The sequence below is a fragment of the Achromobacter colocynthidis genome, from assembly GCF_057334535.1.
In genome coordinates, this window is sequence record NZ_JBHFIZ010000032.1 from 196562 (window position 1) to 250629 (window position 54068).

Annotated in this window: 53 protein-coding genes, 1 tRNA gene and 1 pseudogene (1 of these 55 cut by a window edge); 44 read left to right on the forward strand and 11 right to left on the reverse strand. The window is 64.5% G+C overall.

The genetic code is table 11. The annotated features are described in order from the left end of the window. The 13 genes from ACE04A_RS15070 to ACE04A_RS15130 all read left to right on the forward strand — a co-directional run. A protein-coding gene (locus ACE04A_RS15070; protein ID WP_448717444.1) for an SDR family oxidoreductase crosses the window boundary here: on the forward strand, window positions 1-100 show its 3' portion. The gene continues 683 nt to the left of window position 1, outside the view; 100 of the gene's 783 nt are visible here — the last part of the coding sequence; the start codon falls outside the window, past its left edge; it ends in the stop codon at window positions 98-100. A gap of 27 nt (window positions 101-127) precedes the next feature. Then, window positions 128-919: an SDR family oxidoreductase gene (locus ACE04A_RS15075; RefSeq protein WP_485820262.1), complete on the forward strand. Its 792-nt coding sequence runs from the start codon at window positions 128-130 to the stop codon at window positions 917-919. Then, window positions 912-2582, forward strand: coding sequence for a thiamine pyrophosphate-binding protein (locus tag ACE04A_RS15080; protein ID WP_448717441.1), 1671 nt, complete (start codon window positions 912-914; stop codon window positions 2580-2582). The genes ACE04A_RS15075 and ACE04A_RS15080 overlap by 8 nt, the downstream gene beginning before the upstream one ends. 28 nt (window positions 2583-2610) lie before the next feature. Then, on the forward strand, window positions 2611-4116 hold the full coding sequence (locus ACE04A_RS15085; RefSeq protein WP_448717439.1) for an aldehyde dehydrogenase: 1506 nt from the start codon (window positions 2611-2613) through the stop codon (window positions 4114-4116). Window positions 4117-4118: 2 nt separating this feature from the next. Beyond that, window positions 4119-5087: a VOC family protein gene (locus ACE04A_RS15090; RefSeq protein ID WP_448717437.1), complete on the forward strand. Its 969-nt coding sequence runs from the start codon at window positions 4119-4121 to the stop codon at window positions 5085-5087. Between the two features lie 55 nt (window positions 5088-5142). Next, window positions 5143-6093 (forward strand): PDR/VanB family oxidoreductase, encoded by a 951-nt coding sequence (locus ACE04A_RS15095; protein WP_448717436.1) that lies wholly within the window; start codon window positions 5143-5145, stop codon window positions 6091-6093. Window positions 6094-6147: 54 nt separating this feature from the next. Next, the gene (locus ACE04A_RS15100; RefSeq protein WP_485820263.1) at window positions 6148-7317 is read left to right on the forward strand and encodes a porin; all 1170 of its coding nucleotides are present in this window, start codon (window positions 6148-6150) and stop codon (window positions 7315-7317) included. 77 nt (window positions 7318-7394) lie between these two features. Further along, a complete protein-coding gene (locus ACE04A_RS15105; protein ID WP_448717434.1) occupies window positions 7395-8696 on the forward strand; it encodes an MFS transporter in 1302 nt (433 codons plus the stop codon). A gap of 333 nt (window positions 8697-9029) precedes the next feature. Further along, window positions 9030-9614, forward strand: a complete 585-nt coding sequence (locus ACE04A_RS15110) for a fimbrial protein (RefSeq protein ID WP_259245836.1) — start codon at window positions 9030-9032, stop codon at window positions 9612-9614. Between the two features lie 13 nt (window positions 9615-9627). Beyond that, window positions 9628-10389: a fimbrial biogenesis chaperone gene (locus tag ACE04A_RS15115; RefSeq protein WP_448717433.1), complete on the forward strand. Its 762-nt coding sequence runs from the start codon at window positions 9628-9630 to the stop codon at window positions 10387-10389. 161 nt (window positions 10390-10550) lie between these two features. After that, complete coding sequence (locus ACE04A_RS15120) at window positions 10551-13103, forward strand: fimbria/pilus outer membrane usher protein (protein WP_448717432.1); 2553 nt, start codon at window positions 10551-10553, stop codon at window positions 13101-13103. Beyond that, a complete protein-coding gene (locus tag ACE04A_RS15125) occupies window positions 13100-13885 on the forward strand; it encodes a fimbria/pilus periplasmic chaperone (protein WP_448717430.1) in 786 nt (261 codons plus the stop codon). The genes ACE04A_RS15120 and ACE04A_RS15125 overlap by 4 nt, the downstream gene beginning before the upstream one ends. A gap of 126 nt (window positions 13886-14011) precedes the next feature. Then, complete coding sequence (locus ACE04A_RS15130) at window positions 14012-15148, forward strand: fimbrial protein (RefSeq protein WP_485820264.1); 1137 nt, start codon at window positions 14012-14014, stop codon at window positions 15146-15148. A 109-nt stretch (window positions 15149-15257) separates the two neighbouring features. Here ACE04A_RS15130 and ACE04A_RS15135 read toward each other — a convergent pair whose 3' ends face one another. From ACE04A_RS15135 to ACE04A_RS15145, 3 genes are all read right to left on the reverse strand, one after another. Further along, window positions 15258-18122 carry a two-partner secretion domain-containing protein gene (locus tag ACE04A_RS15135; RefSeq protein ID WP_448717428.1) on the reverse strand — a complete coding sequence of 955 codons (2865 nt, stop codon included), beginning with the start codon at window positions 18120-18122 and terminating at the stop codon, window positions 15258-15260. Continuing rightward, window positions 18004-19458 carry a ShlB/FhaC/HecB family hemolysin secretion/activation protein gene (locus tag ACE04A_RS15140; protein ID WP_448717638.1) on the reverse strand — a complete coding sequence of 485 codons (1455 nt, stop codon included), beginning with the start codon at window positions 19456-19458 and terminating at the stop codon, window positions 18004-18006. Before ACE04A_RS15140 ends, ACE04A_RS15135 begins: the two co-directional genes overlap by 119 nt. Before the next feature lie 597 nt (window positions 19459-20055). Then, on the reverse strand, window positions 20056-20520 hold the full coding sequence (locus ACE04A_RS15145) for an Hpt domain-containing protein (RefSeq protein WP_259245842.1): 465 nt from the start codon (window positions 20518-20520) through the stop codon (window positions 20056-20058). Window positions 20521-20833: 313 nt separating this feature from the next. On the opposite strand from ACE04A_RS15145, the gene ACE04A_RS15150 reads away from it, so the two are divergent. Continuing rightward, window positions 20834-21535, forward strand: a complete 702-nt coding sequence (locus ACE04A_RS15150) for a response regulator (RefSeq protein WP_050449782.1) — start codon at window positions 20834-20836, stop codon at window positions 21533-21535. A 10-nt stretch (window positions 21536-21545) separates the two neighbouring features. Here ACE04A_RS15150 and ggt read toward each other — a convergent pair whose 3' ends face one another. Further along, window positions 21546-23141: a gamma-glutamyltransferase gene (gene ggt, locus ACE04A_RS15155; RefSeq protein ID WP_448717427.1), complete on the reverse strand. Its 1596-nt coding sequence runs from the start codon at window positions 23139-23141 to the stop codon at window positions 21546-21548. 24 nt (window positions 23142-23165) lie between these two features. Then, window positions 23166-24161: a Bug family tripartite tricarboxylate transporter substrate binding protein gene (locus ACE04A_RS15160; RefSeq protein ID WP_259245844.1), complete on the reverse strand. Its 996-nt coding sequence runs from the start codon at window positions 24159-24161 to the stop codon at window positions 23166-23168. A gap of 214 nt (window positions 24162-24375) precedes the next feature. On the opposite strand from ACE04A_RS15160, the gene ACE04A_RS15165 reads away from it, so the two are divergent. Both ACE04A_RS15165 and ACE04A_RS15170 read left to right on the forward strand, forming a co-directional pair. Continuing rightward, window positions 24376-25032 (forward strand): GntR family transcriptional regulator, encoded by a 657-nt coding sequence (locus ACE04A_RS15165; protein ID WP_448717426.1) that lies wholly within the window; start codon window positions 24376-24378, stop codon window positions 25030-25032. Window positions 25033-25302: 270 nt separating this feature from the next. Continuing rightward, window positions 25303-26592, forward strand: a complete 1290-nt coding sequence (locus tag ACE04A_RS15170) for an MFS transporter (protein ID WP_448717637.1) — start codon at window positions 25303-25305, stop codon at window positions 26590-26592. Window position 26593: 1 nt separating this feature from the next. On the opposite strand, the gene ACE04A_RS15175 is transcribed toward ACE04A_RS15170, so the two are convergent. Further along, window positions 26594-27466 carry an NAD(P)-dependent oxidoreductase gene (locus ACE04A_RS15175; RefSeq protein ID WP_448717424.1) on the reverse strand — a complete coding sequence of 291 codons (873 nt, stop codon included), beginning with the start codon at window positions 27464-27466 and terminating at the stop codon, window positions 26594-26596. 97 nt (window positions 27467-27563) lie between these two features. Between ACE04A_RS15175 and ACE04A_RS15180 the strand changes: the two genes are divergently transcribed. The 4 genes from ACE04A_RS15180 to ACE04A_RS15195 all read left to right on the forward strand — a co-directional run bounded on the left by ACE04A_RS15180 (window position 27564) and on the right by ACE04A_RS15195 (window position 31077). Beyond that, window positions 27564-27992, forward strand: coding sequence for a PaaI family thioesterase (locus ACE04A_RS15180; protein ID WP_447990520.1), 429 nt, complete (start codon window positions 27564-27566; stop codon window positions 27990-27992). A gap of 105 nt (window positions 27993-28097) precedes the next feature. Further along, the gene (locus ACE04A_RS15185; protein WP_448717423.1) at window positions 28098-29279 is read left to right on the forward strand and encodes a CaiB/BaiF CoA transferase family protein; all 1182 of its coding nucleotides are present in this window, start codon (window positions 28098-28100) and stop codon (window positions 29277-29279) included. A 20-nt stretch (window positions 29280-29299) separates the two neighbouring features. Beyond that, a complete protein-coding gene (locus ACE04A_RS15190) occupies window positions 29300-30274 on the forward strand; it encodes a Bug family tripartite tricarboxylate transporter substrate binding protein (RefSeq protein WP_448717422.1) in 975 nt (324 codons plus the stop codon). Window positions 30275-30285: 11 nt separating this feature from the next. Next, on the forward strand, window positions 30286-31077 hold the full coding sequence (locus ACE04A_RS15195) for an enoyl-CoA hydratase (RefSeq protein WP_448717420.1): 792 nt from the start codon (window positions 30286-30288) through the stop codon (window positions 31075-31077). Between the two features lie 76 nt (window positions 31078-31153). Here the strand turns inward: ACE04A_RS15195 and ACE04A_RS15200 are convergent, their stop codons facing one another. After that, a complete protein-coding gene (locus ACE04A_RS15200; protein ID WP_438857462.1) occupies window positions 31154-32068 on the reverse strand; it encodes a LysR family transcriptional regulator in 915 nt (304 codons plus the stop codon). Between the two features lie 32 nt (window positions 32069-32100). Then, entirely contained in the window at window positions 32101-33558 is a 1458-nt protein-coding gene (cls, locus tag ACE04A_RS15205; protein WP_485820265.1) for a cardiolipin synthase, read from the reverse strand. A 210-nt stretch (window positions 33559-33768) separates the two neighbouring features. Between cls and ACE04A_RS15210 the strand changes: the two genes are divergently transcribed. Then, window positions 33769-33844: transfer RNA gene (locus ACE04A_RS15210), tRNA-His, on the forward strand. Between the two features lie 179 nt (window positions 33845-34023). Here the strand turns inward: ACE04A_RS15210 and ACE04A_RS15215 are convergent. Continuing rightward, the gene (locus ACE04A_RS15215; RefSeq protein ID WP_485820266.1) at window positions 34024-35034 is read right to left on the reverse strand and encodes a helix-turn-helix transcriptional regulator; all 1011 of its coding nucleotides are present in this window, start codon (window positions 35032-35034) and stop codon (window positions 34024-34026) included. Window positions 35035-35146: 112 nt separating this feature from the next. Here ACE04A_RS15215 and ACE04A_RS15220 point away from each other — a divergent pair, with 112 nt between their 5' ends. Beyond that, the gene (locus ACE04A_RS15220; protein WP_448717417.1) at window positions 35147-35755 is read left to right on the forward strand and encodes a glutathione S-transferase family protein; all 609 of its coding nucleotides are present in this window, start codon (window positions 35147-35149) and stop codon (window positions 35753-35755) included. A gap of 164 nt (window positions 35756-35919) precedes the next feature. Beyond that, the gene (locus tag ACE04A_RS15225) at window positions 35920-36369 is read left to right on the forward strand and encodes a PA2169 family four-helix-bundle protein (protein WP_050449796.1); all 450 of its coding nucleotides are present in this window, start codon (window positions 35920-35922) and stop codon (window positions 36367-36369) included. A 57-nt stretch (window positions 36370-36426) separates the two neighbouring features. On the opposite strand, the gene ACE04A_RS15230 is transcribed toward ACE04A_RS15225, so the two are convergent. Then, window positions 36427-37500: a S24 family peptidase gene (locus ACE04A_RS15230; RefSeq protein ID WP_448717416.1), complete on the reverse strand. Its 1074-nt coding sequence runs from the start codon at window positions 37498-37500 to the stop codon at window positions 36427-36429. A 71-nt stretch (window positions 37501-37571) separates the two neighbouring features. Between ACE04A_RS15230 and ACE04A_RS15235 the strand changes: the two genes are divergently transcribed. The 21 genes from ACE04A_RS15235 to ACE04A_RS15335 all read left to right on the forward strand — a co-directional run bounded on the left by ACE04A_RS15235 (window position 37572) and on the right by ACE04A_RS15335 (window position 53677). After that, on the forward strand, window positions 37572-37811 hold the full coding sequence (locus ACE04A_RS15235) for a transcriptional regulator (RefSeq protein WP_259245870.1): 240 nt from the start codon (window positions 37572-37574) through the stop codon (window positions 37809-37811). Beyond that, complete coding sequence (locus ACE04A_RS15240; protein WP_448717415.1) at window positions 37808-38680, forward strand: YdaU family protein; 873 nt, start codon at window positions 37808-37810, stop codon at window positions 38678-38680. Before ACE04A_RS15235 ends, ACE04A_RS15240 begins: the two co-directional genes overlap by 4 nt. Further along, window positions 38667-39350: a hypothetical protein gene (locus ACE04A_RS15245; RefSeq protein WP_259245872.1), complete on the forward strand. Its 684-nt coding sequence runs from the start codon at window positions 38667-38669 to the stop codon at window positions 39348-39350. The genes ACE04A_RS15240 and ACE04A_RS15245 overlap by 14 nt, the downstream gene beginning before the upstream one ends. A 92-nt stretch (window positions 39351-39442) precedes the next feature. Beyond that, the gene (locus tag ACE04A_RS15250; protein WP_279997369.1) at window positions 39443-39853 is read left to right on the forward strand and encodes a hypothetical protein; all 411 of its coding nucleotides are present in this window, start codon (window positions 39443-39445) and stop codon (window positions 39851-39853) included. Next, window positions 39850-40131, forward strand: a complete 282-nt coding sequence (locus tag ACE04A_RS15255) for a hypothetical protein (protein WP_100856772.1) — start codon at window positions 39850-39852, stop codon at window positions 40129-40131. The genes ACE04A_RS15250 and ACE04A_RS15255 overlap by 4 nt, the downstream gene beginning before the upstream one ends. Before the next feature lie 90 nt (window positions 40132-40221). Continuing rightward, window positions 40222-40746, forward strand: a complete 525-nt coding sequence (locus ACE04A_RS15260) for a phage neck terminator protein (protein ID WP_279997370.1) — start codon at window positions 40222-40224, stop codon at window positions 40744-40746. Window positions 40747-40808: 62 nt separating this feature from the next. Then, complete coding sequence (locus ACE04A_RS15265) at window positions 40809-42167, forward strand: DUF3383 family protein (RefSeq protein ID WP_448717413.1); 1359 nt, start codon at window positions 40809-40811, stop codon at window positions 42165-42167. A 13-nt stretch (window positions 42168-42180) separates the two neighbouring features. Beyond that, window positions 42181-42609 (forward strand): phage structural protein, encoded by a 429-nt coding sequence (locus ACE04A_RS15270; RefSeq protein WP_105557420.1) that lies wholly within the window; start codon window positions 42181-42183, stop codon window positions 42607-42609. After that, the gene (locus ACE04A_RS15275) at window positions 42609-43094 is read left to right on the forward strand and encodes a phage tail assembly chaperone (RefSeq protein ID WP_485820267.1); all 486 of its coding nucleotides are present in this window, start codon (window positions 42609-42611) and stop codon (window positions 43092-43094) included. Before ACE04A_RS15270 ends, ACE04A_RS15275 begins: the two co-directional genes overlap by 1 nt. Beyond that, entirely contained in the window at window positions 43091-43240 is a 150-nt protein-coding gene (locus ACE04A_RS15280; RefSeq protein ID WP_164741192.1) for a hypothetical protein, read from the forward strand. Before ACE04A_RS15275 ends, ACE04A_RS15280 begins: the two co-directional genes overlap by 4 nt. Window positions 43241-43242: 2 nt before the next feature. Further along, window positions 43243-45615, forward strand: coding sequence for a tape measure protein (locus ACE04A_RS15285; RefSeq protein ID WP_485820268.1), 2373 nt, complete (start codon window positions 43243-43245; stop codon window positions 45613-45615). An 8-nt stretch (window positions 45616-45623) separates the two neighbouring features. After that, the gene (locus tag ACE04A_RS15290; RefSeq protein WP_448717409.1) at window positions 45624-46211 is read left to right on the forward strand and encodes a phage baseplate protein; all 588 of its coding nucleotides are present in this window, start codon (window positions 45624-45626) and stop codon (window positions 46209-46211) included. Then, window positions 46208-46540, forward strand: a complete 333-nt coding sequence (locus tag ACE04A_RS15295) for a phage baseplate plug family protein (protein ID WP_448717408.1) — start codon at window positions 46208-46210, stop codon at window positions 46538-46540. Before ACE04A_RS15290 ends, ACE04A_RS15295 begins: the two co-directional genes overlap by 4 nt. Continuing rightward, window positions 46527-47492 carry a phage protein gene (locus tag ACE04A_RS15300; RefSeq protein WP_448717407.1) on the forward strand — a complete coding sequence of 322 codons (966 nt, stop codon included), beginning with the start codon at window positions 46527-46529 and terminating at the stop codon, window positions 47490-47492. The genes ACE04A_RS15295 and ACE04A_RS15300 overlap by 14 nt, the downstream gene beginning before the upstream one ends. After that, entirely contained in the window at window positions 47489-48184 is a 696-nt protein-coding gene (locus ACE04A_RS15305; RefSeq protein ID WP_448717406.1) for a Gp138 family membrane-puncturing spike protein, read from the forward strand. Before ACE04A_RS15300 ends, ACE04A_RS15305 begins: the two co-directional genes overlap by 4 nt. Continuing rightward, window positions 48184-48588 (forward strand): contractile injection system sheath initiator, encoded by a 405-nt coding sequence (locus tag ACE04A_RS15310; RefSeq protein ID WP_259245883.1) that lies wholly within the window; start codon window positions 48184-48186, stop codon window positions 48586-48588. Before ACE04A_RS15305 ends, ACE04A_RS15310 begins: the two co-directional genes overlap by 1 nt. Window positions 48589-48621: 33 nt before the next feature. Continuing rightward, window positions 48622-50073 carry a hypothetical protein gene (locus ACE04A_RS15315; RefSeq protein ID WP_448717405.1) on the forward strand — a complete coding sequence of 484 codons (1452 nt, stop codon included), beginning with the start codon at window positions 48622-48624 and terminating at the stop codon, window positions 50071-50073. Continuing rightward, window positions 50073-50738 (forward strand): baseplate wedge 1 family protein, encoded by a 666-nt coding sequence (locus tag ACE04A_RS15320; protein ID WP_448717404.1) that lies wholly within the window; start codon window positions 50073-50075, stop codon window positions 50736-50738. The genes ACE04A_RS15315 and ACE04A_RS15320 overlap by 1 nt, the downstream gene beginning before the upstream one ends. Further along, window positions 50738-52798: a hypothetical protein gene (locus ACE04A_RS15325; protein ID WP_485820269.1), complete on the forward strand. Its 2061-nt coding sequence runs from the start codon at window positions 50738-50740 to the stop codon at window positions 52796-52798. The genes ACE04A_RS15320 and ACE04A_RS15325 overlap by 1 nt, the downstream gene beginning before the upstream one ends. Before the next feature lie 180 nt (window positions 52799-52978). Continuing rightward, window positions 52979-53251 carry a hypothetical protein gene (locus ACE04A_RS15330; RefSeq protein ID WP_485820270.1) on the forward strand — a complete coding sequence of 91 codons (273 nt, stop codon included), beginning with the start codon at window positions 52979-52981 and terminating at the stop codon, window positions 53249-53251. 69 nt (window positions 53252-53320) lie between these two features. Beyond that, entirely contained in the window at window positions 53321-53677 is a 357-nt protein-coding gene (locus ACE04A_RS15335; RefSeq protein ID WP_485820271.1) for a phage tail protein, read from the forward strand. 3 nt (window positions 53678-53680) lie between these two features. Here ACE04A_RS15335 and ACE04A_RS15340 read toward each other — a convergent pair. Beyond that, window positions 53681-54068: pseudogene (locus ACE04A_RS15340) on the reverse strand (site-specific integrase); the annotation flags it as partial.

A 54068-nucleotide genomic window follows, 5' to 3' on the forward strand; every position in this document is an offset into this window, starting at 1 on the left:
CGCTGACTTGTGCGGCACGGTGGCCTTTTGCCTGTCGGACCTGTCGCGCTTCATGACCGGGCAACTGCTGGCCGTGAACGGCGGCATGGTGATGCACTGACCCCAAGCAGAACAGGTGGAACAACTTATGTGGCAGTTGAAAAACAAAGTGGCGGTGGTGACGGGCGGCTCTTCGGGCATTGGCCTGGCAACCGTGCGGCGCCTGCTGGACGCGGGCGCCGCTGTCGCCTTCTGCGGGCGCGACGCGCAACGCCTGGCCGACGCGCGCGCGCAACTGATGGCGCAATGGCCCGACGCACAGTTGCTGGCCGCGCAATGCGATGTGCTGGACCCGACACAAATGACTGCTTTCGCGGCTCAGGTCCAGGCGCGGTGGGGACCCGCCAGCGTGCTCATCAATAACGCCGGCCAGGGCAGGGTATCCACCTTCGCCACCACCGACGACGGCGCCTGGCACGAAGAACTGCGCTTGAAGTTCTTCTCGGTCATCCACCCCACGCGCGCCTTTTTATCGCAGTTGAAGGCAGCGCCCGCGCCCGCCATCGTCTGCGTGAATTCTTTGCTGGCGGTGCAGCCCGAACCGCACATGGTGGCCACGTCGGCCGCGCGTGCCGGGGTGCACAATCTGGTCCGTTCCCTGGCGACCGAATTCGCGCCTTATGGCATCCGCGTCAACGCGGTGCTGTTGGGCCTGGTGGATTCCGGCCAATGGCGCCGCCGCTTCGACGCGCGCGACGACAAGTCCTTGGACTGGGCGGCATGGACCGCCCAATTGGCGGCTGACAAGGGCATTCCCCTTGCGCGCCTGGGCGACCCGGTTGAAGCCGCCAACGCAATCTGTTTCCTGGCCTCGCCCTTGGCGGCATACACCACCGGCGGCCATATCGATGTTTCTGGAGGATTGTCCCGTCATGCCTGAAGTGCCCCGTATCACCGTCGGCCACGCCATTGCCGCCTTTCTTGAACAATGCGAAATCAAAGCCGCGTTCGGCGTCATCTCTATTCACAACATGCCCATCCTGGACGCCCTGGGCGAACGCGGCAACATCCGCTTCGTGCCGGCACGTGGCGAAGCGGGGGCCACCAATATGGCCGACGCCTATGCGCGCACCACGGGTGGGCTGGGTGTGTGCCTGACCAGCACCGGCACCGCGGCCGGCAATGCGGCGGGCGCGCTCGTTGAAGCCTGGACAGCAGGCACGCCGCTGCTGCACCTGACCGGACAGATCGAAACGCCATTCCTGGATCGGGGCATGTCCTACATCCACGAAGCACCCGATCAGTTGTCGATGCTAAGGTCCATATCCAAGGCGGCGTTTCGCGTGCGCAGCGCCGACACGGCGCTAAGCGTCATCCGCCACGCCGTGCAAGTGGCCATGAGCGCGCCGCGCGGCCCCGTCAGCGTCGAGATTCCCATCGATATCCAGTCGGCGCTGATTCCCGTGCCGCAAGATCTGCAAGCGCTGCCGGTCGCGCCCGTGACGCCCAACGCCGACGCGCTGGACCGTCTGGCCGACGACTTGGCCCAGGCGCGCCGGCCGATGCTGTGGTTGGGGGGCGGGGCGCGGGGCGCGGCCAAGGCGGTGAAGCGCCTGCGCAGCATGGGCTTCGGCGTCGTCACCAGCACCCAAGGCCGTGGCGTGCTGCCCGAGGACGATGCCGGCACGCTGGGCGCCTTCAACCTGCAAGCGCCCGTCGAGGCTTTCTATCAGACCTGCGATGCCATGCTGGTGGTGGGCTCGCGCCTGCGCGGCAATGAAACGCTGCAATACCGGCTGAACCTGCCGCGCGCCCTTTACCGCATCGACGCCGACCCTGCCGCCGATGGCCGCTGCTATGCCAATGCGCGCTTCGTGCATGGCGACGCCGCGCTGGCGCTGGAAGGCTTGGCCGACCGCCTGGAAGGCCGCATGCGCGTGCAAGACGGCTTCTTGTCAGATCTACAAACGGCGCGCTCGCAATCCAGCGCGGCACTGCGCGAAGGGTTGGGCGCCTACGGTGAATTGGTTGACAGCTTGCAACGCCACCTGGGCCGCGACTTCAACTGGGTACGCGACGTCACCGTGTCCAACAGCACCTGGGGTAACCGCTACCTGCGCGTTTTCGACCCCTTGGCCGGCGTGCACGCGCTGGGCGGCGGCATCGGCCAGGGTCTTGCCATGGGCATCGGCGCGGCGGTCGGCGCGGCCGCCACGGGCTCGGGCAAGAAAACGTTCTGCCTGTCGGGCGATGGCGGCTTCATCCTGAACCTGGGTGAACTGGCCACCGCCGTGCAAGAGCGGGCCGACGTGGTGTTCGTGCTGATGAACGACCGTGGCTACGGCGTCATCAAGAACATCCAGGACAGCCAGTACGGCGGCCGTCGCCACTACGTGGACCTGCATACGCCCGACTATGCCGCCCTGGCGGCGTCCTTGGCGCTGCGGCACGTGCGCGTGTCGCGCGTGGCGGACATGGATGCGGCGCTGGCGACCGCCGCGCGCGAAGCGGGGCCGTGCTTGATCGAAGTCGACATGCTGTCCATCGGCGCATTCAAAACCGTCTTCGCCGGCCCGCCGGTCAAGACGCCGGAGGTGGCGTGATGCGCAAGCGCATAACTGGAACCCAGCCATGACAGACAAGAACATCCTGGACATCTGCGTCGGTGGCATCTGGCGCGCCGGGCGGGGCGAGGCGTACGCCAGCCTGTACCCAGCCACCGGGCAAGCCATCGCACACTTGCGCGCTGCCAACCTGGACGATGTCGACGAAGCGGTAAGCGCCGCCGACCATGCCTTCCGCCACAGCGGCTGGGCACAAAAACATCCGCACGAGCGCGCGCAGGTGCTGTACCGCGTGGCGCAGATCATTCGTGATCGCGCGGAAGAACTGGCGCAAACGCAGCGCCTGGATAACGGCAAGCCCATCACCGAAACGCGCGCCCTGGTCGCCAGCGCCGCGGCCACGTTCCAGTTCTACGCGGCGGCATGCGAGACGCTGGAAGACTGCCTGACGCCGATGCGCGGCGACTGCCTGACGATGAGCGTGCACGAACCCATGGGCGTCATCGCCGCGATCACGCCATGGAATTCCCCCATCGCCAGCGAGGCGCAGAAGCTGGCGCCCGCGCTGGCGGCGGGCAACGCCGTCATCATCAAGCCGGCCGAGATTACGCCCCTGATGGCGCTGGAGCTGGCCGCCATCTGCGTACAGGCGGGCGTGCCGGCCGGCATGGTCAGCGTGCTGCCGGGCAAGGGGTCGGTACTGGGCGACGCCCTGGTGCGGCATCCGCTGGTCAAGCGCGTGTCGTTCACGGGCGGCACCGGCACGGGTAAACAGATTGCCCGTCTTGCCGCCGACAAGATGATGCCGGTGTCGATGGAACTGGGCGGCAAGTCACCCACCATGGTGCTGGCCGACGCCGACATCGAGCATGCCGTCAACGGCGTGCTGTACGGCATCTTCAGTTCGTCCGGCGAGTCCTGCATTGCGGGGTCGCGCCTGTTTGTGGCGCGTTCGCGGTACGCGGAATTCCTGGACCGGTTGGCAAGCGCCGCCCAACGCCTGCGCGTGGGCGACCCGGCGGACCCGGCCACGCAGATGGGCCCGCTGATCAGCGAGGCGCACCGCGCAACGGTAGAACGCTACGTGGCGCTGGCCTTAAGCGAAGGCGGCACGATCCGCACCGGCGGCAAGCGCCCCGAGGGCAGCGGCGTTGACCAGGGCTATTTCTACACGCCGACCATCATCGAAAACCTGGGCAACAGCAGCCGCACCTGCCAGGAAGAGATCTTCGGTCCGGTGCTGGTTGCCATGCCGTTCGACGATGAGGACGCGCTGATCGAGCAGGCCAACGACAGCGTCTATGCGCTTGCCGCGGGCATCTGGACTCGTGACTACAAGAAGGCCTGGCGCATCGGGCGGCAGGTGCAGGCGGGCACCGTCTGGATCAACACCTACAAGCAGTTTTCGATTTCGACGCCGTTCGGCGGTTGGCGCGACAGCGGGCTGGGCCGCGAGAAGGGCAGGCTGGGCATCCAACAGTACATGGATCAGAAGAGCATTTACTGGGGAATGAACGCGCAGCCCTTGCCTTGGGCGGATCACGGAAGCGGGCCTGATGAAGGGCAGAGATGAACATGGACCAAAAAATCGTCGGAATCGACCAGATCACCTACAGCGCCGATGACCTGGACGCTTGCCGCGCATTCTTTACCGACTGGGGGCTAGCCCTGCGGGAAGCGTCGCCGTCGCGCCTGGCGTTCGACACCTTGAATGGTTGCCGCGTCGTGGTCTGCGCGCCGTCGGCGGACTTGCCGCCCGCGATCGAACCCGGGCCGACGCTGCGTGAAGTCGTGTGGGGCGTGGGGTCGGACGCGATGCTGGCCACGCTGGCGGAACGCCTCAAGCATGCCCCCGGCTACAGCAGCGGCCCGGACGGGGTGGCGTGCACGGACCCCAACGGCATGGCCATCCGTTTTGCACGCACGCGCCGGCAGCCGGTGCAGCTTGAGTGCGGGGCGATGAACACCTGGGCCAGCAAGCCGCGCGTGAACCAGGCGGCGCCCATCTACGAGCGTGCCAGCCCGATCAACATCGGCCATGTCGTGTTCTTCGTAAGCGACGTGGAAGCCACCGCGCGCTTCTACACCGAGCATTGCGGCTTTGTCGTGTCCGACAGTTATCCCCGGCGCGGCATGTTCCTGCGTTGCGACGCCAGCGGCGGGCACCACGACCTGTTTCTGTTGCAGCCGCCGCAACCGCGCGCAGGGCTGAACCATGTGGCCTTCACGGTGCGCGATATCCATGAAGTCTTTGGTGGCGGACTGCATATGGCGCGTTGTGGTTGGGATACCCAGCTGGGTCCCGGCCGGCATCCCGTGTCGTCCGCGTACTTCTGGTACTTCAAGAACCCCGCGGGCGGACTCATCGAGTACTACGCCGACGAAGACCACCTGGACGAACGCTGGCAGCCCCGCGAATTTGAACCCGGCCCGACCGTGTTCGCCGAATGGGCGATAGACGGCGGGCTGGACGGCAATACCCGGCGCCAGAAGAACGCGGAAAGCGCGGGCGGCAAGTTCCTGACGGACCGGTCCGCCGACTAGCCATCACCCCATCGTCCGTCACCTTGATGCCGATCTGACCTGGAAGCGTTGCCCGATGTCCACTCCTGTACCCATACCCGTTCGCGTGCAGTGCATGCGGGTCGAAGCGCGTCACATCCTGAGCCTGGAGCTGGCGGCGCAGGATGGCGAGGCCTTGCCAGCCTTCACGCCCGGCGCGCATATCGACCTGCACCTGGCGCACGGCATCAAGCGCAGCTACTCGATTTGCAGTTCGCCCGAGCAGCGCAAGCGCTATGTGGTGGGCGTGCTGCATGACCGCAACAGCCGGGGCGGCTCGGCCTACATCCATCAGCAATTGCGGCCCGGGCAGCAGTTGCTGATCGATCCGCCCCGTAATCACTTTGAACTGGAGCCATCGGCCGAGCAGTCCGTGCTGATCGCCGGCGGCATCGGCATCACGCCCATTCTCTGCATGCTTCTAGACCTGCTGCGCCAGGGCAAACACGTCGAATTGTTCTACGCCGCGCGGTCACGCGCCGAAGCGGCTTTTCTTGCGTGCCTGCCAGCCGGGGTTCGAACGCATCTGCATTTCGACGAAGACCATGGCGGCGCGCCGAACCTGCACCGTTTTCTGGCCGCCATGCCAGCATCGGCCCATTTCTATTGCTGCGGCCCGAGGCCGATGATCGACGCCTTCGAAGCGGCGGCCGGTCTACTGAACCTGCCGCATTGCCACGTCGAACGCTTTGGCGCGAAAGACGCCGCGCCAGCCACGGGCGGGGCGTACCAGGTGAGGCTGGCCAGGACGGGCAAGACGCTTGAGGTGGCGTCGGGCGCCGCGTTGCTGGACTGCCTGCTGGAGGCGGGCGTGGACGTACCCCATAGCTGTCGCGAGGGCGTGTGCGGCAGTTGCGAAACGCGCGTGCTCAGCGGCACGCCCGAGCATCGAGATTCCGTATTAAGCCAAAGCGAACAGGCCGCCAACCGCTGCATGATGGTTTGCGTGTCGGGGTGCCTGAGCGGGGAGCTTGTGTTGGATTTGTAGCGCTTCATCGATATCAGTTCATAACAACCCGCCACGCGGGGATAGGGGAGAGACATGAAAGCGATCAATCGGCGTCAGCCGTCATGGCGCATCGCGGCAGTCAGAAAGGCAAGGGTGTCTGCCAGGGGGGCCGCGTGCTTGGGTTTGGGCTTGAGCCTGGGCGCCACGGCGTCGGCCCCCGCCGCGGCAAGCAACCTCCACCTGTACGGCAGCCTGACCCAAGGTGTGAGCTATGTCAGCAACATTGCGGGCGGCAGCTCGGCGCGGATCGACCCGGGCACCATGCAACCAGACCGCTTCGGGCTGCGCGGCTCCGAAAACCTGGGGGATGGGCTGCGAGCCAACTTCCTGCTGGAAAGCGGCTTTTCCACGCAGACCGGTTCGTCCATCGTGCCGGGCGTGCTGTTCAACCGCAATGCCTGGGTCGGGTTGAGCGACGGCTGGGGTAGCGTTCAGCTGGGCCATCAGCCGGGCTTCATGTTTGACGTCATCGGCAAGTACAGCAACGGTTTTCAACTGACCAATTTTTTCTTGTTCCATCCTGGCAACCTCGACAATCTGGCCAACACGTTCCAGGCGGACAACGCCATCAAGCTGATGAGTCCGGCTGCGCGCCCCTGGCAAGTGGGGGCGCTGTATGGGTTCGCGTCGATGGCCCCCAAGGAAGGGGCGCGCAGCACCACCACACTCAGCGCCTTCACGCGCTATCAGGAAGAGGGCTTCTCGGGCGCGCTGGCCTTCACCCTGGTCAAGGACCGCGCGCACGTGGACCTGCCGCGCCGCACCGGCGTGGCGCGGCTGTTCGGGCAGACCTTGACGTCGGGCCTGCCCATCGTGCTGGACCGCCAGCGCATCTGGGGGGCGGGCGCCGGCTATCGCTTCGACAGCCTGCCGTTGCGCGTGAACGCCACCTACACCGGTGTGCAACTGGAATATCGGGGGCGCGACGAAGCCATGCGCAACGCCGACCTGGGCGCCGCCTGGACCTATCGGCCCAGCAAGGTGCTGAACCTGGGCTATTCGCGCAGCGCGTTCGCGGGGGGCCATTGGGACCTGTTCAGCCTGAGCCACGTGCACCAGTTCTCAAAGCGCACCGAGTGGTTCGCGCTGGCCGTGTACCAGCGCGCCGGTAGCGGCCTGGCGCATGCGGCGATCAATGGCGTGGGGGTGTCTTCCACGCGCAATCAGACGGTGCTGACCAGCGGCATCCATCACTCCTTCTAAAGCGGGCAGGGCGGGGGCCGGGCGCTGCACGCGCCGGCTTCCGCTCGGCCTGAATTCCCGACATCTCCGAGGTCACCATGCAAACCACTTCCAATCGATGGTTGGGCGTAGTCGCGATCTTCCTGATCGTGACCATCTCTTATGTGGACCGGATCAACCTGTCCGTCTTGATCACGCAAGCAGACTTTCTGAAGCAGATAGGCCTGACCGCCGTCGACAAAGGCGCGCAAGGCATGCTGGCAACCGTATTCATGGTGGGCTACGGCCTGTCGTCCATCATTCTGACGCCATTCTGCGTGGCGATGCTGGGCGTGCGGCGTAGTCTGATCTACGGCTTGTGCCTGTGGGGTGTCATCACGATGACCTCGCCGCTGTATCAAAGCTACGGGCTGCTGCTGTTCTCGCGCCTGATGCTGGGCCTGTCCGAAGGGCCCCTGTTTGCCCTGGCGTCGTGCTACATCAAGGCCAGGTTCGACGGCCATGAGAACGGCAAACCCAATTCGCTGGTCAATAGCGGCACGGGCATGGGCTTTGCGTTGGGTTACCCCTTTGTGGCGATGCTGGTGCTGCATCTGGACTGGCAGGCCTCGTTCTATGTGCTGGGCCTGGTCAACCTGCTGGTCGGCATTCCCGTGGTGTTGCTGTGCATTCATATGCCCGTGGGCAGCGAGCCGCAACGCGGCGCCACCAGGCTGTCGCTGCGCGAGGTGTTGGGGCGGCGTGTCCCTGCCATGGTGCGCGGCGCGATGCAGACGCGCCACGTGATCCTGATCACGGTGCTGACGTCCAGCTTCCTGGCCTATATGTGGGGCGTGGGCAACTGGCTGCCCGGCTACCTGAAAGAAGCACGCGGCTTTGACCTGCGCGCCATGGGCTGGCTGGCGTCGATGCCGCAATGGTCCACCATCGCGGCGGTGCTGTTGGGCGGGCTGCTCATCGACCGCATCAGCCGCGAGCGGGTGCCGCTGATTTTCGTGGGCGGCAGCCTGGGCGTGGTGTTGGCGGTGGCGCTGGCGCTCGTGGTCGACGATCGCTATCACGCCATTTATTGTCTGACCGCGGCGGGATTTTTCTGGGGTCTGCAAAGCCCGGCCATCCCTAGCACCATGCAGTTCTATGCGCGGCCGGAACACATCGGCAGCGCTTTTGGCGTGGTGAACGGCGTGGGCAGCATCGTGGGCGGGATGATGCCGGCGATGATGGGCGCGGCCATATCGATGTCGGCCAGCCAAAGCACGTCGGGGTCGGCCGCATACTCGGCGGGCTTTTATCTCTTGGTGGGATCGCAGTTGATGACCCTGGCGTGCGGCCTGTTGCTGTGGTTGCGTGTGCGCCCGCAGGCCGGGGTAAGGGCAGTGCCGGCAGGGGGGCTCAACTAGTCTGAATCCGACATGTGCTTGTCGCAGTTAGACAAGGGTGCCGCGACGCTTGCGCGTCGCAGCAATATCCTCGAAAAGTGCTGCCCAGCACGTGTTAAGTGCGCTTTGCAACGCAGCAATACAGTTAGCGCCGAAGACTCGTCTTCGGTGCGAAATATCAGATTTCTAAGAGCACCAATTAAGCATCCTCCTAGTTAATTCTTCGCGCTCAAATCGTATCGTTCAGGGGGCTCGCAGTGATCCACCACGCAATCGCTTTGCGGGTCATTCGAGCACGCTTAGCCAGGCACGGAAGTGCCATCGCCATTCTTATCCCTGAATAGAGGAAATCGCATGAAGCGCAGTATCCTGACATCCCTGGCCGCCTCCGGCTTGCTAGTGGCAGTGTTGGCCCCGGGGGCGAGTTTCGCCGCGGGTGGCACCGTCAATTTCTTCGGCTCGATCAACGACGTAACGTGCGACGTTGAAGGCAGCGCGGGCGGCGCCAACGGCGTGACGGACGTGCCGTCTTTCGGCACGGTCAAGCCTGAAGACGTTGTCAACGGCTCCGCGCCTGAAAGAGACTTCCAGATCAAGGTGCACGGCTCGGCCGATTGCGCGAACGACACCAAGGTACGGCTGCAATTCCATTCCAATCATCCGAACGTCGACAAGGTTACTGGCAACCTGAAGCTGGTCGGCGCATCGCCGGCAGCCGGCGTGCAGATCCAGATCCGCAACAACCGCACCGAAGCCCCCGTCAACACCGCTCCGATCCGACTGGGCATCACCGACCCCGATCCGCAGGTTGCCGAGGTCAAGAACAACCAGGCTGTGCTGTATTACGCGGCGAAGTACGTGCCCGAAGATCCCACCGCCACTTCGGTCGGTTTCGGTGACGGCGATTCATACGTGACCTACACCCTGCGCTACAACTAAGCGCGACACTGCCATGACGACGATCACCGGGGCGCTTGCCCGTCATGCGTTCGCGCACGTGCTATCGCTCGCCTTGGTCCTGTGCGCCTGGGTGGTTCCCGCCCAGGCTGCACTGGTACTGCAAGGCACGCGCCTGGTCATCAAGTCCGACGCGCGCGATTCCATCATGATCATCCGCAACAACGGCGCTACGCCCGTACTTGCGCAAAACTGGATTGACGACGGCAAGGAAAATGCGCTGCCCGCCGACATCCGTGTGCCGTTCGTGTTGACGCCGCCCGTCATGCGGATTGAACCGAACAGCGCGTCCAATATTCGCATCACCTATACCAAAGAGCCGCTTCCCACCGACCGGGAAAGCCTCTTTTATTTGAACGTCGTGGAAACGCCGCCGCGCGATCCGGCCTCGGTGAACGTGTTGCAATTTTCGTTCCACACACGAATCAAGATTTTCTTCCGGCCCGCCCCCATACCGGACGAGGCGGCCACCGCGCCCGACAAACTGACCTGGAAACTGGTGCACGCCACCGGCGGAAAACGTCAGCTTGAAGTCACCAACCCCACGCCGTTTCATGTGTCGTTTGCGCGTATCGCGCTGGTGTCGGGCAAACGTAGCATTGCGGCGGAAAACGGCATGGTCGCCCCATTTGGAACATCGAACTTCGCGCTGGCCTCGAATGCGGCCGGCTTGCAAGAAGGCCAACCCACCGTCCAGTACGAAGCCATCAACGACTTCGGCGGACGGCGCACCCTCAACATGCGCTTGCTTGATTGAGCCTTCCTCTCGGCCCTAGTCGGTGGAGCTTTTCCGGTTTGATGAACATTAGACTTGCGCGGACTTCCGTTCGCCATTCCTCTTGCGCGCGTTTCCGAACGCGGCGCCGTGTCCGGGCGACCGCCCGCGTCGGAAGCTGCCTGCTGGCAGCCGCCTGCGCCATGGCCGCCGCCAACGCGTGGGCGCAAGACGAGGTCGCTATTTTCGACTCCTACATGCTGATGCAGGAAGTGGGTGGCCCCACCATAGACACCCGCCGCTTTCAACGCGCGAACTTCGCCGATCCGGGCATGCACCGGCTGGACCTCTACTTCAACGGGCAATGGCGCGGCGTTGACGACATTGAATTTCGCAACGTGCCCGGCCAGGACAGCGCCGTGCCTTGCTACAACGCCGCCATGCTGGAACGTGGCGGGCTGGACCTGGGCAAGGTGTCGCGCGCGGACGGCGTTGAACCCTTGCCCCGCGAGCTGTCCTGTGAGGATCTGTCGCGCTACGTGCCCGGTGCAAAAATCCGCGTCGACATGGCGCAGCTTGGCTTGTACGTGACGTTTCCGGAATACCTGCAACGCTTGGCGGTGTCGAACCGCTGGGTGGACCCTTCCCAATGGGATAGCGGCATCACCGCCGCGCGTCTGAACTACAACGCCAACGTCTTCACGACCGAAAGCCAGGGCCGGCGCATGACGCGCGGCTATGCGGGCATCAACGCGGGCTTGAACCTGGGCGCGCTGCGGCTGCGCCATACCGGTTCGGCGTTCTGGTCGCAAACCAGCGGCGCGCAGTACCAAGCCAGTTCCTATTACCTGCAGACCGACATCCCCGCGTGGCAATCGCAGTTGCTGCTGGGCGAAAGTTCCACCAGCGGGGAACTGTTCGACGCCGTGTCGTTCAGGGGTGTGCAGCTATCCAGCGATGACCGCATGTTGCCCGAAACCCTGCGCCACTACGCGCCCATCGTCCGGGGCACCGCCAACAGCAACGCCAAGGTCTCGGTTTATCAACGTGGGTTTCTCATCTATGAAACCACTGTTGCCCCCGGCCCTTTCGTCATCGAGGACGTGCGCGCGGCCAGCTATGGCGGCGACCTGGACGTGCAGGTGACCGAAGCCGACGGCAGCACGCGCAGCTTCGTCGTGCCGTTCGCGACCATCGTGCAACTGCTGCGGCCCGGTGTGACCCAGTACAGCCTGACGGCCGGCCGGGCTGCTGACCGGGGCCTGCGCGGCCCCTCGCCGTATGTGCTGCAAGGCACGCTCAAACGCGGCATGGGCGATGCCATTACCGGCTACGGCGGCCTGGCGTTTACCGACCACTATGGCTCGGTGTTGCTGGGCGCGGCGATGAGCACCACCCTGGGCGCCTTTGCCGCGGATGTGACGGCCGCCCGCGCCAAGGTGCCGTTGGAAGGCAAGCGCGCCGGCGCCAGCTACCGGCTCACCTACAGCAAAGACCTGCCCAACAGTGGCACGAACTTTTCGCTTTTGGCTTACCGCTATTCCACCAGCGGCTACCTGGGCCTGCGCGACGCGGTGGCGCTGGGCAATGTGTCGCGCAACTATCGCTACCAGGGCGATGGCCGCATGCGCAGCCGCTTCGACCTGAACGTCAGCCAGAACCTGGGCGCAAGCTTGGGCAGCATGTATGCGTCGGCGTCCACCGCCAACTACTGGTCGCGGGCCGGCAGCGACGTCAATTACTCGGTTGGCTACAACAACGACTGGAGAGACGTGTCGTATTCCATCGCGCTGCAACGGGTCCATAGCGCCGGCATGGGTAGCTATTGGGGGGGAGGGGGCAGCGCGAAAAGCACGCAGGTGACGCTTAGCGTCGCCATCCCGCTGGGTCGCCGGGACATGACTTCCCGCGCGCCACGCCTGAGCGCGGTCTACACCGGCGACAGCCGTGAAGGCGCGCGTTTGTCGTCCAGCGTCAGCGGCCCGTTGGACGATCGCGGCGCGGGCTCATACTCAGTGTCGGCCGCCCACAATGGCCGCAGCAACGCCAATTCCGCGGACGCCGGCGTGGGCTATAACTTCCCGCAGGGCTCGGTGTCGGCCAGCGTGGGACAGGGGCGGGGGTATCGGCAAGCGTCCCTGAGCGCGAACGGCGCCATGCTTGTGCATGGTGGCGGCGTGACCTTGGCGCAGACCATGGGCGAAACGGTGGCGCTGGTCCAGGCCAAGGACGCCGAGGGCATGCGTGTGGGCTATGGCGTCAACCGGGTGGACGGCAGCGGCTACGCGGTGGTGGGCAGCCTGAGCCCCTACCGCTTGAACTCGGTGGACGTGGACCCGGCCGACCTGCCCGTGGACATTGAACTCAAGACCAGCTCGTTGAATATCGCGCCCCGCGCGGGCGCCATCATCAAGCTGGTCTACCCCACGCTGCGCGCGCGTCAGGTCTTGATCCTTAGCAAGCTGGCCGACGGCGCGGCCTTGCCATTCGGCGCCGAAGCCATCGACCCGCAAACCCGCGTGGCGGTGGGCGCGGTGGGGCAGGGCAGCCGTATCGTCATGCGCGCCGAAAGCGACCAAGGACGCGTGCGTATTGAATGGGGGCCTGGGCAAGGCGAAAGCTGTCACATCGACTATGAATTGCCCGCTCGCCACACGCGCGGCGACAGTGCCTACGACATTCTGGAATTGGCTTGTGTTCAAGACGAGCCAGTTCCCGCACAGCAAGGCGGCGTTGGGCCGCTGTCCCTGCGATGAGCGCGCACGTGCTTGCCGGGTGGCGCGGGGTGTTGATGCTGGCGATGGCGGCGGCGTGGGTGCTTGCGCCCGTTCGCACCGCGCAGGCGGATTTGGTCGTGACCGGCACGCGTTTCATCTATCCGGCGGGGCAAAAGTCGCTGACGCTACGCACCGGCAACGCTGGGCAACATCCCATCCTGGTGCAAAGCTGGCTGGATTCCGGCGATTTCACCGCCGACCCCAGCCGCGAAACCGTGCCATTCCTGCTGACGCCACCCGTGTTCCGGCTGGATCCGGCAAGGCGCATGAGCCTGCTGTTGCGGCATACGGGGGAGGCCATGCCGAAAGACCGGGAATCCGTGTTCTGGATCAACTTCCTGGAAGTGCCGGCGCGCGATCCGTCACAGCAGAACTTGCTGCAGCTTGCGTATCGGTTGCGGATGAAAGTGCTGTATCGGCCCGAAGGCTTGCCGGGGTCCGCCAGTGAGGCCATCGGCAAGGTGACATGGACATATCACGCGGCCGAAGGCGAAATCGAGGCGCATAACGAGACGCCGTATGTTGTGTCGTTGGCGCAGGTGGAGTTGGCGGCAGAGGCGGGCGGCGATTCCCCCATCACCCCCATCACGCTAACCGGCCTGACCGTCGCGCCGCTGGCTCGCACGCGGTTCTTGTTGCCCGCGGGGGCCGCGCCCCGCGTGGGGGAAGCGGTGTTGCGGTACTACGCGGCGAACGACGACGGCGAAATCTTGGAAGCGAAGACGGCGCTGCGCCAAGCGAACACGCGCGGGACGCAATGAATCTACTCAGTCCGGGCGGCACGGCCAGAGCGCCGCCCGGCATGTACGGAGAATGACATGGGAAATAGACAATTACGCCGCCCGGTGGGGCAGGGTGCATGGGCGGCGCTGGCAGCGGTAGCCGTGATGGTGGTGCTGGGCGCGCTACCGCACTCCGCGTCAGGCGCCCAAAAGGACGCTTGGTTGGCTGCAAATTGCAGCAATTTCAGCGGTGGGCTACCTAGCGGATGGGAACCCGTCGAGCCATTGACAGCGCAATCACAGAAGGGGCAGGTGCTGTACGAAAAGCGCACTCCGATGAGGATTGGCTCTCGCCTGGTCAGGATGCCTGGCGCGACAGGCAAGTACCAGGTGGCCACGACGGCGATGTGGGCCAACGCGTCCAACATGGCCGGCCAAGCCGCCAAGACCAATGTCCCAGGAATCGGCTTGCTCTTCAAGTTGCGGGAACTGGAGGCGCCTGTCTATGTGCCCTTGGTGATGGACCTCGTCGACATCGTGGCAGGACGTGATCCTCAGGCACACGCTGCTGAGTTCGAGTATGTACAGCAGTTGGTGCTGCTGGTTCCGCCCGAGCACTTGCCACGCCGTATGAAAGTGACCGGGGTGGCGCCCGGCGTGGGACTCGTTCTTACGTTTTTCACGGCGGAGGAAGGATATGCCGTGCGAGGGGCGCTGAGTGACATGCCGTCCTGGCAGGGTTACCCCCCCACGGTACCGCCCGCCAAGATCTGCGCGCTGACCGAAAAATATATGGGCGACCAGGTTTTCAATATGGGTGGCCATATTGGCGATACCATTGACATCTTTCACGCCTGCGAAGCCGGCGCGCATCAAGACGTTCAGGTGGAAATGCTGCCCGCCTTCATCGCCGACTTTCCCGCCGAAGGTTCGGTGTCGGCGCCCAAGCCGTTTCAGATCAGCTTGAACCAATGCAGCGCGTTTGCGCGGCCACAGGTCAAGTTCAGGGCCAAGAGCGGCTTGGTGGCGGGCACGGATTCGGTCCTGGCCTTGTACGACACGACTGCCAATGGCATGAAGCCCGCTCAGGGATTCGGCATCATCGTCACTGATAGCCAAGACCGGCGTATACGATTCGGCCCCGTTGGCGGCGCGTATGGCCCCGAGTACGTGATGACGACACAGGGTGACAGTGCGCAGTTGTCCTTGGCTGCACGCTATATCCGCACAGCGGGCAATCGGCAAGATGTGGAAAGCGGCGTGGCCAACGCCGCGGCGGAATTCACCTTCGAGTTTCCCTGAGCCCGAATTCTCCTGAGTCTTGCCGTGCGCACCCCGCATCGAACTTGTCACGCAAAGGCGGCGCCATCCTCTCGGAATGCGCCGCCTTTTGTCATGGCGTCAACACGCCTTACCAGACGGTCCCGGTGTTGTGGCCCACCACCGTGCCGCGCGTTTGCAGCAACCACTGCCCCCACCAGTAGTTGACGGTATTGCGTGCGTGCGACTGATGGATCAGCCCTTCGTTCACGCCCACCAGCCCGCCCATGGTCACGAACAGGCCGCCACTGACGTTGCCATGGGCGGTGCCGCCCAGGACTTCGCCGCTGACCAGGTTGGTGCCAACCAGGCCGCCTATCCGGCTATGGGTTTCCCCGCGGACGGTGCCGCGCGCCACGCCTTGACGGATCGTGCCGCGATTCACGCCCGCCAGGCCGCCCACGTTAGCCCGGTCTTTGGCGGCGACGTTGCCTTTGGCCTCGGCGTTGGTCAGCAGGCCGTTGTTGTAGCCCACCAGTCCGCCCACAGCACTGTGGTTGCCGCCGCTGACGTGACCACTTGCGGTGACGTTGCTGATGACTCCCCCGTTGTAACCGGCCAAGCCGCCCACGGAGAAGGCCGATCCGCTATTCACCTGGACCCGGCCGAACGCGGCGGAGTCGGCAATGGTGGCTTCGTTCGCGCCGACCAGGCCGCCGAAATGGCCGTTGCCGGACTCGCCGCTGTGCGTGATGGCCCCGCGGGCTTGCACGTTGTATAAGGTGCCGCCCGCGCCGTGATACCCGGCGAATCCGCCGGCATGGACGTTGCCCGAGACCTGCACGGCGACATCCGCGCGGGAGTCGTTGATGTAGCCGCCGTTGTTGTCGCCGATCAGGCCGCCCACGCGCCCTCCCTTCGCTTGCAGCGTGGATCCGGTAACGCTCACGTGTTCGATCAACCCGCCGTTGCCACGTCCAACCAAGCCGCCGACCGCACCTCGACCCGCGCCCAGGTCGGTCATGCGTACCCCCACTGCGTGCACGTTGGCGATGGTTCCTGAATGGGTGCCCACCAGTGCACCAGCGGCCTTGTCGGGCGATTGTGCGTCGCGCGCGGTGGTCACCGAAATGTCTTCCAGGTTCAGGTTTCGGATGTGTCCGGAGGACTGTGCGAAAAGGCCCGCATGGTTGCCGCCGTTGACCTCGAATTTGCTCAAGGTGTGGCCGAAGCCTTCGAATTCACCGGTGAACGCCTCGTGGTCGTTACCGATGGGGGAGACCCGTCCGCCAGCCTCAATGCTCTTGCCCAGCGCGTAGCGGCCGCTCAAGTCATTGTTCATGGTTTCCCATTCGCTGGCCTGGTTGATGACGGTGTAGCGGCCTTCGCGGGTTTCGTAGCTGCTGCCCTTGCCGGTCAGCGCAATGGACACGCCCTTGCGCAGAGCGAAGTTGGACTTCGAAAGAAAGGCCAGCGCCGCGTTGTCGCCGCCCAGCGTCATGTTGGCATTGATGCGCAGGTCGCCATCCAGCGATTTCGCGGTGATGCCTGCGCCGTTTCCACGGGCGGTCAGCGGGGCGTTGATGTCCACATGCCGCGCGGCCTGCAAGGTCAGCGAGTTGGCGCCATCCCATTCAAGTGGGGCGTCGATGGTCACGTCGCCGCTTGCGCTGATCAACGAGATGTTGGTCGTGGCCAGGCTCTTGACAACCGTATTCGCGCTGAGCGCGGCACTGCCTCGCTTGGCTGCCGAGGCGACGCTCATATTGTTGGCGGAGATCGACCACATGCCGGTCTGCCCGGATGCACCCCGGGTGTCGACTTCAACACCAGGCTGGATGACTATGGCGTTGCCCTTCACCGACACCGTACCGCCGGCCATCGTCGTGCCACCGTTGGCGGAAAGTATTCCGCCGACGTTGACGTTTCCAGAGTCACCTCCATCCAGAACGATGGATCCGCGTGTTCCGTCGAGTGAATTTGCTTCGATCAGGCCATCGTTATTGACGACTAGCGAGGGAATGTCGGCGCGATCTCGAGCGGTTAAATGCACTTGGCCACCATTGGCTGTGAGCGTGCCGATGTTGTGCAGCTCGGCGTTCAATGCAGCCTGATCAATTTGCAGGCTCAGTATCGAATCGCCGTCGAGAGCCAGGGTGAAGACGTCGCCCGCCGCCAGCGCGATTTCGCCCTGGTTCGCCTGAATCGAACCGAAGTTGATGATGGATTTGCCCATCAGTATTACGCTGCCGCCGCTTTGCGCCTCGATTTCGCCGGCATTGGAAATGCGGTTTCCTTTGGAACTGACGAAGCGCATCGGCCCTCCCTTGAGAAAATCATCATGGGCCAGCTCGGTGGCCGCCACTACCAGGCTGCCCACACTTACCCGCGAAGACGCGCCAAAAGAAATGCCGTTGGGATTGACCAGAAACACACGTCCGTTGGCGTTAATGTTTCCTTGAATGTTGCTGAAGCCGTTGCTTAGCACTTTGTTGAGCACTGCCGAAGATCGCCCAGGTTGATCGAAGACCACCTGCTTACCCGCCCCTACGTCAAACCGTTGCCAGTCGATGATCAGCTTGTCCGTCTTCTGGTTGACCCGCATGGTGTTCTTGTTCGCGTCGATAGCGATATCACCGGTTCCATGCTTGATCACCCCGTCCTTCGGAAGGTCTTGTGCACCGGCCACGCCAACAACTCCCATCAACGTCAGCGCAACAACAGTCATCCGCACCCCCCCCGACGATTTTCCACGCCGGCGCGCGCATTCGCTGGCGGCAACCCAGCCCCCTCGTGCTTCGCTCCAAACCAATGCAAAAGTCTTGTTCATGCTTTCCTCCTGGGAAAATGCTGCGCGCGTGCCCAGGCGGCGCGTGGGCGCAGCGTGTGGGTAAGACTCAGAAGTAGCGGGTGGCCTGCACCCAGAACTGGGGTTGTCGGTCGTTTTTCGCGGTCTCTTTGCCTTGGCGCAAGGGCCAGGCAGCGCTGACGTTGACCACGTGCTGGGCGCCGCCATGGGCGATGCCCACGCCGAATGCGCTTAAGGATTGGTGGTTGCGTTCGGATGTCCAGGCGCGTTTGTTCACCTGCACGGAACCCGTATCGAAGAAGGCGGAGAACTGCAGGCCGGGCAGCGGCAGGTAACGCAGTTCGCCGGTGGCTTGCCAGCCTTGGTCGCCGCTGGCGGCGCCCGATGCGTAGGCGCGCACGCCATAGGGGCCGCCCAGGCTGAATTTTTCAGCGCTGTCCAGGTTCTTGTTGGCCCATTGCGAGCGCACCCGTCCGTAAAGCTGCACGGGGCCGGCCACGCGCTGCTGGCGGCTTACGCTGAGATTGACCACGCCGAAGCCGCCAGCCGCCTGCTTGGCAAGCTGGTCGTCACGCCGCTGCGTTTCATCGCCAAAGCGCAGCTTGCCGTGTGATACCCCAAGGTAGACGCCGTTGCTGGCGCCGCCCCACAGCGAGTCGCGGGCGCTGGCGTTGATGGCGGCGGTCCATAGGCCGATGCGATGGGCGCGTGTCAGGCTGAAGTAGTCGTAGCTATCCCGCAGGCGCTTGTGCTCGTACTGCAACGAGGCCTGGACATTGGCGTCGCGACTGCGCAGCAGGTTTTGCCGTACATAAAGGTGGGTGGTCTGCGCGCTGCCGTGGGTTTGCAGCACGGCAAACTCGCGGCCCAATTCATAGCGCATGTTGGACGCACCCATGCCGACGCGGGTTGACCACGGGCCAAGGGGTAGCTGGTAATCCAACTGGTAATAGCGCTGTTCGCGGTCGCTGGACAGCAGACGCGCGTCCAATTGGTCACCCAGGGCCAAGGGGTTGTTGAGGCTGGCCGCCACGCTAAGGCGGTATTCGCCCGTGTAGGCGCCGCCAAAGTTGTCGGCGTCGATGCTGCCGGCGATCCAGGGGCCGGGTTCAGCGTTGACGACAAGGTCGGTTGTGCCGGGCTCGGCGCCCGCGCGCAAGGTACCGGTGGCGACCACGCCGGGCAAGTCGTTCAGCCGCAGCAGCGCTTGGTCCAGGCTACGGCCGTGAACGGCATCACCCGGATGCAAGGGTTCGAGCACGGGCGCCAGCACGCCATCCCGCGCACGCGAAGTATTGTTCAGCAAGACCTGGCCATACGCCCCTTCCACGATGCGGATGCGAACCAGGCCATCTTGTATTTCCTGAGCAGGCAGGTAGGCGCGCGCCAGCAGGTAGCCGTCATGCCGATAGTGTTCCGAGAGCCGTTCCGCCGCAGCGCGCAAGCCGTTCAGGTCTTGCGCCGACCCAAGCAGATCGGCCAGCAGGGTTTGTAGCGTGGCTTCGTCGTAAGCGTGGTTGCCGTCCAACAGGAAACCGTTCACCAAGACCCGGCTGCTTTTGGCGGCATCGGTTTCCGGGATGTGCGCAGGGGCGCGTTGGGCCGGAACGTTCAGCGCCGGCGCCTCTGGAGCGGGGGGCGGCGCAGGGATCGTCGATTCCAGGTCGCGAAAGAAGCGGCCCGCGTCAGGGCGACCCGCGTCAGGGCGGCCCGCGTCAGGGCGACCCGCGTCAGGGCGACCCGCGTCAGGGCGGCCCGCGTCAGGGATCTGCGCCCAGGCTGGCTGGGCGCAGAGCAATAGCGCGCAAACGGAAAGGCGATGAGCAGTTAGGTAAGGGAATCGATGAGCGATTCGATGAGCAATTCGGGGTGCGAAAAATAAACGAGATCTTGCAAGCGCCGCAAAGCACCCGCGCGTATCGGGTTGCCGCGTATTCATTCTTATCATTCGATGTTGCCGGTGTGTTGTTGCCCGACATTGCTGACGCAGGCACTGGCCTCTGGCCGGTCACGGGCGAAATCGAACGACTATACGAAGCGCAAAGCGAACAAGCTCTATGAGGACTATGAAAGTCCTATATGACGATTACGAATCGTGCGTCATCGCGTTGCAAGGGCAGGGCAGGGGCCGCCGATGCCGCTAGCGCGCACCCATGTCGTCAGCCATCTGCCGGCAGGAATCGCCGAACTCTTGCAGCGCCAGGTCTAGCTGCGCCACGATGGCGTCCAGCGACAAGTCATGGTTGTCCGGGTCCATGCAAGCGCCGCTCAACACCGAGCAAAGCCTGCTCAATTGCGCGTCGCCCGTCATCTGGGCAGCTCCCTTGATGCGGTGTGCCAAGTGGCGCAGGGCGGCACGGTCGTCGTGGGCATGAAGCGCGCGCAGGCGTTGCAGGTCGATGTCATTGGCCTTGATGAAGGCGTTGGCCAAGGTACGGATGCGCGCCGGATCTGCGCCGGTCAGCTCGGTGATGGTACGTGTGCGGTGTTCGTGTCGCAGGGCGAGAGTATTGAGAGCGGCAAGTGTGGGAGCTTCGTTGTCACTGAGGAAAGCGCGGCGCTGGGGGGCGCGATGGGCGGTTTCTTCGCGGTCTTTTTTCTTCATGGGCTTGCTGATATGGCCTGTTGCAGGTATGCGTCTCTTGACGATAGTCGCGAAAGCAGGCTGGGCGTGATGGGGATACGTCTGACTTGCGCCAGGGAAAGTTGCGCATGGGGTACTTTCGTAGTATTCCTATTCTCTTATTGGCCTTGGCGCAGCACTATATCGGTCTATCGATATAGTGGCTTCACAATGGCGAAACGCCCATGCAACCCATCCGATGAACAAAACAACTTGCTTGCAGCGGGCGACACCTCCGGCATGCGAGGCAACGTGTTGCCCGGTGGGTCCCGATGTGGAAGAGGGAAATGCAACAATGTCATCACGATACATCCGCGTGATCGTCGCGGACGACCATCCCGCCGTGGCGCTTGGGGTCAGCTATGAACTAGGGCTGGACCCCGCCATCGATGTGATCGGATGCGCGGAGAACTCCACTGACTTGGTCGCGCGGCTGGAAACACAGCACTGCGACGTCGTGGTGTCCGACTACACCATGCCCGGCGGCAAATACGGAGACGGCCTGGGGTTGATCGCGCTGTTGCGGCGGCGGTATCCCGCGTTGCGCGTCGCGGTGTTGACCATGATCGACAACCCCACGCTGATCCGCGCCTTGCTGGCTTACGAAAACCTCTGCGTGCTCAGCAAGTCGGATTCAACCAGCCACATCATCAACGCCGTGCACGCCATGTACCAGGGCAAGACGTACTACTCGCCCACCATCAAGGACATGATCGTCAACCAGGCGTTTGTGCTGGGGCGTGGCCGGCTGACCAAGCGCGAAGCCGAAATCGTGCGCTTGTTCTGTGCAGGCGCCACGGTGACCGAAATATCCCAGATGTCCCATCGCAGCGTCCAGACGGTCAGCTCGCAGAAACGTAGCGCCATGAGAAAGCTGGGCATCGAACGCGACGCCGACTTGATCAAGTACGGCGCCGACGCGGTGCAAAGCCAATTGGGCGAAGGCGGCTTCCCGGCGCTTCAACGGCCGGACAAGACCGCCTGGAGTTTGGCCTGAACTCCCCGATTTAAAACCCCACGGCCTGACCGTCGCGCCGTGAATCCGATGCCGCCACGTACCCGCCCTGGGGCAGGCGGCATATCAATTGCGCCGAGCCGAATTCCAGGCTGTCAGCGGGGGCCACGGCCACGTTGTGGCCGCGATCGCGCAGCGTTTGCACCACGTCTTGCGGCAGGTGCGATTCCACATTCACCACCGGGCCCTTCTCCACACGGAAGCGGGGCGCGTCGCTCATGGCCTGCGGATTCTGACCGAACGCGGCCAGGCGCGTGACCATTTGCAGATGCCCTTGCGCCTGCATGGATCCGCCCATCACGCCGAATGACATCAACGGCTGGCCACCGCGCGTGACGAACGCGGGAATGATCGTATGCATGGGCTTCTTGCGCGGCGCCACCTGGTTGGCGTGACCCGGCGTCAGCACGAAGTTCAGGCCGCGGTTGTGCAGGCTGATACCCGTGCCGGGCACCACCACACCGGAGCCGAAGCCGTGGTAGTTCGATTGAATGAACGACACCATGGTGCCGTTGGCATCGGCCGTGGTCAGGTAGACGGTGCCGCCGGTGGCTGGCGTGCCGGCGGTGGGGACGCTGGCGCGGTCCATGGAAATCAGGCGCGCGCGCTCGGCCAGATAGGCGCGGTCCAGCAGCGCTTTCGCGTCCGTGCGCATGTGGCGCGGGTCGGCCACATGATGATGCAGGTCGGCGAACGCCAGCTTCATCGCTTCGATGCTGACGTGGTAGTAGTCGGCGCTGTCCACGCCCATGCCTTCCAGATCAAACTGTTCCAGCATGCCCAGCGCCATCAGCGCGGAAATGCCCTGGCCATTCGGCGGGATCTCATGCAGTTCAACGTCGCGGAACGATTGCGAAATGGGCGCGACCCATTCGGGGCGGTGTTCGGCCATGTCGGCAGCGCTGAGCGCGCCGCCCGTCTGGCTGGCGAAGTCGGTGATCTTGCGCGCAAGTTCGCCCAGGTAGAAGCTGTCGCCGCCGCTTTCGGCGATGTCGCGCAGGGTCTTGCCCTGGGCGGGAAAACGCCACCATTCGCCCGCTTGAGGCGCGCGGCCTTCCGGCAGAAACGCCTCGGCAAAACCGGGCTCGTGCGCCAGCTTGGGCGCTTGCGTCGCCCATTGCCGGGCGATGGTGGGCGACACGGGGAAACCTTCTTCGGCATAGGCAATGGCGGGTTCGAACAGCTTGGCGAAGGGTAGCTTGCCAAAGCGTTCGGACAGCGCCTTCCAGCCGGCCACCTGGCCGGGCACGGTGACCGTGCCCCAGCCGGTGCCGGGCATGGCGTCGCGGCCATTGAAGTACTCGGGGGTCCAGGCGGCCGGCGCGCAGCCGCTGGAGTTCAAGCCATGCAGGCGCCCGTCGTGCCAGACCAGCGCGAACATGTCGCCGCCGATGCCGTTCATGACGGGTTCGACGACGGTCAAGGCAATGGCGGTGGCAATGGCGCTATCAACGGCATTGCCACCGGCCAGCAGCATGCGTAGCCCCGCCTGCGCGGCCAGCGGTTGGCTGGTCGCGACCGCGTTGGCGGCCAGGACCGGCATTTTTCGGGAAGCGTACGGAAAAGACCAATCGAAGGAGGGGGACATGGATGCTGGGACTCGTAGAAAGGATTACTGCGCGGTGATGCCGGCTTGGTCGATCAACTTCTTGGTGCGCGGGATCTCGGCCTTGATGAAGGCCGCGAATTCCTCGCGGCTGCCGCCACGCGGCTCCGCGCCGGCTTCCGCCAGCTTACCGCGCAATGCCGGGTCGGCCAGCACCTTGTTCACGGCGCGGTTGAGCTTGTCGAGGATGGGCGCGGGCGTGCCTTCGGGCGCCACCAGGCCATACCAGGGGGCGATGTCGTAGCCGGCATAGCCTTGTTCCGCGATGGTGGGAATGTCCGGCGCCAGCGCCGAACGCTGCGAATTCGACATGCCCAGCGCCAGCAACGCGCCGCTCTTGGCTTGGGGCAGGCCCGTCATGATGGTGTCGAAGTACATGGACACCTGGCCCGAGAGCAGGGCGGGGATGGCTTCGCCCGCGCCCTTGTAAGGCACGTGCAGGATATCGATACCGGCAACGGACTTCAGCATCTCACCCGCCAGGTGCGAGGTGGTGCCCGTGCCAAACGATGCATAGGTCAGCTTGCCCGGATTGGCGCGCGCATAGGCTACCATTTCCGGCAGGGTCTTGAACGGCTGTTGCGGGTTGGCCAGCAGGATGTTCGGGGTGTAGGCCACCAGGGACACCAGCTCGAAAGCGTCCGGGTTGTAGGCCAGGCGCTTTTGCAGGAAGCGGTTGGTGACAACGGCGGCCGGGCCGCCCATCAGCAAGGTGTAGCCGTCGGGCGCCGAGCGCGCCACCGACGCGCTGCCGATGGCCGCCGCGGCGCCCGGGCGGGCTTCCACGACGAAGGGTTGGCCCAGTTCGTTGGACAGCGCGGCGCCCAGTTGGCGCGTGATCAGGTCCGTGGCGGAGCCGGCCTGGAAAGGCACGACGATGCGCACGGGGTGTTGCGGCCAGTCAGTGGCCGGAGCGGCTGCCGAGGCGGCTTGTGCGCCGGCCTGTGTCGCGAAGGCGGCGGCGGCCAGGCCTGCCAGCGTCCGGATGAGACGAAATTTCATGGATTCCCCTTGATCGCGTGTTGAAAGTGAGCTGCCGCCGGGCGGGTCTGTGCCCGTTCCGGCGCGGACAGCCCGTGGCGGCGCCGTCCGGAGGCAATTAGACGGGAGCGGACGGACTCGGACTATTGGTGTTTGCATCCATGGATCACTGGATCCAGTTTGTGTTATTTTTGCGTTTATCTATCATGGCGGCTTTCCAAGCCCGGGGACGACGATGCTGCAGTTTCAAAAGACAGCGATCAGCGCCGAAGACGAGGCGTACCTGCATTTGCAGCGCGAGATCCGCCTGGGCCGTTACGCCCCGGGCCAGCGCCTGGTGCCCGATGTCGTCGCCACTGAAATCGGTACAAGCCGCATGCCGGTTCGCGGCGCGTTGCGGCGGCTGGCCTCTGAAGGCCTGGTTGAAATCCGCGCCAATCGCGGCGCGGTGGTGCGCGGGCTGAACCAGCAGGAAATGCTGGAAGTGTTTGAAATGCGCTCGGTGCTGGAAGGGCTGGCCATGCGCAACGCCGTGCTGCACATGAACGCCGAACACGTGCGCCGCCTGACCAATATGCTGGAACAACTTGACCAAGGGCCCGGCGACTATCTGGATTGGACGACTGCCCACCGGGAATTTCACGAATACCTGTGCAGCTTCTGCCAGCAGCCGCGTTTACTGGGCCAGATCTCGGAGCTGCACTCCGTGGTGGAACCCTATATGCGGCTGTGGACGGCTCAGCCGGGGCGTGTGCTGCGCGTGCGTGAATCGCATCAAGAACTGATCGACGCGCTGCAAACACGAGACCCCGCGCGTTGCGAGGCGGCGATGCGCCAACATGTGTTGAATACCGTGCCGGCCTTGCAGGCGTTTTTGGAAAAGAAGGCGTGACCGCGCTGTCGGCGCGAGGCTTGATTCAATCGGGCACGACGCTGCCCGCTCACCGAACAGCTTTTCTGGCCGCGCGTCATTCCCGCTTATAGCCGGGAGTAATATGTCGCCTCCGGTCGGCCTGTGGCCGCCGGCAAGAACACGCCCATTCGCGCTCCGTCCTTCTCCACCCCCGTGTCGACAGCGGATTTTCGTCCGCGCCTCCCCTGCGGTGTCTGTAAGCCCTGGCGCGCGCGTGCGGCCAAAAAAGTGACATCGAGGAGAGGCATGTTGGACAAGCAAGAGTCGGGCGGCTGGTATTTCGGCTGGAACATCGTCGGCGCCGCCGCGGTGCTTACCCTGTTGACGGTGGGCCTGCGCATGGGCATCGGGCCGTTTTTCCTGCCGATGGCGGATGGCTTGGGATTTTCGCGCAGCCTGCTGTCGGCCATCGTCGCGGTAGGCATGCTTTGCTACGGCCTGGCCATGCCGCTGGCGGGGTATCTGGTCAGCGTGCGCGGCACGCGCTTCGTGCTGCTGACGGGCACGGCCATTGTGGTGGCGTCGTCGCTGTGGACGGTGTTTGCGCGCGGCCCCATCGAATTCCTGCTGTCCTTCGGCGTGGCGCTGTCGGTCGGCCTGGCGTTCACCAGCCCGGTTGCGCTGACCCCGATCATCAGCCGCTGGTTCACGCGCCAGCGCGGCATGGCGCTGTTCTTCCTGTCCACCGGTTCCATGGCGGGCATCGCCCTGATGACGCCGACGCTAACGTTCGCGATCTCGGCCGTGGGCTGGCAGGAAACGCTGCTGGCGTTTTCCGTGCTGTTCGCCTTGCTGACGGTGCCGGTCGCGCTGTTCGTGATGCGTGATGTGGCGCCCGAGCACACCGACCTGTTGCCGCATCAGATCGTTAAAGACAAAGCGCCCGCGAATGCGACCAACGGCACCGCCACCGCCGCCGCCGCTATCAAAGCCCCCGCTCCCAACGTGCGCAACGCCCTGCGCACGCTGCCGTTCTGGCAAGTCGCGCTGGGCCTGTTCGCCTGTGGCTACAGCATGAACCTGCTGGGCACGCACGGCATGCCGATGTTGATGGACCACGGCTTTGACGCCACCACCAGTTCGCTGGGCATCGGCCTGATCGGCCTGGTCGCCATCTTCAGCACGCTGGTGCTGGGCCGCATGTCGGACCGGGTTGAACGGCGCAACATCCTGGCCGCCATCTATCTGGTGCGTGGGCTGGGATTCTTTGCGTTGGTCATGGTGGGCGCGCACTGGGAGCTCTACGCCGCGGCCACCATCGGCGGGATCGTGTGGGCGGGCAGCATCGCCTTGTCGTCGGCCATTCTGGCGGACGTCTATGGCATCCGGCTGGTGGGCGTGCTGTATGGGCTGACCTATCTGGGCCACCAGGTTGGCGGCATGATCAGTTCCTGGCTGGGCGGCTGGGCCTTCGATACGTTCCACACGCACTGGGTCGCCTTCGGATCGGCGGGCGTGCTGTTGCTGCTGGCGGCGGCGATTTCTTTGCGGTTGCCGGGACGCGACCTGACGCGCATGCCGGCAACCGTGGGGCGCTGATTTAGCGGTCTTTCAGTAGCGTCACCAGTTCGGGCACATAGCGTTCGCCACCGCCTTGCGTGACGGCCTGGTCGAACGTGTGCTGCACGGCCGCGCCGATTTCACGCACGGCGCCGGCTTCGGCCGCCATGGTGTTGTAGTAGGACAGGTCCTTCTGCGCGTTCGACATGAAAAAGCGCAGCGACGACGGGTCCTGTTCCAGCAGGTACGGCTTGATGCGTTCCAAGGCCACGCCGCCACCGCCACCCTTGCTCAGGACTTCCGCGAACACCGCCGGGTCGATGTCCGAACGCAACGCGCAGGCAGCCGCTTCCGACAGCAGGGCAACCACCCCCAGCGACACATAGTTGTGCAGCAGCTTCATGCGATGCCCGGCGCCAACGGGCCCGGCGTGCGTGATGTTTTCGGCAAAGCAGGCCAGGATGGGCTTGCACTCTTCGAACAGCGCCGCGTCGCCGCCCACCAGCAGATTCAGCCGGCCTTCGGCGGCTTCCTTGGGCGTGCGCGTCATCGGAGCGTCCAGGAAGCGGCCGCCGGAATCGGTCACGGCTTGGGCCACTTTCACGGTGGACGACGGAATGGCCGTCGAGCAGTCGATGATGACGGTGCCCGCGCGCAAACCTTGCAGCACGCCGCCTTCGGACAGCAGTACGGCTTCCACCTGCGGGCTGCCGGTCACGCACAGAATGATCACATCCGACTGGGCCGCCAACGCGGCGCCGCTTTCCACGCTGGTCGCGCCAGCGGCTTTCAGCGCATCCAGGGGCTGATTGCCCGGATGCTCAAGCACGGTCAGCGTATGACCATGCTTGACCAGATTGCTTGCAATGCCGTGGCCCATGAGGCCGATTCCAACCATGCCGATTTTCGCCATCTTCCACTGCTCCTGCCATGTGTAGGTGTGTTGTGGCGTAAATCTTACTCTTAGATTACTTTCAGCCATCTCATTCCAGCGCTTACGATTCCACACCATGACTGATTCCATCCCCGAGGGTTTTGCACTGTGGCGCCCCAGCAGCCGGTTCATGACGCATCTGGCCGACCTGGGCACCCTGTACCGGCGCGATGCCGACAGCGTGCTGGCCCTGCGCGTGAACGACGCGCATACGAACATGCACGGCATGGCCCATGGCGGCCTGCTTGCCACGCTGGCCGATAGCGCTCTGGGGCACACCATTGCCCAGCAGTTGCAGGTGTCCGTCGTAACGGTGCAGATGTCCGTGGAATACCTGAACGCGGTCAAGCCGGGCGACTGGCTGCAAGCGCACGTGCGCATCGACAAGCAAGGCCGGCGCTTGATCTACGCCAACTGCCTCTTGCAGGTAGAAGGGCGCGTCATGCTCAAAGCCAATGCGGTATTCGCCGTGCGCCCGGCGCCCACGCCCGCGTCGGACGGTTGATGGCACAGCTTTGAAACCCCACGAACGCAGCGTTCGAAACATTCAACTTCTCAGGGTTTAAGGCCGCGAACATACTTCTCCGAAAGCAGTTGAAACGGAGACGCTATGCTTCACAACGCCTTGCGCGGCATCAAAGTCGTGGACTTGTCGCGCATTCTTGCCGGCCCCTGGTGCACTCAGAACCTGGCTGATCTTGGCGCCGAGGTCATCAAGATCGAACACCCGGCACGCGGCGACGATACGCGCGCATGGGGCCCGCCCGACCTGCGATCCGACGACGGCGGCGCGGCCATGTCCGCCTATTTCATGGCGTGCAACCGGGGCAAGCAATCGGTCGCCGTCGACTTCGCCTCGGAAGCGGGCGCGGCGCGCGTGCGTGAACTGGTCGCGCAGGCCGACATCTTGGTCGAGAACTACAAGGCAGGCGGGCTGCGCAAATACGGCCTGGACTATGACTCGCTTGCACGCATCAACCCACGCCTGATCTATCTGTCCATCACCGGCTACGGCCAGTCCGGCCCCATGGCCGACAAGCCCGGCTATGACTACGTGTTCCAGGGCATGGGTGGGCTGATGAGCTACACCGGCCAGCCTGACGGCACGCCCGGCGCCGGCCCGCTGCGTACCGGGGTTGCCGTGGTCGACCTGATGACGGGCATGTACGCCACTTCCGCAGTCTTGGCTGCCCTGCGTCAGCGCGATCAGACGGGGCAGGGCATGCCATTGGATATCTGCCTGCTGGATGTGGCCGTGGCGCTTAACGCCAACCAGGGCGCCAACTACCTGGTGTCCGGCGTGGCGCCCAAGCGCAGCGGCAACGCGCATCCCAACTGTGCGCCCTACGAAGTGTTCGCATGCGCCGATGGCCATTTGATCCTGGCGATTGGCAACGACGCCCAGTTTGCACGCTTTTGCACCGTGGCCGGGCATCCCGAATGGGCGCTGGACGCGCGCTACGCGACCAACAGCGCGCGCCTGTCGAACCTGGACAGCTTGCGCGAGCTGGTCGCGCAGGCCTTGGTGGCCGCGCCGCGCCGGCACTGGACCGATGCGTTCGACGGCGCAGGCGTGCCATGGGGGCCGATCCACACGCTGGACGAGGTCTACGCGCATCCGCAAGTGCTGCATCGGCAACTGGTCCAGACCGCTACCCACCCCGTGCTGGGCGACATGCGGCTGGTGCGCAACCCGCTGTTGGCCGGCACCCCGGCCGATGCGCTGGGCGCGGCGCCGCCGCTGCTGGGCGAGCACACCGACGCCGTGCTGGGCAGTCCGGCCACGATTTGAACTACCCCGAGGAGACAACAATGACATCCATTAAAAAACTGCCGCTTGCGGTTCTGCTGGCCTGCCTGACCACCCCTGCGCTGGCCGCCGCCGAGTATCCCGACAAGCCCATCCGCCTTGTCGTGCCGTATGCCGTGGGCGGCACCACCGACATCATCGCGCGCGTCGTGGGCAACAAGCTGGGCGCGCAGTTGGGCCAGTCGGTCATCATTGAAAACAAGCCGGGCGCGGGCGGCAGCATCGGATCGGCCTACGCCGCCAAGCAGCCGGCCGACGGCTACACCTTGGTGATGGCGGTGGAAAGCTCGCACGCCGTCAACCCCAACGTTTATTCCAAAAGCGCCTACGACCCCGTCCGCGACTTTGCGCCGATCAGCAACCTGGCCGACGTGCCCAACGTGCTGGTGGTGAACCCGGCGTTGCCCGCGCGGGACCTGGCGGGGTTTCTTGCCTTGCTGAAGGCTGATCCCAACAAATACGCCTTTGGCTCTTCCGGCAATGGCGGCTTGAGCCACATGAATGGCGAACTGTTCATGAAGACCACCGGCACGCGCATGCTGCACGTTCCCTACAAAGGGTTGGGCCCCGCGCTGAATGACCTGGTTGCCGGACAGGTGCAGGTGGTGTTCGACAATATTCCGTCGTCCTACCCCTTGATCCAGGCTCAACGCATCCGCCCCTTGGCGGTGGCGGCCAAGCAGCGGCTGAAGGTGCTGCCGGACGTGCCCACCTATGCCGAGGCTGGGTTACCCGCCATGAACAACCCGTCGTGGTTCGGCCTGGCCGCGCCGGCCGGCACGCCCGCGCCGGTGCTGGACAAGCTGAACGCGGCGGTGCGCCAGGCCCTGGCGGACCCGGCCACGGTGGATGCCATCGAACGGCAGGGCGCGGTGCCCAGCCCGATGTCGCGGGAAGACTTCGGCGCGTTGATCGCACAGTCGAACAGCCACTGGAAGTCGGTGGTCGAAGATATTAAATTCGAAAAAATGCAGTAAGAGGAGCGCTTGTGAACACCAAGAATCTGTCCTTTCCCCATGCCGACATCCAGATCGACGCGGCCGGCATCGCCACGCTGACCATGCAGGACGCCGGGGTGCTGAACATCTTGAGCACGCCCGTCATCAATGGCCTGCGTGAAGCGCTCACGCACTTGCAGGACGACGAGTCGGTGCGCGTGCTGGTGCTGCGCGGCGCAGGCGACCGCGCCTTCGTGGCCGGCGCGGACATCGCCGAAATGGCCGCGCTGGACGAATCCAGCGCCCAGCGCTTCATCTCGAACTTGCGTGACCTGTGCAATGCCGTCCGGCATTTTCCCGTGCCGGTGATTGCCCGCATCCCTGGCTGGTGCCTGGGCGGGGGACTTGAATTCGCCTTGGCGTGCGACCTGCGCATCTGCACCGATGACGCCAAGTTCGGCATGCCCGAGGTCAAGGTCGGCATCCCGTCGGTGATCCACGCGGCGCTGATGCCAAGGCTGATCGGCGCGGCCAACAGCGCCTGGCTGCTGCTGACGGGGGAACTGATCGACGCGCGCCGCGCGCAGGACTGGGGGCTGGTGAATGGCGCCGTGCCCGCAGCGCAGTTGGACGACGAGGTGAACAAGCTGGCGCAAGGCTTTGCCGCGTTGGGGCCGGCGGCGTTGCGTCAGCAGAAGAAGTTGCTGCGCCGCTGGGAAACGATGTCGGTGGACGCTGCCATCGAGGACAGCGTCGCGGAATTCGGCGCGGCCTTCAACACCGGCGAACCGCAGAAGTTCATGAACGAATTCCTGGCCAGCAAGCGCGGGGGGAAGGGCTGATCAGAAGGTGATCAGGCGATGATCAGGCATTGATTAAAGCGTTGATTAAAGCGTTGATTAAGGTGCGAGGGGGCGATCAATCCGCGCCGCGCGTCGCGGCAACGATCGGGTCGTCCAGCAGGTACTCGGCCACCTGTTCCACGAACGGTGACAGCGGCCCGTCGGCTTGCGTCACCAGCGTCAATTCGCGCAGCGCCCAAGGTTCGCTGATGGCCACCGCCGCAATGCGCTGTTCGCGCAACGCGGTGGCGGCGATGCTGCGCGGCACCAGCGACACGCCCACTCCTGCCTCAACCATCGCCAGCACGGCGTCGAAGGTGTGCACGTGGATGCGCACCTTGGGCGTCTTGCCCGCCAGCTTGGCCATGTCGCGCAAGAAGATGTAGTTGCTGCTGGCGCGGCTCATGCAGACGAAATCCAGGTCCAGCACCGCCGGGAAACGAATCGGTGAATGTTGCACCACAGGATGATTCAGCGGCGCCGCGATGATCAGTTCATCGATCGCGTAGCGGATGGCCTGCACCCCGGCGGATTCGGCATGGCCGGCAAAGATGCCGATATCCGCTTCCTGCCCCGCGATGGCGGCCTCGATCGTGTTGCTGGAGCGCTCTTCCAGCAGGATGTTCACATTGGGGTTGGCCGACAGAAAGCGGCTCAGGCTGGGCACGATGAACCCGTTCAACGAACTGCTGTTGGCAAACAGCTTGACGCTGCCTTTCAGGCCGCTGGCAAAGCCGCTGACTTCACCATGCATGCGCTCCACGCCGGCCAGCAGCGAGCGCACGTGCTTCAGCACAAACGCGCCTTCCGCCGTCAACTCCATGCCGCGTGCCTCGCGCTTGAACAGCGGCACGCCCATGGCCATTTCCAGGTTCTTCAGACGGTAGCTGGCGGACGAGGCGGTCAGGTGGACCGTATTGGCGCCGCCCGACAGGCTTTGCGCCTCGGCGATGGCAAGGAACAGGCGGAGGTCGGTGAGTTCGTAGCGCATCTTGCAAGATTACAGAGACCGTTGTTGATGCGTCAGAGATACGGCGTGGCCAGCCAGATGACCTTGTTGCGCAGCCGCTTGGCGAATGGCGTGCCGGTCAGGGTTTCCAGGGTTTCCGCTTTGGAATTCGCGATCAGGCCATCGATCCGGTTGCCGATCCAGCGCGCCACGGTCGGGTCATAGATCTCGCTGTCCAGCTCAAAATTCAAGCGCAGGCTGCGCGGGTCCAGGTTTGACGAACCCACGTAGGCCCAGGCGTCGTCCACCGTCATCAGTTTGGAATGGTCGAAGGTGCCAAGCGCGCGCCACACGCGGCAGCCGGTGCGCACCACCTGGTCCAGTTGCGCGGACATGGCGTAGTCCACCAAGCGCAGGTTGTTCTTGTTGGGGATGACGATATCCACCTGAATACCGCGCCGCGCAGCGGTGGCCAGTGCACCGATCAGCGTCTGGTCGGGCAGAAAGTAGGGCGACTGGATGCGCACGTGGCGCTGCGCCACGGCCAGTGCACCCAGCAGAATATTGTGCGAACTGCCCAGCGCACGGTCCGGCCCGGACGGCACGCAACGCATCGGCACGTTGCCGGTGGGCGGCAATGCGTGCGGATCAAACCAGGGCCGAGCCGGCAACGATTCATGTGTCGTGAAATTCCAATCGTGCGCAAACACCGACATCAGCTGCGTCACGATGGGCCCTTCCACGCGGAAGTGCGTGTCGTGATTGACGGCGTCGCCCGCCAGCGCGGTCACAAACGCCGCCCGCACGTTCATGCCGCCGGTAAAGCCCACGCGCCCGTCTATCACCAGCACCTTGCGGTGGCTGCGCAGGTTGGCATACGGCATGCGCAGCACGCCCAGCGGATTCGTCATGAAGCGGGCCACGGGCACGCCGCCGCGCGCCAACATGCGCACGATGGGCGGACGCGAATACTTGGAGCCGATGGCGTCGATCAACACCCGCACCTGCACGCCCCGCGCCTGCGCTTCGATCAGCGCCTGCGCCATTTCGCGGCCGATCTCGTCGTTGTCGAAAATGTAGCTTTGCATCGCGATGGCGTGCTGCGCGTCGCGGATGGCTTGCATCATGGCCGGATACGCTTCATCGCCGCCCGCCAGCGGCTGCACCGCATTGCCGCCCAGCAGCCGGAACCGGCTGACGCGGTCGCCCAGAATCTTCAGCGAGGCAAACTGCGGGCCGGACACCGCCGCGACATCCACGGGCAAGGTGTCGACCTGCTCGGCGTCCACCACCATGGTTTCGTCACGCAGTTGCGACACGCGCGTCTTGCGAATGCGGTTGATGCCCGCCACAAAATAGAACAGGGCGCCGAACAAGGGCGAAAACAGCGCCACCCCCACCCAGCCGATGGCCGCCCGGACGTCCTGCTTGGTCATCGCGGCATGCACCGCCGCCCCCGTCCCCGCCACGATGCTGACGGCAAACACCAGATGGGGCCAGTAATCGATCAAAATTGCGTGTATGCGATCCATAGCGATGACGTAAAAGTCGGCCTCCGGGGTTGAGCCATGCGGAAGGATAGCAAGGTGCGTGGCGTTGGCAATGGGGAGGAAGATACGGGGCTTTTGACGGCCCCAAAAAATATGCTATAGTTCGGCCTCTTCGTTGCTGAGCTTCAGTTTGAAGCGCGGCAAGGAGAAAAAAGTAGAACTGAAAAGTGCTACTGAAGTAGTACCCCAGAGGTGGCTGTAGCTCAGTTGGTAGAGTCCTGGATTGTGATTCCAGTTGTCGTGGGTTCGAGCCCCATCAGCCACCCCAAAGAATTCGCTGGAAACAGCATGAAATCAGCCGCCTAGAGCGGCTTTTTTATTGCCCGCCGTTTCTGCAACGGTGGCACGAACCGCGATTGGTGGCATCGGTCAGGCACTGCTCTTGATCTTCACCACGCACCGCAGCAGTTGGCCAAAGTCGAGCAGACCAAGCAGGTCAGCTAAGCATTAGTCATTCGCCGCCGCCGGGCCGTCTGCTTGCTGCGGGGTAGCGGTATCGCGCCGTTGCAGCATGCGGGCGACCCGTTCGCCCGCGCTCTGAAAGCGCTGCGCCAGGGATGCCGGCGCCAGCACATCGAATTCCACTTCCAGCGCCAGCAGCCAATACGTCAGCGCATCCAGCGACTGGCCGGTGCAGCGCAGCAGGCAACGGCCATCGTCCAACGCCTCGACCTGGCCGGCCGACGCGGGAATGCGCGCGGCAATCAACGCGTGCGGCGCATGCAGCACGATGCGTGCCTCTTCGGCGTTGGGCGCCTGGCCCACCGCCCGCGTCACATAGGCGCGCAGGTCGCCACCTTCGGGCGGTGGACGCGGCGCGAAGTGCGCGCCCAGCGTTACCGCGCCGGTGATTCGATCGAGTCGGAACGTGCGCCAATCGTCGCGCGCCGGATCCCACGCCACCAGATACCAGCGATACCCCGTGTGCGCCAGCCCCTGCGGCTCGACCTGACGCGTGCTGGGCTGGCCGCGGCTGTCCGCGTAGTCGAAGTTGACGCGCAACTGGTCGCGGCAGGCGGCGGCCAGCGCGGCCAACAGTCCCGCATCGATCATCGGGCCCCGGCTCGGCAGCGGCACGATGGCCGACCGCAGCGCGTCCAGCTTGTGGCGCAGGCGCGTGGGCATCACCTGCTCTAGTTTGACCAGCGCGCGCAGCGCAGCTTCTTCCACGCCACCGACCGTGCCCGTGGCCGCGGTGCGCAGCGTGATGGCCACCGTCAGCGCCTCGTCGTCGTCCAGTAGCAGGGGCGGCAGGGCGTTGCCCGCGCGAAAGGCGTAGCCGCCCGCCACACCGCTGCTGGCCTGGATGGGGTAGCCCAGTTCGCGCAGCCGGTCGATGTCGCGGCGCAGCGTGCGCGGATGCACCGCCAGAGTCTGTGCCAAATCGGCGCCGGCCCAATGGCGGCGGGTCTGCAGTAGGGAAAGTAGGCGCAGGAGGCGGTTGCTGGAGCTGAGCATCGGTCAACGATAGCCTGTATCAAGGGCGGAAACTGTCCGCAATGGATTTTAAAGTTCGTCCGTCGTCAGCGGCCATGGGGCCGCGGCACTCCCCCCAATCCGGAGCTTGTCCATGTCTATCGTTTTCCATTGGTACCCCCAGTCCAGCGCCTCCCCCATCGCCTGCGCCCTGGCCGAACTGCAAGTGCCGCACGAACGCGTCAAGGTGGATATCCAGGCCGGCGAGCAGCGCCGCCCGGAATTCCTGGCCTTGAACCCCAACGGCAAGGTGCCGACCCTGACCGTGGACGGTGCGCCGCTGTTCGAAGCCTTGGCCATCCACCTGTGGCTGGGTGAACGTTGGGGCGTCGAACGGGGCTTGTGGCCCGCGGCCGGCACTTCGCAGCGGCTGGCCGCCATGTCGTGGTGCACCTGGGCCTACGTGACGTATGGCGCGGTGGTCTCGCGCCTGTATGTCGCCGCCCACGGCGACGAGCAAAGCCGCGATGCCCGCCAGGCCGAGCGGGCCATCGCCGATCTGGATTCGCTGTTGGGGCTGCTGGATGCGCATCTGACGCGCCAGCCGTGGATGGTGGGTGACAAGTACTCGCTGGCTGACCTGGTGGTGGCGTCGGTGGTCGGCTACACCGCCTTTCTGGGCGCGCCGGTGGCCGCCCATCCGAAGGTGCAGGCATGGCTGAGCACGATCAAGGCCAGGCCTGCGATGCAAGGCGAGGTCTGAAGCGACGGCGGGCCTGTGCCTGTGTATCGGGTCGACTCCGATATCTAGTTGCAACTTCCGGCTGTCGAATCGCCCGCATTCAAGCCCACCCGGGAATGGAACTTGCTGTAGTCATGTTTCCCAAGCCGCCCACGCGGCTTGATAGATCCTCTAGGAGACCGGACATGGCTGACAACGTCATCAAGACACTGAACCACCTCATCGAAACCTCGAAGAACGGACAGAAGGGCTTTGAAGCCGCGGCCGATGACACGAAAAACCCCGAGCTGCAGCAGCTATTCAGGAACCGGGCGCAAGATTGCGCCGCGGGCGCCGCGGAGCTGCAAACCGTGATCGCGCAGTTGGGTGGCGTGCCCGAAGACAGCGGCACGGTCGCGGGCGCGGTGCATCGCGGTTGGACCAACCTGAAGGCCGCCGTGGCCGGCCGCACCGATCTGGCGATTTTGGAAGAGTGCGAACGTGGCGAGGACGTGGCTAAGGCGGCCTATGCTGACGCGCTGAAGGAACCGCTGCCGGAAGAAATTCGCGTGATCGTGGAACGGCAGAATGCCGGCGTTGTGCGAAATCACGATCAGATTCGCGACCTGCGGAATCGCTACAAGGCTGCGAACTAAGGTGTCACCGGGGCTACACCTACAAGCCCCCCTAAAAGGTGTAGCCTCGACGCACCCCTACAGCAAGCGCTCATCCACCCCATTGCGCAAATCATAAGGCGACCACAAGATCCGCCCGACGATGCGAACCTCGCATCCGTCTTCTTTCTCAAGCGCAAAAGGCGCATAAGCCGGGTTCAAGGACTTGGCCAGCCAGCCGCCTTCGCGTTCGCGCGCGATGCACTTCACGATCATCTTGCCGCCATGGTTGATGGCGTAGACCGTGCGCGGGTCGATCTCGCGCGGGTCGGTGATGGGGTCTTCAAAAAACAGCATGGGTCCGCCGTTGCGTATCACGGGTTCCATGCTGTCGCCTTGCGCATACACGATCTTCATGCGGTTGATCGGCAGCTTGAACGATTCCAGAAAGGAACGGCGCAGCAAGATTTCGCCGATCTCGGTCTCGTGATAGTTCTCGATGCCAAGCCGGCCGGCGGCCAGGCGCACATCCAGCTCGGGGATGGGCATGAATTCCTGGTCGTTGGCGGAATAGCCCGCGTGGGCGACGTGGCCGACATTGGCCGCGGTGCTGATGCGCAGCGCCTGCATGCGTTCGGCTTGATGCGTCGTGACGCCGTCCGGGTCCCAGGGCGCTGCTGATACCGGCGCCATGGGAAATTCGTCCGCGATGGCGTCGATATTCAAAAGCGCGCCGCGTTTGGATTGCGGGGACTTGGATTGCGCGGCCGCCGCCTTCGTCTTGACGCCCATCTGGCCCAGCGCCAATAGCAGGGCGCCTTCCAGGCGCTTGAGCTGATCGTCGGCCAAGCCTTTGATAAGCGACTGCGGCACCGAAGCGAAGGGCCACGCCACGTCCGTGGCCGGGGCGGCAAGTGGTGCCGCAGCCGATAGCGACGCGGCCTTCTTAGCTTCGGCCGCCAAGCGCGGGCTGATCGCAGCCAGCGTGCAGCCAAACCCTTCGGCGTAAGCCATGGCCGCTTCAATCCCAATGGGACGGCGGCCGGTGATGTGCTGATAAATCATCGCCTGGCCGCCCTTCACGTGGTGGTCACGAGCAAAGGCCGCGCGGTTCACGCCTTCAAAGCGTGCGCGCAGCGCGGCGGCTTCCTCTTCGATAGTCCACATTTTCATATAGCAATGCTATGCAAATTAAACTATAGCATGGCTTGCTAATAAGATGTAGCGCCGCTATAGTTTTGGTAATGAACCTACATGACTATTTCGATTGCGAGGGGGCCATTACCGCTGCGGCGCTGGCTCGGCGCGTGGGGGTATCGCCCGCGCTGGTCTACCAGTGGCGCACCGGGCGCCGGCCGGTGCCGGTCAAGCACTGCGCCCTGATTGAGCAGGCCACGTGCGGCTGGGTCACCCGGCGCGACTTGCGTCCCACGGATTGCATTCGAATCTGGCCGGAGCTGGCCGAAGGGCTGAAGGCGCAATGAACTACTACCCCCATCACATTGGCGATTTCAATAGCGCCACGCGGCACCTGACGCGCATCGAACGCAGCGTCTATCGCGATCTGATCGAACTCTATTACGACACCGAAGCCCCCTTGTGCGCGGACGTCGACAAACTCTGCCGCCTGTTGATAGCGCGGTCAGACGAAGAGCAGGCCGCGGTGGTCCAGGTGCTGGGCGAATTCTTCGTGGACACCGAGCAAGGCTGGCGGCATGCACGTTGCGATGCCGAGATTGCCCGCTACCACGGCAACAAGGAAGCGAAGTCCGCGGCCGGCAAGGCCAGCGCGGCCAAGCGGGCGCGGCAGGCTTGCCGGCCGGTGCAAGTGGCAGGGGAAGCCGCAAGGGAAGTAGCAGACGAAGCGGCATTGGAAGCGGCACAGCAGGACGGGGCAGCGCAACAGCCGTTGAACACCCGTGCAACTAACCATGAACCAGAACCAGAACCAGGAACCCAAAGCCAAAAAGAAAAGGAACCCCGGTCGTGCCAGCGCACTCCAGGCTTTGACGCTACCGCCATTGCATTGCCCGAATGGCTGGACAGGGCTGACTGGGTTAGTTGGGTAGCGGATCGCAAAGCCCGCAAGAAGCCGATTACGGAAGAGGGCGCGCGGCGGCAGTTGCAACAGCTTGCCGGCTACCGCGCCGAGGGCATTGCCGCGTGCGAGGTCATTGCCCACAGCATCGCCAGCGGCTATCTGGGGCTGTACCCACCGCGCGATAGGCCGCGCGCCGCCGCAAGCAGCCGCGCACGGCAACGCGCCGACTGGTCATCTGAACTGCGCAGCGTATTGGCTGAAGGCCGGGGTCGCGGCGAAATCGACATGGGGGTGATCGATGCAAGTCACTGAATCGTCCACCAGCCTGGGCGCGCTGGTCGTCAATGAAATGCACCTGCTGTACGGCGCAAAGTTCGCGCAGCAATGGGAAGGCCTGACGCCGCGCGAGTTGAAGGATTCCTGGAATCAAAAGTTGTCGGGGCTGACCGAGGCGCAAGTCAGGCGCGGGCTGACTGCGTGCCTGACGCGCGAGTGGCCGCCCACGCTGCCCGAATTTCTGAAGCTGTGTTGCCCGTGGTTGATCCCCGAACTGGCCTATCACGAGGCCGTGCGCGGCGTGTCGGCGCGGCGGCGCGGCGAGACCGGTGATTGGTCGCACCCCGCGGTGTATTGGGCGGCGGTTGGCGTGAGCACGGTGGATTTGCTCAACAGCAACTATGGCGCCATCAAAACGCGCTGGGAAAGGACCTTGACCGAGGAGCTAAGCCGAGGCGCGTGGCTCGACATTCCGCCACCGCGCGCGGCACTGCCCGCGCCAGGCCAGACGCTGGCCACGCGCGCGCAGGCAGAAGCCGCGCTGAAAAAGATGGGGGCGGGAAAGCTGTTGGAGCCCCGCAGCCGGTCGCATCGCGAATGGATTGATCGATGGGAGGCGCGCATCGCGCTTGGCGGGCACCCGACCAAAGCCATCGCCGAGATGCTGACGCACGCCAGGCACACCACCGAACCGGAGGGCGCATGACACAGGGACACGAAGCGGAACAAAAAAAGGGATGCGACACGGGGCACCCAAGCGGTTCCGCGATCCGCGAACAAGCACGAGGCAACAAGACAATGGAAGCAAGGGCAAGCACGCAAGCAGGCATACCGCGTTGGGTGGAAGACGAAATTCGCAACTGGGCAAGATCGCAATGGGAAGGCGACTGGCCGGGCCCGCGCCGCATGATGCAAGACGCGCCGGACGTGTGCGCGTTTCCGCCGCTGCCGGGTCACGATGACGACGATGAGCCGCTGCGCATCCCGGTGAATCACGAACGCGCGCGCCGTGTGCATGCCCTGTATGAAGCGTTGCCGCTGGTCGAGCGGCGCGTGGTGCAGGCGGAAACCACGCGCCGTGCCGACTACGGGGATCTGCCCGCGCATCTGCGTCAGGAGAAAGCCTGCCGCGCCATCGGCGTCACGCTGCCTTACTACAAGGTGGCGCTGGGCAACTTCAAGCAACAGGTCTGGAGGGAATTCAAATGAAGTACGCGCACGAGGTCATTGATCTGCTGGCCGCGTACCCGGGCCGGGAATTCAGAATGGCCGAGATACTGCGGCACGTCAGCCGCGGCATGCCGTTGACGCCCGCCTCGCAAGAAGCCATGCGGCGCGGCGCACGCCGGGTGCTGGACCATTTGCTGGATGCCGGTCATGTGCATCGTTGTGGCGGCAATACAAAATCCGCGACCTACGCGTGGTCGGAATTGGGACACGCACTTCATAAAAACCCTGCGCATTTGGGACCGGATTTGAGACAATAGCCGCGGGGCATTGCGCCCACACGAAATGCAGCCCGCCAACCTTCAAAGGTTCGCGGGCTTTGTTTTTCTCCGAACCCTTCAATAGCCGACATGACGCCCGACAACGCAATCCTTACCCTGATAAGCGCCGCTGCCGGCGGCGTGCCGGTGGTGCTTTCCGACGACGCTGAAGCCTTCCCGCCGTCGCCTTATATCGCGATGGCCGTGCGCTGGGTAGAGGCCGGACCGGCTGAGACGGGCCGCGTCGATGACGACGGCAACCAGCCGGTGCACGACCATCGCGACGCCACCGTCGAACTGCGCAGCGTGGGCGTGGATGCCTATCGTGCGTTGGACAAGATGGGCCTGGTCTTGCGCCATCCCGCTTATGAAGAACAGGCCGAAGCGCTGGGCCTGGCCTTGTTTCAGGCTGGCCGCATACAGCGCGTGGCGCCCGACAGCGCCGGCGCGGCAAGCGAGCGGCTGGGCGTGCTTGAACTGGGCATCCGCTACGCGCAGACCTATACCGATTTTGTCGGCGTCATTGAAACGGTGACCGGCACGATCACGACCACGGGTGGCGCCACGCCTGCCCTTGAAACTTCTTTCTCCGCGAAGACCGACCCGGCGCAGTAGCGCCGCAGGCCTTCTTAACGTAGTCCCCGCCGCCGTTGGGCGGTTTTTTTTTGGAGCCGCAAATGGCAAAACTCGACCGGATCGTCAATGTGGCGATCTCGCTGAACACCACGGCGATCAAGGAGCAGAACTTTTCTGACCTCCTGATCCTTGGCGCGCACGCGCTGGCCGTCAACCGCATTCTGGCGTTGACCGAGCCGGGCGAGCTGTTGGACATGGGCATGGCGCCGACCGACCCGCTCTACATCGCCGTGCGCGATGCGTTCAAGCAGATCCCGACGGTGGCGCGCATTTTCGTGGGCCGCCGTCAGGTGGATGTTTCCCGCGTGACCGTCACGCGCGCCGCCGTGTCGGATTACCTGGTTTCGCTGTCGTGGCGCGACGCGCAAGGCGTGGTGCAGAAGGTTGATGTCGCGACGTCGGGCCTGGCCGACAGCACGCCCCAGACCCTGGCCACTGCATTGGCCGCCGCCATCGCCGACACCGATGCGCCGGTGACGGCAGCCGCCACGGGGGCCGAAGTCACGGTAACCGCTGCCGAGACCGGCCAAGCCGTAGCCATCGCCGTGAAGGGCAACCTGCAACTGGCCGCGCCGGTCAGCACCGAAACGCCGTCGGCCGCGCTGAACGCCTGCCTGCGCGAGAACGGCGACTGGTACGGCGTGTCCTTGGCCAGCCGTGTCGAAGCCGATGTGCTGGACGCCGCCGAGTGGGTGGAATCGAACGAGCGCCTGTTCGGCGTGTCCAGCGCCCAGGCCGGCATCATCGACGCCGCCGCGTCCAACGACATCGCTTCCCAGTGCCAGCAGAAGCAGTTCTTCCGCACCCATGTCTGGTACCACGGCCAGGCCGCCAGCGAAGCGCTGGACGCCGCCGTCGCCGCCAACCGCTTCACCTTCTATCCGGGTGGCGAGACGTGGGCCAACACGCGGCTCTCGGGCGTCAGCTATGACAGCCTGACCGAAGGCCAGGCACTGGCCGCGCATGCCAAGAACGCCAACACCTTCGAGCAGATGCGCAACTTTGCCGTGACGCAGAACGGCAAGGTCGCGGGAGGCGAGTGGATCGATGTGATTCGTGGCCGTGACTGGTTGGCCGAGCAAGTGAAGATCAACGTTGCGTCGCAACTGATCAACGCCAACGGCAAGGTGCCGTACACCGACGCCGGCATCCAGGTGCTGGTCAACGGCATCCGCCAGGCGCTGCTGCTGGGCCAGAGCCGAGGCCTGGTTGCGCCCGATGAAATCGATGACGCGGGCCGCAAGATTCCCGGCTTCGTCATCAACGTGCCGCGCGCGGCCAGCGTGTCGACGAACGACAAAGCCAACCGCATCCTGCGAGACCTGAGCTTCAGCGCCCGCCTTGCCGGCGCCATCCATGTTGCCGAAATCAAGGGCAACCTCACCTACCAACAACTGTAATCGGGGCCTATCCATGTCTGTCAAAACCTACGCACCCAACCAGGTGAAGATCGTGATGGGCGCGCTGCCCATCTCGGGTCTTGCCGAAGACACCTTTGTCACCGTCACCGAAATCGGCGAAGGCATCGCCTCTGTCGTCGGGGTCGACGGCGAGGTGGCGCGCTCGATGTCGCGCGATTCGCGCTTGCGCATCACGCTGACGCTGATGCAGACCAGCGCCAGCAACGCCGCGCTGACCGCGCTGCACCAGGCCGACCGCGCCACCGAGGGCAACGGCGCCGTGCCGGTGTCGGTGACCGATCTGCGCGGCACGTCGCTGCACGCCTCGGATTCGGCGTGGATCGTCAAGATGCCCGACGCCGGCTACGGCGCCAAGGTGGGCAGCCGCGAATGGACGATCGAGACCGGCCCGGCCATCAACGTGATCGGGGGCAATACCTGATGAGCGCCGTCAAGGAAGTGACCATCGGCACCACCATCTTCCGGATTTCGCGGTTTGATCCGTTCCGCCAGTTGAAGCTGCTGGGCGACCTGCAAAAGGAAGTGCTGCCGGCCGCCGGGTCGATGCTGAGCTCGGTGTTCAGCGTGGAAGGCGCCAGCGAAGGCCGCGACGAAAGCGCGATGCTGAACGCGTTCCGGGAACTGTCCGCGAAGCTGGGCGGCGACGCCCTGGGCGGTTGGGCCGAGCGCCTGATCGACCCGGAGCTGGTCAGCTTCGAGCTGGCCGGCCGCGAGCCCCAGAAGCTGACGTCGGCCCATCGCGGCCTGGCCTTTGCCGACTACGCCGAAATCCTGGAGCTGTTGTTCCACATTCTTGAGCACAACTTCGCCGGCCCTTTGGCGCGTTGGGCCGGCCGCTTTGGTCCGGCCCGCGCGAAGCTGGCGAGCCTGTCGGGCGGTTCGACGCAGGTTTCGAAAGAGAGTTGATCATCTGGCGGCCCATCCTGGCCCGCCATGTCAGCCTGGACGCCGCCAAGCGCGGCGACATCGATCTGCTGGACATCCTGAAGCTCAATGCGCTGATGGATGCCCAGCAGGCCGCGCAGGCTGCGGCAGATAACAAGGCGAGGTAACGATGATCGTGGTACGAGAGGTGGTGACGCTGCTGCGCCACCAGGTGGACACCACCGGCTTGCAGGCTTATCAGCAGGCGTTTGAGGCCATGCTGCAATCCATGGTTGGCGCTACTGTTCTGGCCAGCGCCGCGATGCGCCAGGCGCTTGCGGGCGTGCTGCCCAGCGTGCTGCGTACACAGCAGGCGATAAGCGTGTTGGCGACAAGCGGACCGGCGATAAGCCGACCCGCAACAAGCACGCAGGCCACAAGCGGCCAGGCAACAGGCGGGCTGGCAACAAGCGGCCAAGCCACAAGTGCGCAGGCAACAAGCCCGCAGGCGAGAAGCGCCGTGGCCCGGCCGCAAGGCGGCATCCCGGCGCCGCGCCAGCACGCGGCCGCGCTGGGCGGCTTGCGCGGCGTTGTTGAACTGACGCTAGGTGCATCGCCGCTCAAGCGCATCCTGAGCGACATCGATGCCTGGGTGCAAATCCAGGAACGCCTGCGGCAAGCGGCGGGGTCGGGCGCGCAAGCGGCCGAGGCCGACCGCGACCTGGCCCGCGTGTCGCGCGCCAGCCGCACGCCGTATGCCGACAACGTCGACACCTATGCCCGGTCCGCGCAGACGCTGCAAGACCACGGGCGTTCCCCGCGTGACGCGGCTGGCATCACCGAGGCGGTGGCCTTGAGCATGCGCTTGTCGCAGACCCCGGCCGACGACCGGAGCGGCGTCGTGGCGGCGCTGTTGAAGATGGTGGAACAGGGCAGCCTGGGCCTTGATGAGTACAACGCGCTGCCTAGGCGCATGCAGGAAGCATTAGCCGCCGGTCTGAACCTGGACCGAGGCCAGTTGCGCCAGCAGGTGCAAGGCGGCCAGGTCTCGGCTGACCGCGCGTTGCCCGCGCTGCAGTCGCAGTTGCCCGCCATGCGCACGGAAGCCGAGGCCGCACCCGCGTCCATCACGGCAGCGATGACGGTGTTCAACGACGCCTTGCAGCGTTACGTGGGCCAGGCCTTGCCGGCAGGCCGCAGCGTGCTGAACGGGGTGACGGCGTCGATCCTGTTCCTGGCCGACAACATCGACGCGGTCGTCAAGCTGCTGGCACTCACGGGCGCCAGCATCGGGCTGGTCTCGCTGGGCAACTGGTTGCGGCGCGCCAGCGTGTTGTCGGTCGGCCTATTTCAATCGCTGGGCGCCGCCACGCGCGCCGCGCTCGGGCTGGATGCCGCGATGGCGCTGCGCCGGGGGCCGGCGGGTGCGATGCAGATGCTGTCGGTATGGACGCGATCGATCGCGCCGATGCTGCGCATGGCGGCGGTGTTGACCACGATTTATCTGATTGGGGAAGACATCGCCAATTGGCTGGGTGGTGGCGATTCCGTGCTGGGCGGCTGGATCGGTGGCGTGGAGCAATGGCAGGACGAACTCAATGCCGTGTCGGCCGTGCTGGGTTTCGTGAAGGACCTGCTGGGCGGCGCAGGCGAGGCGTTGGGCCCTTGGATGCAGCGCTTCGGGACGATTGGCGTGCTGGCCTATGGCCTGTGGCAGATCCTGTCCCCGATCGGCGGGTTCTTGCTGAATCTGGCAAGCGTCGTCGTGCCCATGCTGTGGAACGCGTTTGCCATGACGCCGATCGGCCGGATCATTTCGTTGATTGGGATGCTGGCGGTCGCGCTCTGGCAGATCTGGGAAAACTGGGATGCGATCAAGGCCTACATCTCGGCATCCTGGGATGCGCTGATGGCGATGGCCCTCGATTCCTTCCTGGGGCCGGTCATTGAATACATCCAGTCTATCTGGCAGTTCTGGACCGAGCTTGTCAACGGTGTCGTGGCCGCCTTCAAGGGCGACTGGGACGGCGCCATCGCGCATTGGGCGGGCGCGTTCAACGGCTTGTGGACGTTCTTCTCGAACATGGGCGGACGGATGATGGCCACGATCAAACAGATCGGCGGCGCCATCCAGACCTGGGTGCTGGACAAGCTAAAGGTGGCCAAGGACTGGTTCCTGAGCTTGGTGCCGGACGCGTTGAAATCCAAACCGGACGCGCAGGCGTCGGTGATGGATGGTTGGAAGTCGGAGGGGAAACAGGGCGGGCAACAGGGCTTGCAGTCGGGCGCGTCGTCGGGCGACCAAGCTGCATGGTGGGCCGTGGCAAGCGGTGTTTCGCGTCCGCTCGTGCCTTCGGTCAATGTGTTCGGCCCCAAGGCGCTGCCCGGGCGCGCGCCATTCATGTACCAGAACCGCAACGACATCGTCGTCAATGTTTCGGGGGGAGATCCCGGGGTTGTGCGTGGGGCGGTGGCCGATGGCGTGAGTCAGGGCCACCAACGCAGTTATCAGAGCCTGTCGCAGACGTATGACGTGACGCCCGGCGTCGAGAGCCCCCCATAGGAGTCGCAATGAACTTTGTTTCCATGATCTTCGGATGGAATGGTGGCAGCAGCATCGGCACCTTGCCCTTGGACGCGCTGGTCAACGAAAAGACCACGCTCACCAGCCGAGTGACGTCGTTTGCCGTGGAAGACGGCCCGCCGGTCACCGACCACGTGGTGGCGGATTCCGAGCAACTGACGCTGGATGGCTGGGTGACGGCGGCTGACATCAGCTTGCTGGGCGGCCTGCGCAGTGCGGCCTTGGGCGCCGGGCGGTCAAAGCTGATCGGCGCCAAGGACGCACTGCGCAAGATCCATGCGGACCGCCTGCCCATCACCATCACAACCGGGCTGGATGTCTACGCAGACTTCGTGATGGAAAGCTGCTCCATCGGGCGCAGCAACGGCGCCGGCGACCGCTTCGAACTATCCGCCAGCTTCAAGCGCATCCGCAAGGTGACCTTGCGGCAGGCGGATATCCCTCCGGAAAAAACCTCGGGCAGCGCAACGGGCAAGGCCGGGGCCACCAAGGCTAACGCCGGCAAGCAAAACGGCGTGCCCGCCAGCCAGAAGCAACGCGGCATTTTCAACTCGTCAGGAATTCTGAGCACATGATCCAGATACTCGTACCGGACGCCAACGACAGTCTCACGGAAATGGAGTTGGACGGCAGGACTTATTTCTTGCGCCTGTCGTGGAACAGCGAGGCGCGGCAATGGGTGCTGGCTGTCGAGAACGCCTACAACGAACTGATCGTGGCGGGCATTGCGGTGGTGCCGGATACCCGCTTGTTGGCGGGGTACCGGCATCTGGCCGTGCCCGCGGGCGAACTGGTGGCCCTGGCCCCGGACCGCCGCGACACCATCAGCCGATCCGCGCTGCCGTCCGGCGAAGTGGCGCTGCTCTACATCAACGCCGACGAGGTGGCCGATGGCCAGGTTTGATCGCGTTTACCGGCTGCTTGTTGGCAAGGACGGCGGGCAGGGACTGGAAATCGTGCCCCCGATCCGCATCACATTCGACATCGCAAAGACCACCGCCGAAGAACCCAACGACGCCAAGATCACCGTGTACAACCTGGCCGCGCAAACCCGCCGCACGTTGGAAGAACCCGGCCTGCGCTGCGTGCTGTATGCGGGCTACGCGGAAGAGGGCGGCCCCTTGCTGATGGCGTCCGGCAGCATCGTCTATGCGTATACCCGCTACGACCAGCCGAACGTGGTGACGGAGTTGACGGTCAAGGACGGCTATATCGAAGTGCGCGACACGGCGGTCTCGATCGGCCTGGGGCCTGGCGCGCGCGCCAGCGACATCATCCGCGACATTGCGCGGCAGTTGGGCCTGCCGTTGCTCATGGCCGACGATGCGCCCGACCGTCGCTGGGAGCAGGGCTTTTCGTTTTACGGCGCGGCCCGCACGGCGCTGCACAAGGTCACGCAGGGCACCGGGCTGGAATGGTCGATCCAGAACCAGCAGTTGCAGGTTGTGCAGCGGCTGGGCACCACGCGGCGACAAGCCGTTGTGCTGGCCGTGGACACTGGCCTGTTGGGCCAACCCGAACGCACGCGGGCCGCCGCCAGCGAGAAGGCGAAGGCAAAGGCGCCGGGGCAGGCGGCTGCCGCTGCGGCTGCCGCTGCGCCGGCCGTAGCCGCCAAAGCCGCCAAAGCCGCCACGCCCGCCAGCGGCCAGCAACAGCGCGACGGCTGGAAGGTCAAGTCGCTGTTGCTGCCCACCATCAGCCCGGGTGATCTCGTCAAGCTGGAAAGCCGTTCGGTAGCGGCCTTTCAACGCGTGGAAACCGTGCGCCATACCGGCGATAGCGAAGGCGGGGATTGGCAAACGGAATTGACCCTGGTTGATCCCCACCCGTCCTCCGCAAAAAAGGAGCAGTCATGAACAACGCGGTAACCCTCATGCGCCGTCTTATCGCGACGGAGCTGGCGGACGTCTACACGACGTTGCCGGGCGAAGTCGTCGCCTATGACGGCACCTTCGTCACGGCTCGCCCCGCGCTGGCCAAGCGGCTGGCCAATGGCGACGTATTGCCGCCGCCGCAAGTGGTGCGCGTGCCGGTCTGCTGGCCGGTGGGCGATGTGAACGGCGCGCAGGCGCTGATCTCGGTGCCGCTGGCGCCCGGCGACGCGATCAAGCTGTCGTTCTCCGCCCGTGCGCTGGAGAACTGGCTGGCGGGCGACAACGGCCCACCGGATGACCCGCGCCAGTTTGATTTGTCGGATGCGTTTGCCTCGCCGCTGCTGCGGCCGGGCACGATGGCGGCCGATACGCAGAATGTCAGCATCCAGTACGGGCCGGGTACGTTGAAACTGTCGCCGGCCGGAGACCTGACTTTTCAAGTCAAAACCTGGACGGTGCAAGCGGAACAAGCCACCTTCAACACCCCGGTCACGATCAACGGGCCGCTGACCTATACACAAGGCATGTCGGGCGAGGGCGGCCAGGGCGGTGCGTCGATGCGCATCCGCGGCGGCGTGGCCTATGAAGGCGGCGCGGTCACCCATAACGGCAAGAGCATCGGCGACACGCATCGCCACGCCTACGCGGGCGGCACGACCGAGGGGCCACTCTGATGACCCTGGACCTTGCCTTGTCCGCTGACCACGATCTGGACCTGGATCTGCTTGGCCGCGCCTCATTCGTGGATGGCGCCGACCGTATCGCGCAGCAGATCAAAACGACCTTGCTCGCCTTTATGGGCGAGTGGTTTCTGGACACCACTTTTGGCGTTCCCTACTTCGAGGACGTGTTGGTGAAGTCGCCCGACCGCGCCAGCATCGAAGCCATCTTCCGCGCTCGGATCCGAGCGGTGCCGGGGGTGACCCAGGTGCAGGCGATGCAGTTGCAGATGGAACGCCAGCTGCGCGTGCTGCGGGTCACATATCAAGCCGATACGTCCTTCGGGCGGCTGGATCGCGTGGTGCTGTTGGGCGCGTCTTCGGGCGCGCCTTCGCCCACGTCATCCAGCACGTCCTAGTCCCACCTTCCCCTTACTTTTGTTGAGGTACCTATGGCCTACGGTGTCACACCGGACGGGTTCGTACGCCCGCGCCTGCCCGAAATCCGCCAGGAAATCGTGGCGGACCTGCGCGCGCGCATGCAATCCGCCGGCTTCAATGGCGCGGTGGAAACCCGCCCGGACAGTATTACCGGCCTGCTGATCGACACCTTCGCGGAACGCGAAGCCACGTTGTGGGAGCAGGCCGAAGGCGTGTATTACGCGATGTACCCGGGCTCGGCCACGGGCGTGTCCCTGGACCGTTCCGTGTCGTTTACCGGCGTGTCGCGCTACCGCGACGAGCCTTCGCGAGCCTATGTGGTGTTGTACGGCGCGCCGGGCACGACGGTGCCGGCGGGGGCGCAAGTGCGGCATCGCGTCAGCCAGAATGTGTGGGCGGTGGACAGCGCCACGCGGATCTTGCCCGGCGCGGCGGCGGATGTGACGTTGCAGCCCGCCGTTGCTCCGCAGACCGCGTATGCGGTATCGATTGATGGCGTGGACTATTCCTACACAAGCGGCGCCACTGCGAACCTGCCCCAGGTGCTGGCGGGATTGGTGGCGGCGCTGGCCGCAAGCGGCCTGGTGGTGTCGAGCGATGGCGCCGCCGTGCGGATCCACTCGGACGGCCGCCAGTCGGCGGCGTTGGCGTGGTCGGCCAGCTTGTCCTTGATTCGCCTGGGGTCGCCCACCTTGGCGACCACGATCGGCGCGGCGGCCGAAGGCGCCGCCGTGGGGGACTTGAACGGCATCATCACGCAGGTTGATGGGTGGGAGGCCGTCAACAACCTGCAAGAGGGCGTGGCGGGCCGTCTGGCAGAAACCGCCGCGGAGTTGCGCGCCCGCTATCCGACCGGCCTGTTCCGGCTGGGCGCGGCCACGCTACCCAGCATTGCCCCCAACGTGCGTGACCGCGTGGCTGGCGTGCGTACCGTCAAAGTCTTCATGAACAGCACCGATACGCCAGATGCGCTGGGCCGGCCGCCGCACAGCGTGCACGTGGTAGCCGATGGTGGCCTGGATGATGAAGTGGCGGACGCCATATTTCGTGTGGTGGCGGCCGGCATCGATACGCATGGCCAGCGCCGGGTGGTGGTCAAGGACGCGGACGGCGCGGATCAGGTGATCCGTTTCGACCGGCCCGAGCGCGTCTATCTCTGGGTGCGCTGCGCCACCACCTTGTTGCCGCCGTCCGAACAAGCGTTCCCGCCCGACGGCTTTCAGCGTATTGCCGACAGCCTGGCCGAGGTAGGCGAGGCATCCAGCATCGGCGAAGACGTCGTCCTGCAACGGTTGTACGGCGCAATTTTCCGTACGCCGGGGCTGGCGTCCGTGGACCTGGCGCTGGCGTATTCGACCGACCCTGCATTCAAGCCGACGCCCGCCGACTATCGCGCGGCGAACGTCACGATCCAGGACTTTCAGGTGGCGGCGTTTGATCTGTCGCGCATCGAGGTGACGTGATGGATCTGAACCAAGACCATGCACAGGTGGCCTGGGGCCATTGGCTGGGGCAGTTCCAAACCAAGCGGCGGCTGGAAGCGCTGGTAAAGGCGCTGCTCAAACCCGCCCAGGGGCTGCAAGGCGCGTTGCGCGCGCTTTACGAAGACCGTTGGCTGGATACGGCGGTGGGCAGGCAGTTGGACGGCATCGGCGAGATCGTGGGCTTGCCCCGCGTCATTGACGAAGCGATCTACATCCGATTCTTCGGTTTCGACGGGCAGCCGAACGTGGGCAGCTTTGGCGTTGCGCGCTTGCGTCGCGCCAACGAGCGCGCCCTGGCGGGGTCCACCACGCTGCTGGATGCCGAGTACCGCAAGTTGCTGTACTGGAAGATCGCGTTGAACAACGGCCACGGCACCACGCCGGAGATCGCCAGTTCGCTCAAACCGATCTTCGATGTGACGCGGGTCGTGGTGCAGAACGCCGGCAACGCAAAGATCCGCATCTGGGTCAGCCGCATTCCCGGCCCCAACGACCCACTCTTGGCCAACCCCTACAAGTGGGTGCCCCAAGCCGCCGGCGTCGGCGTGCAACTTATCACCGGCTCGACCGAAAAGCCCTTCGGCTTTCGCGAGCAAGGTTTCTTTGGCTTTGGCGTCGGCGTGCTGGCGCGAGGGATTTACTGATGGCAGACCCTACTTTTTTCGATCTCTTCAAATCAACCTGGGCACAGAATGGCCTGACCGAAGGCATTACCGACCTGCAATACAAGACCGGCTGGTCGTTCATCGGCTCCGTTCCGCCTTCGGTGGAGCAATTCAACAAGGTGCAGCAGACCACCGACGAACGTCTGGCCTGGCTGTACAAACAGTTGGACGGCCTGGCGGCGGTCACCGGTCGCCCGCTTTCGGCCACGAGTTTTGATGCGCTTAGCTACGCGCAGCAAAACCTGAATGCCGGCAACCTGAAAGCCGGTACGGTGCCAGTGGCGCGTCTGTCAGGGACGGCATCGTCGCTGACGGCCGGCGCCGCGACCAAGCTGGCGACCGCACGGACCATCGCCGCGACCGGTGACGCGACGGGCGCGGGGTCGTTTGATGGAACCGCGAACGTGTCGCTGGGGCTGACGCTAGCCCCCAGTGGCGTGTCCGCCGGCAGCTACGGCAGCGCCAACGCGGTGCCGACCTTCACGGTCGATGCCAAGGGCCGCGTGTCCGCGGCCGGCGAAGTCGCCGTGGGCAATGCGGCCACCGCAACAAAGCTGGCCACGACCCGCCTGTTCTCCGTCACGGGCGGGGCCACGGCGGGCGGGGTGAGCTTTGATGGCTCGGGCAATGTGGCGCTGAATGTGACGGCGCTGGATGTGTCGAAGGCGTCTGCTGGCACCTTGCCGGTGGCGCGGGGCGGTACGGGTCTGGCCACCGTTGCCGCGGGTTCCTATGTGACGGGTGCGGGAACCGGCGCGCTGGTGGCGCGGACACCGGCGCAGGTGCTGTCCGACATTCAAGCGTTGCCAAAAGCAGGCGGTGATGTCAGCGGTCCGATTCTCTTGGGCACTGGCGCGGCGATTGGTAGCCAGTACGGTTCCAATTCAACATCGGGTCAAACGGCGCATGTCGTGTTGCCTGATGGTGGCGGCTTTTCGACGCATACAGCCACTGTTACCGGTGCAATGAAGATCACCTTGCCTCCGGCTGCGATCAGTGCGAACACGATGATGCGTCTTCGGGTAGAGATTTTCGAGTATCTGACCGATGTGCCGCCCGTGACGATCCTGATCCATGGGTACGCTCAGACCAGCAAGGTGTGGGGAAGGCAGGGCGCGACGATAGTTGCCGGTGCTGTGGGATCGGACCTGGCTGTGCGGTTTGGGTCCGACTCAAGTGGTGCCCTGTGCATTTGGCTTGGCGAGCTGAACAAAGCCTGGTCGTACCCATCCGTGACGGTGTCGGAGGTGATGGCGAAGTACAACACCACGGGCGCGTCCGTTGCGGGCTGGGCAAGCGGCTGGAAGGTGGAGCCTGTCACCGCCTTTGAGACGGTTTCCCAGGTCGCTGCAGTCAGCAACCTGGCTTTTGCCCGTTCGGATATTCCGCGAGTAAACGGCCTGCAGGCGGCGCTGGACGCTCGCATACCCGCCGTGTCCCTGGCCAACTTGCCATCGACCAACATCGGGCCGGTTTTGGTGGCTGAGGTCGCGGAAGTTTGGATTTGGGTCTCCACCAGCTTCTATACCGGCTACCGCTCGCCGCTTTGTGGTCGACCGCTGGACGGCCACACCGTCGCGCCACTAGCCAGCGAGGTAGACGCCGTGGGCGGCATTCTTCAAAAGTCTGCTTATGCAGCCCTTTGGGGTTACGCGCAAGAAAATGGCTTGGTGCTGACGCAGGCCAATTGGGAAGCGCGCAGGGGCGGCCATTACTTCGTCAATATCGACGCAAACACGTTCCGCGTCCCGGACCTGCGCGATATGTTCCGCCGGTTTACCGGGACTGACGCTGACACTGCAAATGCGAGGGCGTTGGGAAGTATGCAAACACAGAAGCTTCAAGCTCATTCGCACCCCGGAGTGAACATTGATGGCAGCGCATTTCAAGTCGCGGCATTTACCGCGACTGGTTTGGCATTTGCTGCCAGCGCCGTACATGGCTTCAGGGCTGGCACCAGCAACCTTGGAGTCAATCCATCCACTGGGACGGAAACCCGTCCCATAAACGCAGCGTACTGCCCGCGAATCCACGTGTAGCGTCAGCCGTATGTAGGCTAGACATGAATTCGCGGGTGGTAAGCGGTATTTGCCGGTCGAGTTTCTGTTGCAGTCCGGGTGGTTAAGGACGAGTCGAATTGCATGATGACGTACGGACCAGTCCCAGATGTAGCGACTGCCGCAGTGTTGCCGGCTGCCCCTTGTGCGATGGCTCCGCTAGTGATCGCCACGTCCACCGTGTTGCGCATTCCAAATTGGCCGACGATCTTCTGGGCTGCGTCTCGCTGGCTCGATCCGACGCTTCTCGCATTTGCAGTGAAGGTGACGCTACGCATGGACTCGCGGATGATATGCAGTGTTGACCGGACGAGTTTCGGTGCCACCTGCATTCGTTGTGGAGAACGCAAGGTTGCCGGCACCGTCGAGTACCGCTTGATTACCGGAAACGGGCGCGCGGTTCGAATAATTGAAGGCGTGAGCGTGGGCCTGTAACTGCTGAGACTGCCGGCCGCCCAGCAGTCTCGCATTTGCAGTGCAAATTTCACCTCTTAGGAAAACAATATGCAGAAAGACGTATTCCAGACCGGCGAAGGCGGTCTATATATGTACAAGTCCATCGCCAACGAGCTCGCGCTCACGCCTGACGCATTCAATATTCCCTATGGCGCATTCGAGGATGCGCCGCCAGCCCCGCCCGCAGGAAAATGGCCCCTGCGGGTGGGCGAAGCTTGGATTATGGTCGAGGACTATCGCACCACGCCTTTATGGGTGGTGGAGACTAGCGCGCCTTACTCGATCGGTGCGGAGCATGGTGGCGTAGGCGGCAACGTTAGCTACCCGGGCTGGGGGGAACTACCGGCATGGCTGACCGCGGTAGAACCGCCGCGACCGTTCGAAACGGTTTCGGATGAGACGTAGGTTCTAAGCCGCCAGAGGCAAAGCCTTCGACTCGAGATCGCGCTCACGGCGCATGTCTTCCAGTTGGCGTCGCCCCAGCGGGCTGCGCACCAGCTTCTGGGCTAGCTCTCGGCCGTGCGGGTGGTAATAGCGCAGCAGCATCCGGGTGTCCACGTTGCCGTTGACCTTAGCCAGTTCATGAATCTGGAAAACCGTAGCAAGCTGCGACGTGCCTTCGTGTCGCAGGTCATGAAACCGCAGGTCGCGGAAATAGGCGCTATTCGGCCTACGGCCGTAATGGCGACACATACCTTCATAGCGCAAGCGAGCGCGTCGACGGGCCCGGATGAAGGCCCGCGTGACAGAGCTTGGCTGCATTTGGAATATGCGGCCGCGCAGAGGCTTGCCGGTG

Bases quoted from the DNA above. Each gene is read 5' to 3' on its own strand.
- ACE04A_RS15130 (WP_485820264.1), top strand. From the start codon at position 14,012: ATGGTGGTGCTGGGCGCGCTACCGCACTCCGCGTCAGGCGCCCAAAAG.
- ACE04A_RS15180 (WP_447990520.1), top strand. From the start codon at position 27,564: ATGACTGATTCCATCCCCGAGGGTTTTGCACTGTGGCGCCCCAGCAGC.
- ACE04A_RS15095 (WP_448717436.1), top strand. From the start codon at position 5,143: ATGTCCACTCCTGTACCCATACCCGTTCGCGTGCAGTGCATGCGGGTC.
- ggt (WP_448717427.1), bottom strand. From the start codon at position 23,141: ATGTCCCCCTCCTTCGATTGGTCTTTTCCGTACGCTTCCCGAAAAATG.
- ACE04A_RS15325 (WP_485820269.1), top strand. From the start codon at position 50,738: ATGGCAGACCCTACTTTTTTCGATCTCTTCAAATCAACCTGGGCACAG.
- ACE04A_RS15240 (WP_448717415.1), top strand. From the start codon at position 37,808: ATGAACTACTACCCCCATCACATTGGCGATTTCAATAGCGCCACGCGG.
- ACE04A_RS15225 (WP_050449796.1), top strand. From the start codon at position 35,920: ATGGCTGACAACGTCATCAAGACACTGAACCACCTCATCGAAACCTCG.
- ACE04A_RS15265 (WP_448717413.1), top strand. From the start codon at position 40,809: ATGGCAAAACTCGACCGGATCGTCAATGTGGCGATCTCGCTGAACACC.
- ACE04A_RS15305 (WP_448717406.1), top strand. From the start codon at position 47,489: ATGAACAACGCGGTAACCCTCATGCGCCGTCTTATCGCGACGGAGCTG.
- ACE04A_RS15175 (WP_448717424.1), bottom strand. From the start codon at position 27,466: ATGGCGAAAATCGGCATGGTTGGAATCGGCCTCATGGGCCACGGCATT.
- ACE04A_RS15255 (WP_100856772.1), top strand. From the start codon at position 39,850: ATGAAGTACGCGCACGAGGTCATTGATCTGCTGGCCGCGTACCCGGGC.
- ACE04A_RS15320 (WP_448717404.1), top strand. From the start codon at position 50,073: ATGGATCTGAACCAAGACCATGCACAGGTGGCCTGGGGCCATTGGCTG.
- ACE04A_RS15200 (WP_438857462.1), bottom strand. From the start codon at position 32,068: ATGCGCTACGAACTCACCGACCTCCGCCTGTTCCTTGCCATCGCCGAG.
- ACE04A_RS15250 (WP_279997369.1), top strand. From the start codon at position 39,443: ATGGAAGCAAGGGCAAGCACGCAAGCAGGCATACCGCGTTGGGTGGAA.
- ACE04A_RS15115 (WP_448717433.1), top strand. From the start codon at position 9,628: ATGACGACGATCACCGGGGCGCTTGCCCGTCATGCGTTCGCGCACGTG.
- ACE04A_RS15220 (WP_448717417.1), top strand. From the start codon at position 35,147: ATGTCTATCGTTTTCCATTGGTACCCCCAGTCCAGCGCCTCCCCCATC.
- ACE04A_RS15270 (WP_105557420.1), top strand. From the start codon at position 42,181: ATGTCTGTCAAAACCTACGCACCCAACCAGGTGAAGATCGTGATGGGC.
- ACE04A_RS15100 (WP_485820263.1), top strand. From the start codon at position 6,148: ATGAAAGCGATCAATCGGCGTCAGCCGTCATGGCGCATCGCGGCAGTC.
- ACE04A_RS15300 (WP_448717407.1), top strand. From the start codon at position 46,527: ATGGCCAGGTTTGATCGCGTTTACCGGCTGCTTGTTGGCAAGGACGGC.
- ACE04A_RS15090 (WP_448717437.1), top strand. From the start codon at position 4,119: ATGGACCAAAAAATCGTCGGAATCGACCAGATCACCTACAGCGCCGAT.
- ACE04A_RS15075 (WP_485820262.1), top strand. From the start codon at position 128: ATGTGGCAGTTGAAAAACAAAGTGGCGGTGGTGACGGGCGGCTCTTCG.
- ACE04A_RS15135 (WP_448717428.1), bottom strand. From the start codon at position 18,122: ATGGCGGCGCCCAGCACGTGGTCAACGTCAGCGCTGCCTGGCCCTTGC.
- ACE04A_RS15215 (WP_485820266.1), bottom strand. From the start codon at position 35,034: ATGCTCAGCTCCAGCAACCGCCTCCTGCGCCTACTTTCCCTACTGCAG.
- ACE04A_RS15165 (WP_448717426.1), top strand. From the start codon at position 24,376: ATGCTGCAGTTTCAAAAGACAGCGATCAGCGCCGAAGACGAGGCGTAC.
- ACE04A_RS15235 (WP_259245870.1), top strand. From the start codon at position 37,572: ATGAACCTACATGACTATTTCGATTGCGAGGGGGCCATTACCGCTGCG.
- ACE04A_RS15285 (WP_485820268.1), top strand. From the start codon at position 43,243: ATGATCGTGGTACGAGAGGTGGTGACGCTGCTGCGCCACCAGGTGGAC.
- ACE04A_RS15315 (WP_448717405.1), top strand. From the start codon at position 48,622: ATGGCCTACGGTGTCACACCGGACGGGTTCGTACGCCCGCGCCTGCCC.
- ACE04A_RS15295 (WP_448717408.1), top strand. From the start codon at position 46,208: ATGATCCAGATACTCGTACCGGACGCCAACGACAGTCTCACGGAAATG.
- ACE04A_RS15150 (WP_050449782.1), top strand. From the start codon at position 20,834: ATGTCATCACGATACATCCGCGTGATCGTCGCGGACGACCATCCCGCC.
- ACE04A_RS15145 (WP_259245842.1), bottom strand. From the start codon at position 20,520: ATGAAGAAAAAAGACCGCGAAGAAACCGCCCATCGCGCCCCCCAGCGC.
- ACE04A_RS15160 (WP_259245844.1), bottom strand. From the start codon at position 24,161: ATGAAATTTCGTCTCATCCGGACGCTGGCAGGCCTGGCCGCCGCCGCC.
- ACE04A_RS15230 (WP_448717416.1), bottom strand. From the start codon at position 37,500: ATGAAAATGTGGACTATCGAAGAGGAAGCCGCCGCGCTGCGCGCACGC.
- ACE04A_RS15290 (WP_448717409.1), top strand. From the start codon at position 45,624: ATGAACTTTGTTTCCATGATCTTCGGATGGAATGGTGGCAGCAGCATC.
- ACE04A_RS15310 (WP_259245883.1), top strand. From the start codon at position 48,184: ATGACCCTGGACCTTGCCTTGTCCGCTGACCACGATCTGGACCTGGAT.
- ACE04A_RS15105 (WP_448717434.1), top strand. From the start codon at position 7,395: ATGCAAACCACTTCCAATCGATGGTTGGGCGTAGTCGCGATCTTCCTG.
- cls (WP_485820265.1), bottom strand. From the start codon at position 33,558: ATGGATCGCATACACGCAATTTTGATCGATTACTGGCCCCATCTGGTG.
- ACE04A_RS15085 (WP_448717439.1), top strand. From the start codon at position 2,611: ATGACAGACAAGAACATCCTGGACATCTGCGTCGGTGGCATCTGGCGC.
- ACE04A_RS15110 (WP_259245836.1), top strand. From the start codon at position 9,030: ATGAAGCGCAGTATCCTGACATCCCTGGCCGCCTCCGGCTTGCTAGTG.
- ACE04A_RS15245 (WP_259245872.1), top strand. From the start codon at position 38,667: ATGCAAGTCACTGAATCGTCCACCAGCCTGGGCGCGCTGGTCGTCAAT.
- ACE04A_RS15190 (WP_448717422.1), top strand. From the start codon at position 29,300: ATGACATCCATTAAAAAACTGCCGCTTGCGGTTCTGCTGGCCTGCCTG.
- ACE04A_RS15125 (WP_448717430.1), top strand. From the start codon at position 13,100: ATGAGCGCGCACGTGCTTGCCGGGTGGCGCGGGGTGTTGATGCTGGCG.
- ACE04A_RS15185 (WP_448717423.1), top strand. From the start codon at position 28,098: ATGCTTCACAACGCCTTGCGCGGCATCAAAGTCGTGGACTTGTCGCGC.
- ACE04A_RS15275 (WP_485820267.1), top strand. From the start codon at position 42,609: ATGAGCGCCGTCAAGGAAGTGACCATCGGCACCACCATCTTCCGGATT.
- ACE04A_RS15260 (WP_279997370.1), top strand. From the start codon at position 40,222: ATGACGCCCGACAACGCAATCCTTACCCTGATAAGCGCCGCTGCCGGC.
- ACE04A_RS15080 (WP_448717441.1), top strand. From the start codon at position 912: ATGCCTGAAGTGCCCCGTATCACCGTCGGCCACGCCATTGCCGCCTTT.
- ACE04A_RS15120 (WP_448717432.1), top strand. From the start codon at position 10,551: ATGGCCGCCGCCAACGCGTGGGCGCAAGACGAGGTCGCTATTTTCGAC.
- ACE04A_RS15335 (WP_485820271.1), top strand. From the start codon at position 53,321: ATGCAGAAAGACGTATTCCAGACCGGCGAAGGCGGTCTATATATGTAC.